The organism is Capnocytophaga canis, assembly GCF_000827555.1.
GTDB lineage: Bacteria > Bacteroidota > Bacteroidia > Flavobacteriales > Flavobacteriaceae > Capnocytophaga > Capnocytophaga canis.
The window spans coordinates 1-43463 of record NZ_CDOI01000141.1; the positions used below are offsets into that span (position 1 = coordinate 1).

Here is a 43463-nt window from a genome sequence, read left to right on the forward strand (position 1 = left end):
ATTTATGTCGGCCGTACTATCCAATAACATGAATGATATCAAGCAAGTTACTTTCTTTTTAGAAGAATGCAAACGAATGGGAATCAAAGTTTTAAGCCCTGATGTAAACGAATCTTTCTATAAATTTACGGTAAACAAAAACGGAGATATTCGCTTTGGGTTAGGAGCTATTAAAGGAGTAGGAAGAAATGCCGTAGACACCATAGTGGAACATCGTAAAGAAGGAATGTACACATCTATTTTTGATGTAGCAAAACGCGTTGATTATAAAAATATCAATAAAAAAGCCTTTGAGAATATTGCACTTGCAGGAGGTTTTGATTCATTTACGAAAGTACATCGAGCTCAATACTTTCACGCCGAAGCTGATGGAATTCCTTTTTTGGAAAAAGCAATCCGTTTTGGAAGTAAGTACCAAGAAAGTAAGAATTCTGCTCAGATGAGTCTATTCGGAGGCAGTAGCGAAGTAGATGTCCCTGAACCCATAGTTCCCAACTGCGAAACATGGGGTAATTTGGAGCAACTACGCCGTGAAAAGGAAGTTATCGGGATTTATATTTCGGGGCACCCTTTGGATGAATTTAAACACGTTATTCGGCAATATTGCAACTTATCACTAAATCAACTATCTGATTTAAAACCTTTTGTAAACAGAGAAGTAAATGTTGCTGGAATGATTACGGACGTGAAACACAACACTGCTAAAAACGGAAAAGGTTGGGCTTCATTCATCATGGAAGACTATGATGGTGCGTATGAATTTCGTTTATTCAACGAAGATTATTTAAAATTCCGTAACTATTTGATCCCGTCGACATTTCTGTTTTGCAAATTCAAAGTAGAAGAAGGCTGGGTTAAAAAAGATACCAACGAACGGGGTGAACCACGCATAAAATTCATGGAAATGGTTATGATGCAAGATGTTCTACAAAAGATGACAAAAAAAGTAGCTTTCGAATTTGGCGTAAATGATATTTCGGAACATACAGTTCATTTTTTTAAAGAGAATATAGCAAAATTTTCAGGAAACTGCCCTGTCATCTACAGGATAAAATCTGCCGAAGAAAAAATATCTATTAGCATGGACAATCCAAATCAAGGTGTACGTATTTCGAACGAATTTTTAGATGCCTTAGACAAGGAAAAAATACGCTATCTACTAAACGAACGAGAACCTAAAAAACTCATCGACACCAAAGAAGATTCTAAAACGGTAGAAACTGAAGAGGAGGAAGAGATTCATGAATCATTAGTTGATGATAATGATTAAAGCGATAAAAAACATAACGAAACTTGTAAGAAAACAACCCTCAGTAGAATACCAGAAAGTAAAATGATTGTACTTATTAAGTATTATATAATTCTAATATGGGGAAAAAAAATAACACACTAAATCCGTAAAAACAAAGTAAAAAAGCTGGTATGGTGTCTCGTCCTGAAAAAAATGATACAGGATTGAACAAATAAAAGGTTGTATCGTAATCCTTTAACTCACTCTGGTTTTACACACCCTTGCTATAATGCAGATACAGACATCAAAAAACTTACTTGGGCGCCTAAGGCAGATGAACGCGAACGTATTGATTTGATTTATTACAAAGGAAAAGGTATTAAGGTATTAGAAGCCAAACTTTTCGGAACGGATAGTTCTGTTTGTCGGTCAAAGCCTATTAAAGATGATTTTCAGGATACAATTATAAAACCTTTGGGGATATATCCCAGCGACCATAAAGGAGTTTGGATGAAGTTCAAAATTACCCCTTCAAAAAAATCAAGAAGATAAAAAAGTCATTATACTGTTTAGTAACAAAGCATTAAATCTTTAAAAGTTGAGGCAAACACACAAAATTTAAAATAATTTTCTGTGCTCAGCATATCTACAAAGACTAATAGTAGTTTGTCATAAATTCAATACCTCAATTAGCATATTTATTTCAGCTAATTGAGGTACCTACTAACTATGAAAACTAAACCTATCTTCTTAACTATATTTTATCAAACCCTGTGTATTTTCTTAACACTTCTGGGATAACTATACCATCTTCAGTTTGGTAATTTTCTAAAATTCCAGCCAATACTCGTGGCAAGGCCAAAGAACTTCCATTGAGGGTATGAGCCAATTTATTTTTGCCATCAGTATCTTTATACCGCAATTTTAATCGGTTGGATTGGAACGTTTCAAAATTAGATACAGAACTGATTTCCAACCATTTTTGTTGTGCTGTGGAATACACCTCAAAATCATACGTCAATGCTGATGTGAAGCCCAAATCACCACCACAAAGACGTAAAATACGATATGGCAACTTCAATTCATTTAAAATTGATTTAACGTGTTCCACCATCATATCCAAGGCTTTATAGGAATTATCAGGGTGTTCTACACGCACAATTTCCACTTTATCGAACTGATGTAAGCGATTCAATCCACGAACATGAGCTCCATAACTTCCTGCCTCGCGGCGGAAACAAGGTGTATAAGCTGTACAACATATAGGCAACTCATTTTCAGATACTAACACATCTCTAAAAAAATTTGTGACAGGCACTTCTGCCGTAGGGATAAGATACAAATCATCTAAACCAACGTGATACATCTGTCCTTCTTTATCAGGCAACTGCCCTGTACCGTATCCCGACGCTTCGTTCACCACATGGGGTACTTGAAACTCTTGGTAACCTGCTTCAGTATTCTTATCTAAGAAATAGGTAATCAACGCACGTTGCAGTTTTGCTCCCTTACCCTTATAGACTGGAAAACCAGCTCCAGTAATTTTCACACCCAATTCAAAGTCTATAATATCGTACTTTTTTGCTAATTCCCAATGTGGCAAAGCTTTATCTCCTAAGTTAGGTACTTCTCCCGCTTGAAAAACTACTTCATTATCAGTATCTGACACTCCAAAGGGCACCAGCTCATTTGGTATATTCGGAATGCGGTACAACAATACATTAAGATTTTCAGAAATTTCATTCAAAGCGTCCGATAAAGTTTTAGATTTATCTTTAAGTTCACCTGTTTTGGCTTTTAGTTCATTCGCTTTTTGGGTGTCTCCTGATTTGAATAAAATTCCGATTTCTTTTGAAATATTATTTGATTCTGCTAATACCTTATCTAATTCGGCTTGGGTTGCACGTCTTTTCTCATCTAAATTGATGATGTCATCAACTAAATGTAAGTCTTTGAAATTTCGCTTTTTAAGTCCGTTTAAAACAACGTCTTTGTTCTCCCTAACAAACGTAAGTTGTAACATATTTCGTATACTTTATATTTTAGATTATTGAACTCACAAAAGTACAATAATATTTCACAAAGACAAAGAATAACCTCATTTTTCTAAAAAAATTAAGTCTTATGATTTATTAATCGAAAATCATTTCTAAATTTGCGTATTAAAATATTTGAAATGGAAAACAAAGAATTACAATTCAAAACAAATCTTAATTGCGGAGGATGTGTATCAAAAGTACAGAATGAGTTAGATAACGCTTTAGGGAAAGACCAATGGAGCGTTGATACTGATAATCCTGATAAAATTCTACGTGTGAACAGCGATGTTTCTACTGAAAAGATTATTGAAATCGTAAAAAGTAAAGGATTTAACATTGAATTTTTGGAGTCATAATCCAAAAAAACATTGTTTTTTCACTGACAGACTTTTTTAGAGCGTTGATGTTTCCTGTTTCGGAAAACATCCAACGCTCTTTCATTAGTCTCCTAAGCATAAATATATCACAGGAGTAATATCATCCTCGTAACCTTCAATTTCAAAACCTTCAAAGAAGATATTGTCACCAAGTTCTTTGTTTTGCAAACAGTTGTGGATATTCCAAAGCAGTTCCAATGCACCAAAAGAATTATTATCTCCTGATTGAAGTTCTGCAATGATTTCCGCTTGATAAAAACCGTTTTGCTCGTTGTACTCATTAAAAATATTGTCAATCGGCTCAACGAATTCCTCAAATGGTAATAAATCTTTCTCGCTTCTAACCCATGCCTCGTAAATAACTTTCACTTTAGATGTTTTGAACAGGGTTGTAAAGGGGTTAAAATAATCTAAATCTTGTTCGATGTACTCGTTATAAGCCCGAACATCATCCCAAAATTGCATCAGCCCCACGTAATTGATTTTATTGAATGCCCATGCTACGCCATCCAAGGCAGCATGATTTTCAGATGGGACAAAATTTTCGCATACGTTCAATCGATTTACATCTACCACTGGAGGATAAGGAATTGCTTTCGCTTCGAATCGTTCAATGAGAGCTTCTGCCATATTTTGCAATTTATAAAGCATCTCTTCCTCATAGAGCGGTACTAAAGTGAAGAATTGAACTTGGCGTCCAGTAGGAAGTGTTACTAAGGCATTACTACGGTCTTTAGTTTCGCTTCCTATGAGCATCAAACAAGTGAACGGAGTATCAGGCAAAGGTTCTCCTGTTGGAATAGTATGCCCCCAATCTAAAAAAGTTTGTTGTTCAATAGGTAGCTGTGCTAAGGTTTTGAGCCATCTGATCGGCCAAAAATCTTTTTCATCATTTCCGTAAACATTCCAATCGGGAGGAAGGTTAATCATTAATTCGGCATTAGTACTCCCTTCATGATCTTGGGGAACGAGCATATCAAAGGCTCCCATTCCTCCTGTTATTAGGGTGTAGTAATTCCGTTCAGGCGTAGGCTTGATGATGTAAATATCACAGCGAATGTCAGATGAAATAAGTCCAGGCAATACATCATCAATTTGACCTATGTTTTCAGAAATATAATTCTTTAAAGTATCTAACTCATCTTCAGTGTAATAAACAGCAGAAAAGTCATCTGTGGTAGTAAACATTAGGGAATTGAGTTTCTCATCATAGACAACAAATCCTTCTTCAATATTTTTAGTAGTGGTATAGAGCCACGACCAAATGTTGGGACTAACATAATCTACGTAATAACTTTGGAGCTTATCCGAAAGGGAAACACTGATCAGCTGCCCAAAGTCTTCTTCATTGATGCTATCAAAATCAAAACACAAATATTCTTCGTTTCCTTGCTCATTATGTTGCATCAAAAACGGAATCCAACGTTGGCTAAACAATTGATTTTTGATAATGTCGTCATCAAAAAAATCATCGGACGAAAATGTTAAATCTTGCCAATTTTTCCCATAGTTGTTTACAACAAATGAGAGCCATCGCTTTTGTAGTTCTTCTACTTCTTGAATGGAAATAAAACGTTGTGCATTATTAAGGAAAAAAACATTGTTATCCGTTTGTCCATCAAAAGTTTTATAAAAATAACGTACGTCCTCAGGCAAATTAATGCCCTTTCTTTGCTCAAAAGCATCCAATGTTATATCTGAAGCTCCTTTGCCAAGTACAGAAACTAAAGCAGGTGCTTTTTCTTGAATAAGTGCTATGAACTTTTCGAACAGAAATTCAAATTTCAAAGCTCCTTGTGGAGCAACTTCAGTGGGTTTCAATCCTTTTTGTTCAGCAATTTTGAGAAATTCCAATAAATCTTTTCCATTACCTTCAGAGGCATGTGAAAGATGTTCTTTCGCTTTCTCTATATTATCTAAAAAGAAATAGGCATAGCCAATGCGATAGTGCCATATTTGGGAAGGTATATCATCTTTGACGTAGTTAAAGACACTCACAGCCTTTTGCAAGTAAGCACGATTCTCTTCAGAGGGCATCAGCCAATAAAAATTATTGTACGCACGGCCTAATTCACTTAAAACTTGCGATGTTTTTTGTTGTACAGGAAGGTTTTCAATAAATTCAATAATGGCGGATACTTTGTTGTCTTTATCCCACTTTTCTATCTTTGCTAAGATTTGTTTTTCAGTCATAAAAGTTATTTTACCAGAAAAATATATTCTAAGCGACAAAAGTAAATCAAAAAGATAGAACCCGAAAATATTTCAAATAAAACTATTGTGGTATTTTATAAAAGTAGTATCTTTGGCTCTTATAATATGATTTGATATAACCATGGAATATAATTTTGACGAAATCAACGACCGCAGTAAGAGCGATGCTCTCAAATTAGAAGCACTTCAACCACGTTGGGGAAGAACGGATTTATTAGCAATGTGGATTGCTGATATGGATTTTAAAACACCTCCTTTTATAGTGAACGCTTTGAAAAAACGGATGGAATGCGAAATTTTTGGATATACGGCTAAACCACAACAATGGTATGACGCTATTATCAATTGGCAACAAAAACGTTTTGGTTGGAATATCAGTCAAGAGATGATTTCTTTCACCCCGGGGGTTGTACCTGCCCTAGCGATGGTCGTACAGGCTTTTACGGAAAAAGGTGACAAAGTCTTGATTCAACAGCCTGTGTACTATCCATTTTCATTGGTAGTGGAGAACAACAACAGAATTTTGGTAAACAGTCCTTTGGAACTGATTGACGGTCAATACCAGATCAATTTTGATAGATTGGAAAAAGATATCAAAGGATGTAAGGTATTTCTATTCTGTCATCCTCACAATCCAGGAGGTCGAGTTTGGCGACGTGATGAGCTGGAACGTGTAGCAGACATTTGCCATAGAAACAATGTGGTACTGGTATCCGATGAAATTCATGCTGATTTAACTTTACCTCCGCATAAACATATCCCATTAGGTAGCGTAAGTGATCAAGCTCGTCAAATGAGTATTACGTTCGCATCACCCAGCAAGGCTTTCAATATGGCAGGATTTACAACCTCCTATGCCGTAATTCAAAATCCTGAATTGCGAGAGAAATTCCAAAGCTATGTAGAAGGAAACATGCTCGGCGACGGAAACGTATTTGCTTATCAAACGGTAATCGCTGCTTACACAGAAGGAGAGGAATGGTTAAACAAGCTATTGAAATATATTCAGAAAAACATTGACTTTGTAGTGGACTATGTGGAAAAGAACATTCCAAAAGTGAAATGTATCGTTCCAGAGGCTTCCTACCTGGTGTTTTTAGACTTCCGAGGGTTGGAAATCTGTCAAGAGAGTTTAGTTCATCTGTGTGTTGATGGAGCTAAATTGGCATTAAACGACGGAGCTATGTACGGCAAAGAAGGTGAAGGATTCATGCGTATTAATTTAGCTTGTCCTCAAAGCATTATTGCTCAAGCACTTCATCAGTTGAAAGATGCTATTGAAAAACAAGAAGAATGTGTTTAAAAAGTAGATACACAATAATGTTCCACCTGATGTAAATTCCCTTGAGGGTGGAACGCTTTTTCTTGCTATCGTATGAAAATTTTGCACAATTTCCCTATTAGGAATAAGGTTAAGTTAATGGTAATTAAATTAATCCTTAGCTTAATTTTTACCCAGACTCCTTTTTTGAGAAAAGAAAAAATTTGTGTGAAGCCTAATGATTAATGTTTATAGAATGATAAAAAGTAAGATTTACACCTTTGTTCTGTTTTGTTTGTTGCCCTTGTGTAGTTACGCACAGGAAGATGAGGATGACGGAATGATTCAAAGTCCTTCCAAAGTGGATAAAAAAAATAGAGACTATGGAGTGAAATATTTGGAAGACCAATTTTATTTGGGACTAACATACAATATTCTAAGCTCAAAAGCATCAAGAGTAGTCCAACACGGTCTTTCCCATGGCATTCATACGGGTATCATGCGTGACATTCCGCTAAACGAACGTCGCAACGTAGGAATCGCCGTAGGGATGGGGTATGCCTATGATCTGGTATATAGTAACATTGTCGTTTTCAGCGAAAATGGTGTGCGAACCTATCAAATTCCCGACGGGATCAAGTCCTTGAATTTGAACAAAAATAACTTTTCATTACACACATTAGAGATTCCTCTGGAGTTCCGATGGCGAACCTCAACAGCGGAAGATCATAAGTTCTGGCGAATTTACACAGGAATGAAATTTGGTTATGTCCTAAAATCCAAAAGTTTTTACGAGCATAACGAGTTGAGTACTTCCTTCTCTAATCTCGAATTAAAAGGAAAATTTCACACAAAACTCTACGTTGCATTAGGCTACAACGCCGTAAACTTTTACGTGCAATACAGCTTGACTCCCCTGTTCAAAAATGTCAACACCATTGAAGGGACTTCCTTGAAAGCTAATATCCTTCAATTAGGAGTGATGTTCTATATTTTGTAAAAAGGTAAATTTAGAAAAGAATTTCACCTTCTAAAATTCAGTAAGAAAGTCTTAAATTAAGAAAATATACCTAATATGAAAATAATAGCCATGATACCAGCTCGTTACGGAGCAACACGTTTTCCAGGTAAACTCATGAAAGACTTGGGAGGAAAACCTGTAATTGTTCAAACTTTTGAAGCTGTACGTGCCACACAACTCTTTGAAGATGTGTACGTGGTAACCGACGATGACCGCATTGAACAGGCTATTATTGAAGTTGGCGGCAAAGTCATTCGTAGTAAAAGAGAATATCAGAGCGGAAGTGACCGATTAGCTGAGGCTTGTGAGTCTATGAATGTAGATGTAGTGGTAAACATTCAAGGAGACGAACCATTTACAGCTAAAAAAAACTTAGAGATGCTCATTGAGATTTTTAAAAAAGACACTGACAATCAAGTTGATGTAGCTACTTTAATGGAAGAATTATATGATTTTGAAGATATAAAAAATCCGAACAACGTGAAGGTAGTTACAAACAACTCGGGAGATGCTCTCTATTTTTCGAGAGCTTGTATTCCTTTTCCTCGCGATGAAAAATCGTTAGGTAACTATTTTAAACATATTGGAATTTACGCATATCGCAAACCTGCATTGATACAATTTTCTCAATTGGAAGAGTCAATGTTAGAAACTACAGAAAAATTAGAACAGCTCCGTTATTTAGAAAATGGATTTAAAATTCGTGTAGCCAAAACAGATATCCCTACCATTGGCATCGATACAGAAAGCGACTTGGAAAAAGCTCGAAAAATTTGGAATAGTTTATAAAAACAGAGAAGAAATATTAAATGAAGAAAGGTTACTTAACAGAATGTCAAGTAACCTTTTTTCAAGAAATTAACTATGGAATTTAATTCGGCATCATTCGTACGTAACGGATGTATCCCTTGCCTTCAACCTTGCTTTTCAAACTCTGCGAAGTAAGTTCAAACTCTACATCAGTAGCGTAATATTTTTGGTCTTCCACCGCAGTTTCAAAACGGATTTTGTAGCCTTTATCAATTTTATCATCCTCTATTTCAATCACTTTCACAGCTCGTTGTCCTCCACTAATAGTTTCTCCCGTGATGGCATCGATGGTCTCTCGTTTTCCGTAGAACTTCCACCACTCCGGTAAATCACTATACCACTCTGGATCATCACCCAACACCTGCAAAGTCTTTTCATATTTACCCTCGGGATTCAACAAAGAAACCACAATATAAGCCCCTTCTCCATCGTAATTCGTAAGTTGAATCATACATTTATATTTAGAACTTGGTTGCTGTTTTGTGAATGAAAAAGTCACTAATACAAGTGCTAAAATCCCAATTAATTGTTTGATTTTCATAGTAAATTATTTTAAAAAATTAATATTCAATCCATTTAAGGCCTCATTTTCTTGTGCCAAATCATAAGCCGATTCACCAAAATCTGTGGTTACGGTTTTATCAGCCCCTTTTTCAAGTAAAAAGTTAATTATGTCCAAATTTTTAGCCGTCATAATAGCTTGATGCAATGGAGTAAGCCCTTCTTCATTTTTAGTATCAACGCTCACACTTGCTGAACTCGCCTTTTGTAACAAATCTAAATTCCCTTTCTGAACAGCTAAATGATAGATCGTATTACCATTAGCCTGAAGTTGAGCCATATCCAATCCTTTTTCAAGCAAAATATCCCATTTTTTCTTAAAATCTTCTTGGTTACGTGGACTATAGCCATCCACCAAATAGTAAACTAACGAATTTCCTTTATCATCTTTCACATTCACATCAGCTCCCTTACCAATTAAAAAATCAACTACTTCAGCTGAATTTCGGTGAACAGCTAACGTCAAAGCTGACTGTTTATGATTGTTAACGGCATTGATATTTTGCGTTTTATCCGCCAAGAGGGTAACAATGGGGAGTACATTCGAAGAGGAAGCATTCATCAACGGACTTTGACCAGAAGCGTTTGTTTGATTCACATCATTTCCTTTTTCGATAAAATATGACAATACCCCTACATCTCTATGTCTGAACGAAAGTATGAATAGAGGTGTTAAACCTTCTTTATCTTTTTGATTTGGATTAATACCTAAACTTTCAACATACTTGAAAAAAGATATATCGTTTGATTTACCTCGTCCTCCTTCAGCAGCTGCAAAAGCTATGTTTTGTCCCTTTTTATTAACAGCCTTTACATCTATTTTTTTCTTAATCAGCTGATTGATAATATCTTGATTACCATAACGAGCCGCATAAAAAATAGAATTATCACCTTTATTATCAACATCTTTCAATGACAAACCTTTTTTGATAAAATAATCAACCTCTTTCAAATCTTTAAGGTGTGGAATCAACAAGAGCAAAGCTGTGGCCCCATTTTCGTTTCTATCCTTAACATTGGCTCCATATTTTATAAGCATCTCGTAAAATTCAATGGATTTGTTTCCTCTGACAGCTGAAAACAAAAGTGGTGAATACAGATGAGAATCACGAACATCCGTTTTAGCTCCTTTGTCAAGCAAATATTTAGCTACATCCAAACGATTTTGGAATGCTGCCCAAAAAATGTAAGTACGCTTGTCATGAGTTAGTTTATCAACTTCATTGCCTTTGAGCGAAAGTAAATAAACGATAGTCTCAAATGAGGCTCCGTTATTTATAGCCAATGAAGTCGCATCATAAGCTCTTTCATTTAGAGCTACAGGGTCATTACCTTCAGCAATTTTTTGCTTTACCTGTTCCACTGAGGGCTTTGATTTCCAAAAATCCGCACTAAAAAAAACATTATTCTGTGCTGATATACAAGTTGTTATAAACACAAATAAAGATACAAGTTTTTTCTTCATATTAATTCTAATTAAAAACAATTGTGCAAATATAGCTATTTAGATTTAATTTAGATAACATAAAGTCACTTTTTTTTAAATATTTTCTGAATATCCAAATTGTTGGTATTTGCAAATTACCAACACAATTCATATCTTTGGCAAAACTTTTAAAATCTATGATAGCAGAAGCATCTTTAATGGGTTTTTTGAGAACCCTTCTGATTGTTTTACTTGTAATTTTAGGACTTCGGATTCTTATTAGGATTCTAATGCCTTTTGTGTTGCGTTATTTTTTTAAGAAAGTAGAAAAAAAGATATATAACCAATTTCAACAAACTCAAAATCAATATCAAAGGCAAACCGACAGTCGTCAAACCATTATGAATGACGATGCTCGGTCAAAAGAATCAACTTCGAGAAAGAAAAAAGTAGGAGAATATATTGATTTTGAAGAAATTAAATAATTTAGTTTCGAATCAGAAACATTGCGTCAACACAAAATTTTTGCGTATCAATTCTTCATCCATTCCTTTGTAGTATTCCTTTCGATTAAAATCCATTAAATAAATATATTTTATGTAACGACTCAATTGACGATAAACCAATGATTTATGGTTAAAATCTCCGATTACATACAACGGAATACGCTCGGAATCAATTCCTAATTGTTCGATACAGTAAAGCGTGTAAAATAAAAAATCTTCTGTGGTTTCGTAATAAAATCGATTGAAGTGATAAAGTTTTTTATCTTTAAATACTACAAAATAAAAGGAACTTTGTTCCGTATAGGCATACATAATTTGATAGGAATGCGAAGCATAATGCTTAAGCAACATACGCAAAAGAGAAGATGAAAAGTGGTTGTAGTCCACCATTCCATAGTGTTCAATTAAGATATTATTAATCAGAACATCAGGAACATAGACATTTACGATATCAATAGGAATAATTTTATCAACTTCGATAAATTTTTCTTTTAGCCCAGAGGTGTCAATGCTATATTTCAAATAATTAACAGCTTCTTTTTCGTCAGAAAAAAGAGCTTGTGGAATAAGGGTATAAGCTGGTGTGTTATGTAACACCTTGATATTGTTAAAATCCTGCCTTAAATCTTCTTCGGATTGTAAAATAGTATAGACTTGTTTTTCTATTTCCTGATTACTTTTATTGAAATTTACAGAAAAATTGTAAATTGACTCAACGTAGTTCAACACAGGATTGAAAACACAAAAAGAAAGTCCATCCAAGTTAATTTGAATGGACAATTCTTTAAAATAAGGTTCTAATATATTATTTTCTTGCAGTTTTTGCATCGTATGAAGTTGGCCAGTTACCATTAATTGTGATATCGTCTAACGAACCTACTTTAATTAAATCACCCTTAACTTCTTCTACTGAATTTCTTGCTATTTCAACTTGAACATCATTATCATCTTGATCCCATAGAACTACTTTCTTAGGCACATACGCCTCAAAAACAGAGGCTTGAACCCCATTTCTATCCAACATAGCTGTATTCATTACGAATTGTTCTTCTTTGCTTTTAGCGTGTGGTACATAACGTAAATTCTTATAGCGATCAGAATTTTTGAACAAGGAATCTTTCACAGCTACATAACCTAAGGTATCAACAACAACACCTTGTTTCAACATGTCAATTTTATAGACTTTGTCGTATTCAACCCAACTTGTGTCACGCTGTGAAGTGATGGTGAATTTAGCTGTTTCGATAAATGAAGTCAATTCATCAAAATTAGCTGCATACTTTCCTTTAACAACTCGGTGAGCTTCCTGTGCATCACGAATGTCTTTGAGTTTGCGGATTACTTCTGTGTAACGCTCCGTTTTAATTTTTTTAAACTGAATAGGACCTGTAACTGATTTGTAAATCATGAAGCAGAAAAATAGACCTACTGCCCAAAGTGCGATTTGTAAAACTTTTTTCATTTTTTAAAATATTATTTTATTCAAATTTCTTGACTGGTTAATGCAAAGCTACAATTTTTTTTTGTTATAAAAAGTTTTTTCGCAAAAAAAATTATATTTTTGAGGTCTATTTTTGACATGTATGGATAAAACAACTTTTTACAACGCCCTTTTAGAGGCTTTTAACCACTCCCCTACCCCTCTACAAAATATTGCTTTACAACAACTTAGTATTTTTTTACTTGACACAAAAACAAACAATAAACTTTTTTTACTAAAAGGTTTTGCGGGTACGGGAAAAACATCCATCACCAATAGTCTGATTCAAAATCTTCCAAAAATTAAACACAGAGCTGTGCTGTTAGCTCCCACAGGACGAGCAGCTAAAGTCATGTCTCATTTCGCAAAACAACAAGCATATACAATTCACAAACATATTTATTACCCCAAAAATCAAAACGGTAGTTTTTCTTATAATTTAAAACCTAATAAGTTCAAAAACACTTTATTCATTGTAGATGAGGCTTCAATGATTGCTGATAATGATGGGCAGTTTTTTGAGCGAAACTCTTTATTAGATGATCTGATGCTATACGTTTATTCGGGGGAAGGTTGTCGATTATTACTGATGGGAGATACAGCTCAGTTGCCTCCCGTAAATTCTCTGTATAGCCCTGCTTTAGATATCCGAAATTTAGAGTCTCGCTACCAAAAGGATGTCTCGCATATTGAACTTACAGAAGTAGTCCGACAAGAAAAAAAGTCAGGAATTTTATACAACGCTACTAAGCTAAGAGAGTCGCTAAATCAAACTTTTTATAGCAATTTTGAGTTTCAAACCAAAGGTTTTAAGGACATCATCCGATTAAGAGAAAGTTCTGAAATTCAAGAAGCTATAGAAGACGCTTATAATAACTACGGAACAGAACATACCTCCATCATCGTGCGATCAAATAAACGTGCGGTACTGTACAATAAACAAATTCGAAAGGTAATTTTAGACAACGAGGATGAACTTACGGCAGGTGATTTACTGATGGTTGTCAAAAACAACTACTTTTGGTTAAAAGATTCATCGGAAGTCAGTTTTATTGCCAATGGTGACACTTTGGAAATACTTCGGATTTATGCCTTCCGTGAATATTACGGTTTTCGATTTGCTGAAGTCTCTGTACAACTGATTGATTATCCGAACCAACCTCCATTTGATACTGTCTTACTCTTAAACACTTTGGAATCGGAACAAGCCTCCCTTTCGCACCAAGATAGCCAACGCCTTTACGAGGAAGTACTATTAGACTATGAAGAGGAAACTTCTTCCTACAAAAAGTATCAAAAAGTGAAAGAAAACCCATATTTTAACGCCTTACAGGTAAAATTCTCATATGCAATTACCTGCCACAAAAGCCAAGGTGGACAGTGGGATATCATTTTTATCGAAAAACCATATCTACCTAATGGTGCCGATGAGGAATACTATCGTTGGTTGTACACAGCATTGACACGTTCGACTAAAAAAGTATATTTACTGAATTTTAAAGATGAGGATTTCAAATCATAACTAATTAACCGCATTTTGAATTATTTAAAGTCAAAAAAAAAACGATTTTTTTGTCCTTAAAAATTCTCTATTTAAAAAAAAATATCGTTCTTTGCCTTAAATTACGCTGAAAGCGATAAAATTACATAGACTTATGAAAAAAATTACAAGTATTATTAAATTTTTAGTAGTCCCTATGATTATGTTCATTGGGTGCGACAAACCTGAAACTCCGCAACAAGCAGAGGAAATTGACGAAAACGGAATCGTTTTATCTAACGATTTCTACATCAAAGCTAAAGTTGATGGAGAGTGGGTGGTTGTTAAAGGTGACCGATGCACCTACACAATTAACAAGGATGGTAGTATACAAATCGAATCCTATCGTTCGGGAAATGATGCTACTGATAAAACGTTCTCTTTTTCGATAAGTTCAACTACTTTGGGAAATCATAAATTTGGTGATGAAAAAAATGGAGGAACTGGTCTTTACATCGTAAACAAACAACAGTATCTTACCATAGATGACGGAAATGTTGAAATTACAAAATTAGACTCTTCCAAAAACATCATTGAAGGACGCTTTCAGATGAATGTGAAAAAAAATGGAATCGGAGATATGAAAAAAATCACGGAAGGCGTTTTTCGCTGTAAACAAAAATAATCTATACATAATTTTAGTATTATTTTTAAACTTATTTAATATCATAATTTTATTTTAAAATACATATACTTGTACTTATGGTAAAAAAAATATTTTTAACTTTATGTTTGTTAGCAACTATAAACATCCACGCACAAATTAACAAACAGAAAGACAATCGATTAGAATGGTTTGAAAAAGCCAAATTAGGAATATTCATTCATTGGGGATACTACGGAGTGAATGGAATTACGGAGTCGTGGTCTATGTATCACAAACGGATTTCACACGCTGATTATTTAGCTCAAGGAAAGGAATTTACTGCTTCAAATTATAATCCTGATGCATGGTTAGACCTTTTTGAAAAAGTAGGTGCTAAATATGTAGTATTAACAACGAAACATCATGATGGTGTAGCTTTATGGGATACGAAATACAGCACATTGAGTACCGTAAAACACGCTGCTGCCAAAAAGGATTTGCTTACACCTTTCGTGAAAGCCGTTCGTAAAAAGAACATGAAATTAGGACTTTACTATTCGTTATGCGATTGGTCACATCCTGATTATAAACCTGTTACTTTTGAGCGTATCAAAACTACAAATAAATTTTATCCACAAAAGGGACAACAAAAATTATCCCCATGGGAACGTTTTGTCAAATTCAACTTCGATCAATTAGAGGAACTAAACGCATACAAACCTGACCTTTATTGGTTTGATGGCGATTGGGAACATAAAGCTGAAGAATGGAAATCAGCTGAAATCAAACAAAGTTTATTGAAATCAAATCCACAAGTAATTGTCAATTCACGACTCAATGAATATGGAGACTACAAAACTCCTGAACAAGGAGTCCCTATCGTTCGTCCTGAAGGAGCGTGGGAATTTTGCATGACAATGAACGACAATTGGGGTTATTTCCCATCGGATACAAACTACAAACCGATTTCACAAATCGTACGTACATTTGTTGAAGTAATTTCCACAGGAGGAAATCTTCTATTGAATATCGGACCAAAACCAGATGGAAGCATCGCTCCCGAACAAGTTGAACGTTTGGAAGCTCTTGGCAAATGGATTCAAAAGCACAAAACTGCAGTATACGACTCCGAAGCAGGACTACCCTACGGGCATTTCTTTGGACCTACCATGCTTAGTCATGACCATAAAAAAATATACTTATGCTTGTTCGACGCACCTAAAAACTACATTCAGTTAAAAGGAATTCAAGCTAAAATAAAATCTATTAAGGTTTTAGGAAGTGGAGAAAATCTTTCTTTTGAACGCAACGGAGGGGCTGCCTGGAACAATATCCCAGGAATATTACGAATTTCCGTACCTTCCGAAAATTCTCTTGATCCTTACGTGACTGTTTTAGAAGTAGAATTAGAGGATAAACTCGTTCTCTATCGGGGACATGGAAACGCAGTAGAACTGAATATGTAATAAAATATTCACAAACAATTTAACTTATTTTAAAAGTAAAAGAGGCTATTCCCAATATGTGGAATGGCCTTCTTGGTATCTATTTGATTTTTCAGCACATACATTTTCTTCTCTGCTTAACTAAATTTACGGAATCCATAGCAACTGACAAGTTTTTTTGTATATTTGCCCTTCACATATAAATGAATATTTACACTGATGAAAAACATACGCAATTTTTGTATTATCGCACACATCGACCACGGAAAAAGTACCCTTGCTGACCGACTTTTGGACTTTACCAAAACCGTTACCGAACGCGAAAAACAAGACCAACTCCTTGATAATATGGACTTAGAGCGTGAACGAGGCATTACCATCAAATCTCACGCTATCCAAATGGAGTACGAGTACAAGGGCGAAACTTACATTCTGAATCTTATCGACACCCCTGGTCACGTGGATTTCTCGTATGAAGTGTCGCGTTCCATTGCTGCGTGTGAGGGAGCTTTGCTGATTGTTGATGCTGCACAAAGTATTCAGGCACAGACTATTTCTAATCTTTATTTGGCTCTGGAAAATGATTTAGAAATTATTCCTATCTTAAATAAAATAGACCTTCCTTCGGCAAATCCGGAAGAAGTAAAAGACGATATTGTTGATTTACTCGGCTGTGACCCTGATGATATTATCCCCGCTTCTGGAAAAACAGGTTTGGGCGTGGAGCAAATCCTCGAAGCTATCATCGAACGCATTCCTGCCCCAAAAGGCGACCCCGATGCACCGCTTCAAGCACTGATTTTCGATTCGGTGTACAATCCGTTTCGTGGTGTGGAAACGTATTTCCGTGTGATGAATGGAGAAATTCGTAAAGGTCAGAAAATCAAATTTATGTCTACCGGAAAAACCTACGATGCCGATGAGGTAGGTACGCTCAAACTCAATCAAGTAGCCAAGCAATCTGTAAAAACGGGCGATGTGGGTTACCTCATCACTGGAATAAAAGATGCCCGTGAGGTGAAGGTGGGTGATACGATTACTTCGGCAGTAAATGGATGTTCTGAAATCATTGACGGATTTGAAGATGTAAAACCGATGGTATTTGCCGGAATTTATCCCGTTGATACTGAGGATTATGAGGAGCTTCGAGCTTCTATGGAAAAACTGCAACTCAATGATGCATCGCTGGTTTTCACTCCTGAAAGTTCGGCGGCATTGGGCTTTGGCTTCCGTTGTGGTTTCCTCGGAATGTTGCACTTGGAAATCATTCAAGAGCGATTGGAACGAGAGTTCGATATGACCGTAATTACTACTGTTCCGAACGTTAGTTATCTGGCGTACACGAAGAAAGACCCCGAAACGCCTATCGTGGTAAATAATCCGTCTGACCTTCCCGACCCATCGAAATTGGACCGAGTGGAAGAGCCATACATCAAAGCATCGGTGATTACCAAAGCGGATTTTGTGGGGCAAGTGATGTCGCTTTGTATCGAAAAACGTGGGCAAATTACTAATCAAACATATTTAACTCCCGAACGTGTAGAACTAAATTTTGATATGCCACTGGCGGAAATCGTGTTTGATTTTTACGACCGATTAAAAACAGTATCAAAAGGTTATGCTTCGTTTGATTATTCGCCTATCGGAATGAGAGCTTCTAATTTGGTGAAAGTCGATGTGCTAATTAACGCCAATTCGGTAGATGCTTTGTCTGCCCTTATTCACGCCGATAATGCGTACAATATCGGAAAGAAAATGTGCGAAAAACTCCGCGAACTGATTCCACGTCAACAGTTTGATATTCCAATTCAGGCAGCAATTGGGGCAAAAATCATCGCTCGTGAAACTATCAAAGCCCTCCGTAAAGACGTTACCGCCAAGTGTTATGGTGGGGACATCTCGCGTAAGCGTAAACTCCTTGAAAAACAGAAGAAAGGTAAAAAACGTATGCGACAAATCGGAAATGTAGAAGTACCACAAAGTGCATTTATGGCGGTGTTGAAGCTGAATGATTAGCGGTGAGCCACCGCAGGCGGGGATTTTATAAATCAATAAAAAAATGAAAATATGTCAGCGAATGTAAGAGTTAATATAGAAAATTTTCGTGCTATTCATAAAGCAGAAATAAAAATTGATGGGATAACTCTGGTTGCAGGAGAAAACGGATGCGGTAAGAGTACGCTATCCAAATTGTTGTATTTTTTATATAAAACGGTTTCTAACTATGAGAATATAGTCAAAGAGCAATTAGTTGCCAATCTCGACCCTATATTTTATTATCTTCAAAATTTGGTACTGGGAAGTAAATTACCTCAAAAAGATAAAAAGGAACTAAGAGAGGATTTTAGAAAAATAAATATTGTAGAACAAGGTTTCTATCAAGGCTTAATTGATAAAATAAAATATTTGTTTAAGGAACATAAAATTTTAGAAGAATCAGACCCAAGGCTAAATAGATTTATTATGATAATTGAAGATATTTTAGAGGAAAAAATATCCAAAGATTATCTTTTCGATAAAATACAAGAGATTATTACGAATCAATTTAAGGGGGCGGAAGGTAGAATCAAATCAAGACCTATCCACTTGTTCACTAATGAACTCACAAAAGAGTTTTCGGACAGTAAATTTCCAACTACTTTTGATGTGTTTGAGCACGATGTTGATATAGTTTCTTTTAAAAATAATAATCTGTCCATTCCATACACCATACAAAATACAATCTATATAGATACTCCAATGGTATTTTCTATGGACGAAAGTAAAAATACGCATTGGCAGGACTTAAACGAACTATTAAGAAATAAAAGAAAAACGGACTCTAACAGCGTTATTAGTGATATTCAAAAAGTTATTCAAGGAGATACTTACTTAGACGATGATTTATTTGGAGATGATTTCAAGTACAAAAGGTTAGATGGAAAAACTTTTGACTTATCCTATGTAGCAACAGGAATTAAAGCGTTTTCTATTTTACAGCTATTGCTAAAAGGAGGACATCTAAATGATAAAACACTGCTGATTATAGACGAACCTGAGTCTAATCTTCATCCACAATGGATTGTAGAATACGCAAGAATTATTGTCAATCTAAACAAACATTTGGGTGTAAAATTCTTTTTGGCAAGTCATAATCCTGATATGGTAAGTGCTATCCGTTATATTTCCGAAAAGGAAGGCGTTTTAGAAGATGTGAATTTCTATCTTGCTGAAAAAGAAAAAGAGACATTTACCTATAATTACAAGCATTTAGAGAAAGAGATAGACCCTATTTTTGAATCGTTCAATATCGCTATTGACAGAATCAACAAATACAGTGTTTAAATGAAGTACGATAAAACCAAAACAATAAACCACACTCTTTCCGTTAAACATCCTTATTGCTTAAAAGATTTTAACCAAGCAATATTTAATGAGGATAAATCTCTTAGGATTGTACCTCATCTTGTAAATGATGTAGAGGTCTTGAATTTGGATTGTGCAAAAGATAAAGAATACTTTGGAGAAAATACAGAAAAACCAAAATCTATGGACATTGCCTTTGCTGTATCGAACACTGATACCACAGAGATGGTTTTGGTAGATTTTAAACTTAATGTAACGAATCCTAATAATTTAACAACAGAGGAATTGGTCGGAAAAGTTGATGATTCTATCGAATTATTAGGAAGTTCTTTACCGATACATAGTCAGTATATTTTCATATTTCAGCCTAACAAAAAACAACAAGCCGAAAATAAATTGTACCGAAGAATGAAAGGTAGAATACCCAACAATTACAAAGCAATGGACTTGCAAGATTTAATAAAAAAGTATTTTTAAAGTTTCGTAAATATTTTTATATATAAAGATTTTTTTTAATCATAATTCTATTTCGCTGAATTACAATATAATATAAAAATCAACAAAAACATAATAACTCCAATAACGGATTATTAAATAACCCCACTAAATTTTATAAAATGAGAAAAATAACCTTATTATTTGTTGCGTTACAATGTAGTAGTTTTGTTTTTGCACAAAGCAAAGCCGAACGATTAGACAGTCTTTTTACTTCGTTGCATAGTAAAAATGCTTTTCACGGAAATGTTTTAATCGCTGAAAATGGTAAGACTATTTTTGAAAAAAGCTATGGTGTAGGAAACATTGAAGAAAATATAAAATTGTCCCAAAAGTCGATATTTAATTTAGCTTCGATAAGCAAACAATTTACGGCTTCGGCAATTCTGTTGCTCGAAAAGTCCAAAAAATTGCGTCTGTCGGATGATATAACCAATTACATTCCTGAGTTGTCTTTTTATAAAGGAATAACCATAGAGCATTTGGTTCATCACACCTCAGGACTGCCTGACTATATGGAGTTATTCAGAGAAAAAATGAATAAAAACGGAACAATTACCAATGATGACGTCATCGAATTGTTTGCAAAGGAGCAACCTAAAATACTTTTCGAACCCAACGAAAAATTTAAGTATAGCAATACAGGCTATTTGTTTTTAGCAACCATCATTGAGCGAGTTTCCAAAACAAGCTATGCCAATTATCTGAAAAAACATATTTTCAAACCTTTGAAAATGAACAACACCGCAGTTTTATTCTTATATAAAGATAAATTGAAAGTACCGAATTTGGCGGTGGGGTATATGCCAAATGATGAAGGCAATTTGGAAAGAGATGTGGAATATGCTCAGTATTTTGACGGCGTTTATGGGCAAGGAAGGGTATATTCAACTACCGAAGATTTGCTCAAATGGACAAAAGCCCTCCAAAACAATACACTCTTCACCAAGCAACAAAGCGATAAACTTTTTGCCGATTACACGCTTAATAATAACCAAAACACCGAATACGGATTTGGTCTATTCTTGGAAGAGAGCGAAAAATATGGCAAAATTATCAATCATTCAGGAAGTTGGGGAGGTTACATTACCTATTTGGAACAACAACTTACCAATGATAAAACCATCGTCCTTTTGCAAAATCAAACCTTAATCACTACGAAAATACCTGTTAAAGCGGTTAGAAGTATTTTGTATAATGAGCCTTTGAAGTCCGAAAAGCCTATCTCTCTGCAATCCGAAGATTTAGACAAATATTTAGGTACATATTTTAACGATAAAATAAATTTGGAAATTACCATTACCAAAAAAGGAAATGTATTGTACTCACAAGCTACGAAGCAACCTGAAATTCCGTTAGAAGCGTATGAAAATCATACATTTAAGTTTGAACCAGCCGATATTAAACTTATTTTTAATCCTGATGAAAACGTTTTTGAGTTTCGTCAGGGGACAATGGGATTTATTTTTAAAAAAGTAGAAGAATAGAAACAAAAAAATTAAATCAGTAACCCATTAATACCATATATTATGCCAGTAAAGTACAATGTCGTGGGACGCAAGAACCCACAAAAGCCCGAAGAGGCTCCGAAGTTTTATGCCAGTGCTAAAGCCGATGGCGAAATCACCCTAAAGGCAATCGCTAAAGAAATAGCAACGGGGTCGACTACCGTTTCGGATACCGACGTATTGGCAACGCTTAACGAACTTACGAAAGTGCTTATAAAACACCTCTCTAATGGAGAAATCGTGAAATTTGGTGATTTTGGAAGTTTCCAAATAACCATCACCAGCGAGGGTGTGGACGACGAAAAGAAATTTACCGCAGCCAACATCAAAGGAAACAAAATTCAGTTCCGCCCAGGTACTGACCTTAAAGAAATGCTTGCTACCGTAAAATACGAAAAGTACAAAAAATAAATCGCAATCCGTGAGAAACTTAAACAGGTACGCTTCCGCTGAAAAACAGGAGCGTACCTGTTGTTTGATAGGTACGTACCCATTGAACGACGGGTTCGTATGTGTTAAGTAACAAATGCGCATACACTAAGCTGAACGCATTAATCTCACGAACCTATAATATAGTTTTATTAATCTGTAGACTTTAAAACCTCTGCAATATTTGGCGGAAAATAACGGGAACTTTTCATCACTTTGCCATCTTCTCGGTAGATAGGTTTTCCGTCAGCGTCAAGTTTACTCATATTACTTCGGTGGATTTCACTAAAAATCTCGTCTATTTTGTATTGCATTCCGTGTTCGATGATGGTTCCACAAAGAATATAGAGCATATCCCCTAAAGCATCAGCTACTTCGACCATATCATTATTTCTGGCAGCTTCCAAATACTCTTGGTTTTCCTCTGCCATTAATTTAAATCGCAAGTTGATAGTTTCAGGGGTTAGCTCAGTGGTGGGTTGTTGTTTTACTCCCAATCCGAAGGCCGTATGAAACTCGGTTACAGCTTTTAATTTACTTTTCATATCCTTTTTTAGGCAACAAAAGTACATTTATTTTACTATTTTGAGCTACTTCATACCGAAAATATAAACACTTACTCCCTAAATTTTAATGGCGAGACATGGTACTTCCTTTTGAAAGCTGTGGAAAAATGTGACACATAATCATAGCCACAGGCTTCTGCAATCTCTGAAATACTCTTGTTCGTTTCCAAAAGAAGTTGCTTAGCTAACTGCATCTTATGATCGAAAAGATATCCGAAAACGGTAGTACCAAATATCTCTTTAAATCCATATTTCAATTTATTTTCATTCAGACCTACACGACGAGAAAGCTCTGATAGGCTCAATGGAGCATGGAAATTATGCATTAAAAGATGACGCACTTCGTGTATTTTATCAATATCGGATTGGGTCTTGCAATGTTTTTTGGTTTTTATGTGCTGTCCCAAAAGTTGTTGCTGCAGAATGAAAAGCTCCAATATTTTGATTTCAGCATAAGTTTCACAAACATTTCCCATCAAATGACTTTGTTCTAACTGCTGAAGTATTGTATTCATCTGAGAAGTAAGCGGAAGTCCGTTTCTATCTGAAAGAATAAAATTTTTATCTCGTTGATACTGATTTAGAAAGCTTTGAAATACTTCGGGATAAGTATTGGCAAGATGCAAAAAACGATCGTTTGAGATAAAAAAACTAGAGAAAACCGTATGGTCATTTTCTCTGAAAAGATCACAACCTTCTTCTTCCGTATCGACAAACAAAACATTGAACATACCTTGCTGTATCGTCAAATCCAGATTTTTCATCTTCACTTTCACACCGTTTTTAGATTGATTTAGTGCAAAAAAACGAACTGAAGGAGTTGTATTCTCACGAATTTGTGTAGCTTCTGAAAAAAGGGATTGCCATTTATAGATTGATATTTCCTTCATATTTTTCACCTGAAGCTGTATATTTCCTACCTCATTTTTCAATGAAAGATTAAAATTTCCCTCATCTCTTCTTGATAAAACAATCTCTTCTTTAGCGATTTTATCAAAATCCATTATTTTCATGATAATTTTCTCCGTTAGATTAAAAAAAATATCCGTTAGATTAAACTCATTAGCAAAAATACAAACTAATTTTGCATACACAAATTTATTTAGAACAAAATTAAATAATCATATGTCAAAGCAATTTTTATCTGTTTTCATTTTTTTTGTTTTCATTTTCATTACCTACTCACAAACTCAATTGGGCAATTTATCAGGTTTTGTATTTGATGAATCCACCAAAAAACCGCTTCCTGCTACTGAGGTTTACTTCAGAGAATTTCAAAAAGGAGTGATTTCGGATAGTAAAGGATTTTTCCGGATAGAAAAGATTCCGCATGGAACGCATACCCTTATCGTGTCTTACCTTGGTTATGAAACTCAAACAATAAAAATTTCCATTGAAGGAGATAAAACCATAAACGTAAGCCTAAAACCAGAGGTAGAATCTCTCAGTGAAGTGGTAGTAAAGGCTCAGAAAAATGAAGAACGTATCTTACGAAACAGTGCCATGACCGTTTCGGTGATTAATTCAAAACAATTTGAAGGTACAACAAGTTCTCTCAATGATGTATTAAACAAAACTGTAGGAGTTACCATTCGCAACACAGGTGGCGTAGGAAGTGCTTCTCGCATTTCAGTTCGAGGATTGGAGGGCAAACGTATCGGTGTTTTCTTGGACGATTCGCCCATAGGGTTATTCTCCGATTATGTATCGCTTCATGATATACCTATTGACCTCATCGAACGTGTAGAAATTTACAAAGGCATTGTTCCCGCTCGACTCGGAGGCTCCGCAATGGGAGGTGCTGTAAATATGATTACAAAGGAATATCCACCTTTATACTATGATGTAAGCTACGAAATAGCGTCATTTAATACACACAAAATTCAAATGATGGGTAAGAGTAATCTTAAAGATGCCGGAATAGAGTTCGGAGCATCAGCAAATTACACATATTCGGACAATGATTATGAAATGGATTTGCCCCATCACCGTGGACTTCGCGTTAAACGTGACCATGACCGACATCGCAAAATGCTTATTGGAACAGGTTTTAAAGCCACCAAATGGTGGTTCGACGAAATATCAATAGAAGCGGTTACCATCCAAACTGACCAACAAATACAGGGTATTGAAACTAACATCAAACACGCTTTCAGCAAAACTAACGTGTTCGCCTTTATCAATGAACTTGAAAAAGATAACTTTCTCATCACAGGATTGGATTTTGATATGAATACAACCATCAGTAGTGCAGAATTCAATTTGAATGACACCTCCATGATGAGGTACAACTGGGATGGAATGTCCTATCCTTCCAGCGGAGAAATAGGATTGTATGCTTCGGACTCTTATCGGAAAAACCTTGCATTAAACAATCGATTAAATCTCAATTACATAATCAGTGAAAATCAAAATATAAACTTCAATTCACAATTAAATCACATCAAAAATTCACCTTTTGACCCTGTAAAAGAACAAATTATAGGCTATCGAACCGATTTTGATAATAAAATGATTAGCTGGGTTGCAGGAATTTCTTATGATTTAAGTAGTCGTAACAAAAAGTGGCTTAATTCTTTAACAGGAAAATACTACCATTATAAGAGCGATGCCAAACAAGCAGGTCTGTTAGGGCTTGGAGGTGTGAAAGACATTAATATTTCCGAAGGAAATTGGGGAATAAATAATGCCATACGATACAATTTTACAGATAATTTGATGATTAAAAGTTCCGTAGCCTATGACGTCCGCTTACCTTCGGACAATGAACTTTTGGGCGATGGATTTTTAACAGCTCCTGCCAGTAACCTATTGCCTGAACGTGGAACAAATGCTAATATAGGATTACTATTTCACAAAAACACCTTAACAGACAAACGATTGGAAATAGAACTAACAGGTTTTTATTCTTATTTAACCAATATGATTCGATATACAGGAGGTCTGCTACAGTCTTTTTATGAGAATTTTGGTGAGATGCGTTCTTTTGGAGTAGAGTTTGATGCCAAAGCGGATATTTTTCCTTCTCTGTACGGATATGTGAATCTTACGTATCAAGATCTTCGAGACATGCGCGATTATGAACCCAATACCTCTATCCCCAACGTGACCAAAGGCAAACGGATGCCCAACATTCCCTATTTTTTGAGCAATATGGGCTTGGAATATCACAAAAAAAATATTTTGGGTGGACAAAATCAAAACACGAGATTGATGTTGGACACTTCTTTCATAGAAGGATATTGGTATGATTTTGAGGTAAGTAAGCATCAAGAACGTCGCATACCTCGTAGTTTAACATTCAATTTTGGTATTGAACACGGATTCAGAAACGGAAAAATATTGCTTTCATTCCGAATGAATAATTTAACAAACGAAAAAGTAATTTCAGAGTTTAATCGTCCGCTTCCAGGACGTAATTTTGGTCTTAAGTTGCGATATCGAATGTAAAAAGTGAAGAACAAAAGCAACGAAGTACACTTAGAACCGTACTAACTGAAAATACATTAATTAACTTATAAAAATGAAATACAATGAAAAAAAATGCAATGTTAGTTGCTTGTTTAGCAACATTTTTCGCAGTAAGTTGCGATAAAGAGAATGAAACTCCTGATGCTATGTCAGGTAAAGGAGAAATTTTAATAGAAGCTACGGTAGTAAATAATGACCTCTCAGGAAGTGGTTACATCCAATTGTTGGACGATATTTCTCCGAAAACGGTAAGTAATCAGAATGCCTTTCCAATTAGCCCCATCACTCCTCCCTCTGTGCATAAAAACTGGATATTTACTTTCCCAAGTTTTTTTGGAACGGACGCTTCTGAATTAACCAAATTCGTCCGTGAAGATGGGGTATTGAAAAAATCGGCTACCATGTCTTTACCTGGGAACTCACAAGCAACACACCTAACTGTCGTAAATGATACCAAGGCTTATTTAGGACTTACAGGCTTAGGTAAAATATTTATTTTCAACCCTACAACGATGGTAAAAACAGGTGAAATAGACCTAAACACCTATGGTGACCCCAATCCTGAGCCTTCGGGTATGATTATTCGCGACAATTTACTATTCGTAACCTTAGGACAATGGAAAGCAGGAACTTGGCTTCCACAAGAAAAAGCGGTTGAAGTACTGATAATCAACACCCAAACAGATGCCATAGAAAAACATATCAAGGAAACAGCCTCAGGATTATCTTTTCCTACCCATCCAGGTGACAGAATCTTGATGGACGAACATAAAAATATTTACCTCGTTTGTATTGGAGCTTTTGGTCAAGTAGATGGATTTGGAGGAGGATTTTTAAGAATCAAAGCCGGAGAAACTGATATTGACCCTACTTTCTCAATGAAATTTGATGACATTACAGTTGCTGATGCTCCTGGGAAAATTTCCTATTTCCTTCCCGCTCGATATATTAAAAACAACATAACCTACGGATATGTGGCTATTAAAGAATATACCCCAGACCAACAAATGAGTCCTTTAGCAGTTATGTATGCTCCTGTAAAAGTAGATTTAAGTAGCAAACAAGTAACTCTCATCAAAGGAATACCTGTTGCCAATGGTTATTCTACAGGAATGGGAATTTATAAAAACAATACATTTTTATTCGGTTCTATTAACCAAACCTCTAAGGGGTTTTACACTTACGACCTCTCTACGGGTAAAGTAAGTACTGAACCTATCATCAAAGTAGAAGGATTCCCTAAGTTTTTCTATTGGTTTGGAGAATAAATATCTTGCCCATGTACAGATAAAGTCTGTAAGGCTTAAGAATTTATACGTTTAGAATCATCGACAATTTCATAAATTTTTCACAGACATGAATATTTTCTATAAAACTGTGGGAATTACAACATCGAAAAGCAATATTCTGACACCTTAAATATCCTTTTTCAGAAATGCAAACCGTTTCCGACTGTTTAAATAATTGAGATTGTCTTGATTATGGTAAGCTTCTCGCTCAAAAATGATGTTGTGGTATGCCTTTTGCCAATTTCGGTATTTGATATATTTAAAAAGAAAATCAAGTACGTACCACAGATAAAAGAAGACTACCAATAGTTCTTTTTGTTGTTGGAGGTGTATTTTTTCGTGATTCAAAAACTGTGGATCGTTTAAACACTCCTTTCTGGATACGAATACAAAAGGAAACAGAGTTATCCCTGAGTATCCTTTGGGAACAAGAAGACGATTAACAATGAATTTCATAGGCTTTAATAAAGAAGGCTATCGCAAAATCGATAGCCTTTTTGTATTTTTTACTCATTGTGTAAAAATTTCTTTTTTGCAGTGAGTTCCTCTTGAGTTTCCTTATTATCTTCATCTGGAACACAACAATCCACGGGACAAACTGCCGCACACTGTGGTTCTTCGTGAAAACCAATACATTCGGTACATTTATCCACTACGATAAAATAGAAATCATCGCTCACGGGTTGTTGTACTTCATCCGCATCGACCTGCTTTCCGTTTGGCAAAACCACCCCTCCACTGAGTGCAGTTCCGTCACTGTAACGCCAATCATCAGCTCCTTCATAAATGGCATTATTGGGACATTCAGGCTCACAAGCTCCACAATTTATGCAATCCTCTGTAATCTTAATGGCCATAGATTTACCTATTAAATTCAAAAACTAGGGGCAAAGATACATATTTTCTATATCTCTCACGCTCATTTTTTGAAATTTAGAATGGTTTCAAATTGATTAAATGTCTCGATTCATATCCCAATTTTCGAGATATTCGCCTACACGTTGCACAAACATACCTCCCAAAGCTCCATTGACAACCCGATGGTCATAGCTATGCGAAAGCATCATTTTATAACGAATACCTATCACATCTCCCTCGGGCGTTTCAATAACTGCAGGTGTTTTCCGAATAGCTCCAATTGCCAAAATTCCGACTTGAGGTTGGTTGATAATCGGTGTTCCGAAAACATTACCAAACGACCCGATATTGGTCACGGTATAGGTTCCGTCTTTGATTTCATCTGGCTTTAACTGATTGGCTCTTGCACGTTTTGCTAAATCATTGACTACTTTAGTCATTCCTCGTAAATTCAACTGATCAGCGTTTTTGATTACTGGAACAATGAGGTTTCCATCAGGCAATGCAGTAGCCATACCAATATTAATATTTTTTTTCTTAATAATGGTCGTCCCTTCTAATGAAATATTCATCATCGGATAGTCTTTCAAAGCTTTAGCAACAGCTTCCATAAAGATAGGGGTAAACGTAAATTTCTCTCCTTCTTGGGCTTCAAATGCTTTTTTGACTTTATTACGCCAATTCCAGATACGGGTAACATCCACCTCTGTAAAACTCTGAACATGAGGTGAAGTGTGTTTACTATGTACCATATGCTCGGCGATGAGTTTGCCCATACGCGACATCTCAATGCGTTCGTCTCCTTTTTGGAAAGATGTCGCCTTTACCTCTGCCACCTTGTTTTGAGGCAACTCAGCAGACCTATTTACTGTTTGTTTCTCCCGATTTTCTAAGTAGGATAGCATATCGTTTTTAGTTACCCGATTATCTGCTCCTGTGCCTTTGATTTGATCAAGCTCTTGCAGTGAAATTCCTTCCTTTTGAGCGATACTTTTCACCAAAGGAGAATAAAATCTATCTGATTTTAAACCACTTACAACAACATCTGTTTTAGTCACATTCTGCTGTAATTGTTCAATTTCTTTTTCTATAACTTTAGCAGTGGTCTCAACCGTAGGTGTAGCAACAGCTTCTGCTGAAGCCTCCGTTTCGATGATTGCCATAACCTCACCAATTTTCACGACTTGGTCAACTTCAAAACGCAATTCAACGACTACTCCCGACACTTCCGAAGGCACTTCAGAATCGACTTTATCTGTAGCAACTTCCACAATTCCTTCATCGACCTCGACTGTATCTCCTACTTTTTTTAACCAATTCGTTACAATCGCCTCTGCAACACTCTCCCCCATTTGAGGTAGTTTTAATTCGTATTTAGCCATTTCTTGTTCTTTATTTAAAATTTAAAGATTCTTTTTTTATTTGTCGTTCAAAATATTTTTCACAAGTACCTCGACTTTCGAAAAAAAACAATCATAAAACCAAGGAGTTTAAAGAAGTAGCAAAGCCCAAATCCTATCTATTTACCTTCAAGAAATATCCTTTTCAAAAATAAACCGACTGACTCTCTACAATCCTTAATTTTTACCCTTTCAGAGCTAATTCGAACGGAATTCGTTGAGTTATACTCCGTCCCAAAGTAACCTCATCGGCATACTCCAACTCTCCCCCAACGGAAATTCCACGAGCTATAGTGGATATCACCACATCGTACTGTTCAATTTGTTTATAAATATAAAAATTTGTGGTATCACCTTCCATAGTGTTACTCAGTGCAAAAATAAGTTCTTTAATCTTACCCGATGCTACCTTTTCGACTAATGACTGAATGTGTAAACTTGACGGAGCTACGCCATCAATAGGAGAAATTTTCCCTCCCAAAACATGATATTGCCCAAAAAATTGCCCCGTATTTTCAATCGCAATCACATCTCTAAAATCTTCTACTACACATACAATACCGTTTTCCCTGCTCGAATTGTTACATATGTCACAGATTTCTACATCAGAAATATTATGGCATTTTTTACAGTACTGAATCTGTGTTCGCAAATTAATCAAAGCTGATGCCAACCTAGCAGATTGCTCCTCAGGTTGTTTTAACAGATGTAAAGCTAACCGCAAAGCAGTTCGCTTTCCTATTGTAGGAAGTTGCGATATCTCATACACCGCATTTTCTAAAATTTTTGACGAAAATTCCATACCGCAAAGATATGAAAAAAGTTTTGAGCTTTGCCTTTTTAAAAATATTTCTTACAAAAAAACATGCTATGTCATTTCTATGTAGTATCTTTGCACATTCAAAAGTTTTATAGTGATATAAAGCCTTTGTAATACATTACGGTTTCGAACGCTTTCTGGTTCTAAAACATAAAATACATCATTAAATAAATAGAGAATTTATGGAAAAAAAATATTCCAGTAACAACACTAACTCACAACGTAGCAATAATTCTTACAAAAAGAGAGAATATTCAAACAACTCATTCCAAAAGAAAGAATATGGAAACTCGGAACGCTCTTCTGACAAACCTTACTACACTAAAAAAGAGTATGGATCATCGGAGCGTACTTACAACAAAAAAGAATACAATTCAGACCGAACTAAAACAAACAGCGGTTTCAAAAAATCGTACAATCCAAACTTCAAAGACACCTCCAACGAAGGGGGATACAGAAAACCGTACAATCCAAATTTCAAAGATGCTTCCAACGAAGGGGGGTACAAAAAATCCTACAATCCGAATTTCAAAAGAAACAACAGTTATAAGAAACCGTTTATCAAAAAAAATTACAACACCGAGATTGAACAACAGGACAACACTCCAGAAACTGGGGAGATACGCCTGAATAAATATATCGCCAATGCAGGAATCTGTTCTCGTCGAAATGCTGATATCTACATTGCTGCGGGAAACGTGGAGGTAAACGGACAGGTAATGACTACATTAGGATATCGTGTACAACCTACCGATGTAGTAAAATTCGACGGAAAAGTGATTTCTTCGGAAAAGAAAGAATACATTTTATTAAACAAACCAAAAGGATTTATCACCACTACAAGTGACGAAAAAGGTCGTAAAACTGTGATGGATTTAGTTGCCAATGCTACTACGGCTCGTATTCTGCCTGTTGGACGTTTGGACAGACCTACCACAGGACTTTTATTACTAACTAATGACGGTGATTTAGCAAAAAAATTAACACATCCAACACATGGTGTACGAAAAATATATCACGTGGTTCTTGACCGTAAGTTAGACTACAAAGATTTTATAAAAATTGAAGAGGGAATTGAACTTGAGGATGGGTTTATTCAAGTAGATGAAATCAGCTATGTGAACGACAAACCTAAAAATGAAATAGGTGTTAAAATTCACAGCGGAAGAAACCGTATTGTCCGTCGTATTTTCGAACATCTGGGGTATGAAATTGAAAAATTAGACCGCGTTGTGTTCGCTGGACTTACTAAAAAAGACCTTCCTCGGGGACATTGGCGAAAATTGACTCAACAGGAAATTATTAATTTAAGAAATATAAAGTAAACATACTTATTAAAAAAATAAAACCCTCAAATTTTTATCATACCATTTTTGAAGTAATCATCAGATACTTAAACTTAAAAGACATTCAATTTACAGTTTTGAGATATCTGGCATCCATGAAAATTTGAGGGTTCTCTCTATCTACAAAATCCACTGATTCTCGCCAAAGTCAGGTTTGCGTTTTTGTAAAAAGGCGTTGCGTCCTTCTTTGGCTTCGTCGGTCATATAGGCAAGGCGAGTGGCTTCTACTGCGAAAACTTGTTGCCCTACCATTCTGTCGTCGGTGAGGTTTATCGAAAATTTCAGCATACGGATAGAAGTTAGAGATTTAGCAAGGATTTCCCAAGCCACATTTTAAGCATACAAATCTTCCACTTTGGCGATTTTGCATTTGTCCAAAAACTCACTGAACGAATTGGCAACTTTTACAAAAACAGCCTTTTTCAGTTCGTTGATAATAGTTGTATCTTGCGGATTATCTTCGTCAAGATTGTACAAATCTTCATCGGATAACCCATACTTTTCCACTACTTTATCACTTGCTTTTTGATAAAAATCACCGTGAAAAAGTGCAGGGTGGTCGCACATTCCATAGTAATAATACACTGCACCATAGTCTTGTTTGTCAAGTGATAAACATAACATATCAGCAGCATCAGGATGCTCACATTTACCGATAGACATCATCTTATCTGGTAAAACATCAAAATCGTATTTTGAATGTACGTTTGATAAAATGAGTTCTGGCAAATTCCAATCCTCCACTCCATTTCCGTTCATATCTTCTTCCAACCAAACAGCAAAAAACGATACCAAAGTGGGCGTTACAGGTCTATTATTATCTTTGCTCCATTTTAAAGGTGTATTAAAAACGATTTCGTGTGTATGCTTAAAAGTATCGCTATCATCAACAAAGCCAGGCGAAACATAACCACCATTGTTTTTAAGTAAAAAGTTTTTGTAATCACTTGGAATATTTTTATAATCAAATTTCTCGGCTAAAATTCGTTCTACTTTTTTTAGCAATTCATCGTTTAATTTTGGAAAAGATTTTTTTAGTTCCATATAAATTCACTTTATATTTTTTTAAATGGTGGTTGTAAGGACAGGTAATTATTAACCATTGCCCCCTACGAAATCCACTGATTCTCCCCGAAGTCAGGTTTTGGGTTTTACAAATCACCTATCTTTTCACTACAATACCCAATGCTTCCAGGATTTGGTCGTCTTGGAAGAGAACTTTGGCATACGCCACCAGCTCGGTATAGCTAGGGTAAAGTTTGTCCAACGCTTCATCGCGGATTTCAGTAGCTTTTTGGGCTTCGCCAGCCTCTTTTTTCTGATTTTCTTTTAAGGTAGATAGCTCCTGCAAAGCCGTTTTTTGAGTCTCCAAGTTGGTTTGTGTGATGTTGATAGTACCTACTTTTGCCAAGAAGTCCGAATTGCCCAACAGTTGTCCATAGAAATTGCTTACCTGCTGATGCCAAGAAGCATAGGCATATTTTCTTTCCCCTGCGAACTCTAATGTTTTGGCTGCTAAAGTATCTCCTTTAAATAAAATTTTACAGAACGATAAATGACGAATGTAAAGTTCATTGATTTGTTTTCTTTTGGCATCAAATTTTTCCGTTTCGGCATACTGCTCGGCGTATTCTTTCTTTTGGTTTTGAGCCAATTGTTCCAGTTCGGCTACCTTTTTTAGGTAGTCATTAAGCTTCTCTTCGGTATAACCCAAAGTTTGCAATTGTGGTAAGATTTCGGGGAGTTTGGCATTAGAAAACACCAGTTTCATTTGCTGAATCTTCGCATCGGCATTCATATACTGGCTCTTGGTGGCTTTTTTCGGCTGGTTTGCCGTAGCATTTCCCTCTGTGGTCTTTTTGTTTTCGTTTTCGTTCATAATAAAATGGATTTAGTTAATGATAAAATTATATTAAGTGGTTATTTTTTGAATATTGGTCTTACAAAAATAGGTTTTCGGCACTGAAAAATGAGTTTTGGTCATCAAAAAATGATATTCGGTCAGTCAAAAATGGATTTCGGTCAGCGAAAATTGATTTTTATAGATTATTTTTACTTTCTGATAACATCACACTTATTTAAGTATTACTTTTTCCTATCTCTATAATTTTTTTAGCAAGTTCTATAAGTTGTTCTAGTTGATTATTTTTCAAATTAAGAAGAGGTTTATCTTCTTTCCTACTTCGTAAAGGGTCTTTATGTATTTCTGTAAGTGCTTGTTTTATATAATTTACATATTCTGAGTTGTCTCCATCTTTACCATTTTTATTTAATTCTTCAGAAAATCCAACAATAGCTTTAGCAATCGTTTGTTTATAGGCATAATCTTCTATAATATTCTTTTGTTTCGTATACTGATTGGCACAAAATACAGCTCCAATAATAGGAATAGGCAATAACAATATTCTTCCCAAAATCATAAACCATTGGTCTTGAATATTGTACATAACCCACAGTCCTAAACCAAGAGTTCCACATAAACAAACTCCTGCCCCTACAATCCACCAAACCCAATAATACCATTTATTAGCTTGTTCGTGCTGGGTAGAAAATGCAGCACTTAATCCTTCTGCCGTTTTATAGTTTAATGCTTGTTTAGCTGTCTCTATTAGATTTTGAGCCTCTTTTAGTATGCTTTTTCTTTCTTCTTCGTATTTTTTTAATTTTTCTGAAATAGAATTGGTTTCTGCTTCAATTTGAGCGAGCCTTTTATCTCTACTATGAATATTTTCAGCAAATGTCTGTATCAATTTATTGTTTGAACTTGCCTCCTTTTCAAATTCTGAAATAGTGTCCAAACTAATTTCAGCATCTCTTTTTATTGAATCTAAATCCTCATTTAAAGTTTGTTGCTTATCTGTCTCATTAGACATCTCTTTTAGTTTTTGAGAAATTTCTTTGAAAGTTTCTATAGAGTTCTCTAACTTTTTATCTATATCTTCTTGTGTTTCTTTGATTAAATTAGAATTCTTATTTATCTCCATTTTAAACATTAAAGCGTCTCTCAGAACATCTTTCAACTCCATTTTTATTTTTCTGACATTCTCTATCTCTTTTTCAAATTCTATTTGATGCTCAGAAAAATTTCTAACATTGTAATTACGAAGGATTTTCTTTAAATTATTGACATAACTATATAAATTGCTCGGATTTTCAAGATAAGACAGAATGTTATTTAAAGTGGAAATAATATTTCTTCTCTCATCATAATCTGATAGTTTCAAAAACTTATTTTTATGCTGTGTAAGTGTTGATAAATCTGTCAGTAAAGATTCTATTCCTCCTATCAAACCTCGATAAGAATACTCATTTTCTTGTCCAAATGTTTGATTTTGGAATTGTTTTAAATTGAGAGTCTTTATTTTCTCCCTAATATCACCTCTTATCTTTCTAATATCATCTACTGTTTTAATATTCATAATAAAAAAGAAGAACCATATTATTAAAATATATTTAACTAATCCACTGATTCTCCCCAAAGTCAGGTTTTCGTTTTTCGAGGAAAGCGTTTCGTCCTTCCTTGGCTTCGTCGGTCATATAGGCAAGGCGAGTGGCTTCTCCTGCAAAGACTTGTTGCCCTACCATTCCGTCGTCGGTGAGGTTCATTGCGAATTTCAGCATACGGATAGAAGTTGGCGACTTAGCAAGGATTTCTTGAGCCCATTCATACGCTTCCTCTTCCAAACGAGCGTGAGGTACTACTTTATTCACCATCCCCATTTCAAAAGCCTCTTGTGCGGAGTAATTTCTCCCTAAAAAGAAAATCTCACGAGCTTTTTTCTGTCCTACCATTTTTGCCAAATATGCCGAGCCATAGCCTCCATCAAAGCTGGTAACATCGGCATCGGTTTGTTTGAAAATTGCGTGTTCTTTACTGGCTAAGGTGAGGTCGCACACCACGTGAAGCGAGTGTCCGCCACCTACTGCCCATCCGTTTACCGCCGCGATGACCACTTTGGGCATAAATCGGATAAGTCGCTGTACTTCTAATATGTTGAGTCGGTGTCTGCCGTCTTCGCCTACATAACCTTGATGACCACGAGCCTTTTGGTCGCCACCGCTACAAAATGCGTGTCCGCCATCTTTGGGGCTGGGACCTTCCCCCGTGAGGATCACCACGCCTACACTCGCATCTTCGTACACGTGATAGAAAGCGTCGTAAAGCTCAGAGGTGGTTTTTGGGCGGAATGCGTTACGTACTTCTGGTCGGTTAAAGGCGATTCTCGCTACGCCGTTACATTTTTTGTAGGTAATATCTTCGTATTCTTTTACAGTTTGCCAATTCATATGTTGTAATCAATAATAAACAATTTATTTAATGAACAATTTTGAGAGATTATACTTTATAAAATTGTTCATTATTAGTTAATTCCCTTTTTTATAATCTGCTAAAAATTGAGCTAAACCACTATCAGTTAATGGATGTTTTAGTAGTCCCACAATTGCGGATAGCGGAGCTGTAATCACATCCGCACCTATTTTGGCACATTGCATAATATGCATCGTATGACGAACAGAAGCAGCTAAAATTTCAGTCTCAAATCCGTAATTATCATATATAAGTCGGATATCTTCAATCAGAGTAAGTCCATCGCTGGAAATATCGTCTAACCGCCCGATAAAAGGAGATACATACGTAGCTCCTGCTTTGGCTGCCAACAAAGCTTGTCCTGCCGAGAATACTAGCGTACAATTAGTTTTAACTCCTCTGTCTGAAAAATATTTGATAGCTTTGATACCATCTTTAATCATTGGTATTTTCACCACTATTTGTGGATGCAACTCTGCCAAGGCCGTCCCCTCTTTGACAATCCCCTCATAATCAGTAGCAATTACCTCTGCAGAAACATCTCCATCGACAATGTCACAAATATTTATATAATGCTTTAAAATGTTGTTTGTGCCTGTGATACCTTCCTTTGCCATTAATGAAGGATTGGTCGTTACTCCATCTAAAACTCCTAAATCTTGAGCTTCACGGATTTGATCTAAATTTGCTGTGTCAATAAAAAATTTCATAATATTGCTTATTTGAGTTCAAAGTTTAAGGTTACCTATTCTCTACAATTCATAATGTTTCATCAACATTCGCTCGTAGGTTTTACTTGGTAAAACACGTTTAAGTACAATGGAAAACTTTTGTAAGAAGTTACCTTGTTTATAATGTACGTTAGGGTGCTTGGTTTTTATAATTTTATATATTTTTTCTGCCATTTCAATGGGATTTCCTCCCGAATCTACATGCTTATTCATCAAATCTAAAGATTTTTGATATTTTTCTCTATAAGCAGAACCTTCTTTCACAGGCGCATGATAACGTCGAGAAGCAATATCGGTAGCGTAGTCTCCTGGTGCGATAGTTGTCACTTGGATTCCAAAATTTTTTAATTCCATTCGTAAACTTTCTGACATCAGCATTAAAGCTCCTTTACTTGCTGAATAGGCTCCCCGAAAGGGCAATCCCATATACCCTGCTATGGAAGTAACGTTGATAATCAATCCACTTTTTCGATTTCGCATTGTAGGAAGTACTTTTTGAATCAAGTAAATGGCTCCAAAAAAATTCGTAGCGAACACATTTTCAAGCTCTTCGGAAGGTAATTCTTCCACGGCTCCTGAAATTCCTACACCTGCATTATTGATCAGTATATCAACTTTACCTACTTCAGAGAGAATGCTTTGGATTGCCTTATCGACACTTTCTTTACAGCGTACATCCATAGGCAAAAGCCGAAAAGGTAGAGATTTACCTTCTACATTCCGAGCTGTTCCATAAACAGTAAATCCTTTTTCTTTAAGGAGTAACGCCGTTTCTTTGCCTATTCCCGAAGTTGCTCCGGTGATTAAAACTATTTTTCCGTTTTTCATTACTATTGTCTAATAGCCCTTACCTCTACTCTTCGAGGAGTGCGATTCGTTTCACCCTTTTTAATATGGCTACTTTCGTTGGTTATATTCGATTTATCTCGTAGTATATCAAGAATATAATGATTTGAATATTCTCCTTTTTGAACATAATAATTTCCTTCAGCGTCTATCAGAACAAAACTCCCACAAGGATATTGTAACGGAAAGAATAAATCACGTAATGTTTTATTTTTATCCTCCAGCCAAGTGATTTTCTTCCCATAATCTTTGATTCCATCTCGTTCGTTATAAACAAAAAACTGACTTACATCTTTCTTCTTTTGTATTTTTTTCAAATAATCTTTAATCAAAGCATAGTAGCTCGAATCTTCAGGAGAATCATTACAAGGATCCTTCCCGTGATGATAATTTACTACAATAATGTTTTTCTCGGGAACGGATTGACCCGAAAATCCAGACAATTCGGTACGAATTACTGCTAACTGTTCAAGAGTTATTTTTCCTCTTTTAACTCGTTGAACCTGCACGTGCATTACTACTGAATCCAATTCATAAGTTAGGATATAGTGATTATTCGATTTTCTGTAGTCATTGAATTTCTTAGCTGAAATATATTCTAAATCATCGTTCAAATAAACATGCTTTTGCTGTGAAAATACAGGCAATGAAAACAAACACATTACGAAAATCAACCATTGTCTATTCATATCAACTTTTTTTATTATTCACTCCTGCAAATATAAAAATTAAATCCTTATTTTGTTTTTTTATTGCGGAAAAATCAGTTTCAACTGGACATACCTCGGCATATTTTTTTCTTTTTTTTCAGGTATGTTGTTTAAATTTGCCAACGATATTCCTAACAGACGAACTGAATCCTCTAAAGGTTGTTTATAGAGTAATTCTTTAGCATGATAAGATATATCCTCCTCTTTATCAACATAATGCAATAAGGTTTTACTACGGGTATTAATTGAAAAATTACCATACTTGATTTTTAGTGTTACGGTTTTCCCCGCTATCTTTTTACGTTGTAACCGCTGACTTAATTCTTTAGCGATCACTGTTAGTTTTTCTTCCATAAACACCTCACTGGTAATGTTTTTCTCAAAGGTATGTTCAACGCCTAATGACTTTGGCAATCGATATGATTTAACTTCACTCAGGTGGATACCTCGTGCTAATTCATAGAAGTAAGTTCCTCTATTACCAAAATGAAGTTCTAAGAACTCTAAAGATTTTTCTCTCAAATCTTTACCCGTGAAAATTCCATTCAGATACATTTTTTCAGCTGTAACCTTTCCTATACCATGAAATTTTTTAATGTCCAAAACATCTAAAAAACCTTGCACTTCTTCCAAAGGTACCGTTTTTTGTCCATTAGGCTTGTTAAAATCACTGGCTATTTTGGCTACAAATTTATTGACGGAGACACCTGCTGAAGCGGTAAGTCCCGTGGTTTCGAAAATACGCTGACGAATTTCTTGAGCCAAAAAAGTTGCTGAAGGATTATTCTTTTTATTGTGAGTTACATCTAAGTAAGCCTCATCCAAGGATAGGGGTTCTACCAAATCGGTATATTCATAAAAAATAGAGCGAATTTGCATTGAAATTTCACGATAGCGCTCAAAACGTGGTGGCACAAAAATGAGCTGTGGACATAGTTTCTTTGCCTGAACTCCACTGATAGCACTTCGCACCCCGTATCTTCGTGCTTCATAACTGGCAGCTGCTACAACTCCTCGTTCCTTTTCGCTACCTACGGCTATGGGTTTCCCTCGCAACTGTGGAAAATCGAGCTGTTCCACCGAAGCATAAAAAGCGTCCATATCCACATGGATGATTTTTCGCAAAGGTATGTCTGTCAGAGATTCCATTTTATTTACCAAGCATTTCAGTATGCAAAAATATAAGACTTACCAAGTTCAAGCTATTTTTTCATTCTTTCGATTGTCGAATACTTTTGTTTTTAGATAAGCCTTTATGCCCATTATAAAAATATTTGAGTTTATTAGTTATTTTGATATTCTACTTTTCCATTAGGTTTAAAAAGAACCTTGGATTTCAAAATAGTTACATCTTCCAAACTTCAAACGTAAAAACGATACTGATACTTGGTTAGTTACGGGTGTGATTGTAGTAATTCATGTATTTTTTGTATATTACCCAGATTATAGCACGAGCCTTGATTTTTTTTCCTGCATTTGTCCGTTAAATGTCGTATAGTCACTTTCAATCCGCTCTTCTTCTTCCCTTAACCACCGTAAAACGAAAATATTCTGTCTTTTTTTGATTTTTCCAGTACATTTCACAAGAAAGACCTACTAAATTATACAAAGAAATTTTACAAAATCAAAAAAGCACGAATAGATAAAACGGTTGAATAAACAACATCAAGAGTAAATTATTTTTCTGAAAAATTCTCTATGATTTTATCCACAATCACCTGTGCCAATTTTGTCTTACTTTCAGCAGTCCAACCTGCAATATGAGGTGTAAGTATTACATTGTCAGCTTCTAATAAATATCTAAACGAAGCAGGGAGTTCATCAGTAAAGAAATCCTCAAAGGACGTTTTCTCGTACTCTAATACGTCTAGCCCTGCTCCTTTGATTTTGCCTGACTTTAAGGCTTCAACCAAATCATCAGTTACAACGCTTTTCCCTCGTGCAGTGTTCAATAACCAGAATGGTTTTTTGAACCTGTGGATGAAATCAGTATTCATCATTTTTGTTGTTAATGGGGTTTGCGGTGTGTGTAAACTCACCACATCCGATTGTTCAAAAAACTCATCCAAGGACACTTGTCGTGCGTTTTCATCGCCTACATTGGGTTTTATGTCATAACAAATCACTTGACAATCAAACCCTTTCAATTTTCGAGCAAACGATTTTCCCATATTCCCGTAACCAATAATGCCTACGGTTTTATAATCTAATTCCGACCCTCGATTTTCTTCACGTAGCCACACACCTCGCTCAATTTCACGATTCGATTTTTTAAACTTATTTAACAGCGCTAATAACATTCCGAGAGTGTGTTCGCCTACCGCATTACGATTTCCTTCGGGAGAGGATATTATCATAACTCCCTTTTGCTCAGCGTATTCACAATCAATATTTTCAAGACCTGCTCCTACTCTGGCAATAAATTTTAAGCGAGTTGCCTTATCCAAAAACAACTTATCAATTGCGAACCGACTGCGAAGGATGACACCATCATATTGGTCGATTTTGCTTTCGATTTGGGATTTTGAACTTTTATAATCTTCGTGATTTTCAAATCCATGAGCAGTAAGTTGCTCTATTATTAACGGATGATTCGTGTCAATATGGAGTATTCTCATTCTTTTTCTGTAAATAATCGTATTTTTTCTTCTTCCTTTTGTCTCATTTGCTGACTTTCCGATTCGGATTTGTCCTTATAGCCACATAAATGCAATATGCCGTGAGCCATGACTCGTAATAGCTCTTCCTTAAAAGAAACCTCAAAATCATTAGCATTGTCACACACTCGTTCCACAGAGATATAAATATCTCCAGCAATTTGAAAATCTTCAGTATAGTCAAAAGTAATAATATCCGTTAAGGTATCGTGGTTAAGATATTGTACATTGATTTTATGTAACTGCTCATCGTTACAAAAAATGTAGTTTATATCGCCAATTTTATGATTTTCAGTATTACAAATCATCTTTACCCACGATTTTAGATCGTTTTTCTTGTACGGAAGCTTAAATTTTGTTTCGGAAAAAAAAGAAATCATATTTTTTTATTTAAATAAGCATTAGGCTACTATTTCCATAATTTCAGTAAACATTCGATATTTACCAGTAAAAAACAAAAAACAGCATAAATTGTTTTCTGACTTGGAAAATATTACTATTTCTACCTTATTACACATAAAAAGGAAGTATACTAAATATAAATAGAAGAATAATTTACCTTTTTTAAGTGTAAGTGATTAAAAAATTAATCAAAATATTTCACCTGACCATGGGAATTCATCACTTGCAGTCACTTTAAAGCATGTAGTCTCGATACCAAAATTACTCTAATGATTTTATTCCCCTACAAAGCCTGACAAAAAATGATTTTGACAATAGTTTTTTTTATATATAACAACATTTAGGAGGCAAAGATAGTGTTTATTTAGAATAAAATAAATACCTTTGGCGGAATTATTTTTTGTTATCTAATGCAATCATTTTTGAACTCAATCGCAAAAAACATACTATGAAATCAATTGAACAAATACGCAGTGATTTTCCTATCCTGAACCGACTTGTAAATAACAAACCCTTGATATATTTCGACAATGGAGCCACTTCGCAAACTCCTAATCAAGTAATTAATACCATTGTAAATTACTACACTCAACTTAACGCCAATATCCACCGCGGGGTGCATACTCTCAGTCAGGAATCTACCGATGCCTACGAACAAGCTCGTGAAAAGTTGCGAAAACATTTCAATGCCAAAAAATCATGTGAAATCATTTTTACTTCGGGAACAACAGAGTCCATTAACTTGGTTGCCAACGGATACACTTCTCTTTTGAAATCAGGAGATGAAATCATAGTATCGGCATCAGAACATCATAGCAATATCGTGCCATGGCAGTTTGTTTGCGAACGCACCGGTGCTACACTGAAAGTTATTCCGATGAACGAACAGGGGATTTGGAATATGGAATCCTTTGATAACTTATTAACTTTCAGTACAAAACTTGTGTGTGTGCAACATGTTTCGAATGCTTTGGGAAATATACATCCCATTGCTGAAATCATTGAAAAGGCTCATCAAAGAGGAGCTAAGGTTTTGGTTGATGGTGCTCAATCCGCGCCTCATATCCAGCCTGATGTTCAATCACTTGATGTTGATTTTTATGCTGTTTCTGCTCATAAAATGTACGGGCCAACAGGAGTGGGTATACTTTATGGAAAAGAAGAATTGTTAAATGCTATCCCTCCCTATCAAGGTGGAGGCGAAATGATAAAAGAAGTCCGTTTCGAAGGTTCAACATACGCTGATTTGCCTTATAAATTTGAAGCAGGAACGCCTAACATCTGTGGGGGTATTGCATTTGGAGCTGCAATTGATTACATACATGAATTAGGTATCGAAAATATAGCCAAACACGAACAAGCTTTGCTAAGATACGCTGTTGAAAAACTAAAAGAACTTGAAGATATTCAACTTTATGGAAATCCTGACTTGAGTAAACGAACTGCAGTTATATCGTTCAATTTCAGAGGAATACATCCGTATGATGTAGGAAGCATACTGGATAAATTGGGTATTGCCGTTCGCACAGGACACCATTGCACTCAGCCTATTATGGATTTCTTTTGCATTCCAGGAACAATTAGAGTCAGTTTTGCGGTTTACAATACCTTTGAAGAAATTGATACTTTTGTCGAGGCTTTAAAAAAAGCTCATATGATGCTAAGTTAAAGTATCAAATCTCTTCTGTTTCGGATATAATTGTGCAAAAGACCTAGTCGATTGAATTCTGATAATCAGATTTTTATAAAAACGCAAAAAAAAAAAAAAAAAAAAAAAAAAAAAA

41 protein-coding genes and 1 pseudogene are annotated in these 43463 nt (G+C 35.4%); 19 read left to right on the forward strand and 23 right to left on the reverse strand.

Features of this window, described 5'->3' with window-relative positions:
* A partial coding sequence (locus tag CCAND38_RS05035; RefSeq protein WP_500681095.1) for a helix-hairpin-helix domain-containing protein occupies nucleotides 1–1270 on the forward strand: 1270 nt, incomplete at its 5' end.
* 201 nt (nucleotides 1271–1471) lie between these two features.
* Entirely contained in the window at nucleotides 1472–1783 is a 312-nt protein-coding gene (locus tag CCAND38_RS05040; protein WP_042009949.1) for an exonuclease/endonuclease/phosphatase family protein, read from the forward strand.
* Between the two features lie 202 nt (nucleotides 1784–1985).
* Here the strand turns inward: CCAND38_RS05040 and serS are convergent, their stop codons facing one another.
* Nucleotides 1986–3254 carry a serine--tRNA ligase gene (serS, locus tag CCAND38_RS05045; protein ID WP_042009947.1) on the reverse strand — a complete coding sequence of 423 codons (1269 nt, stop codon included), beginning with the start codon at nucleotides 3252–3254 and terminating at the stop codon, nucleotides 1986–1988.
* A gap of 153 nt (nucleotides 3255–3407) precedes the next feature.
* On the opposite strand from serS, the gene CCAND38_RS05050 reads away from it, so the two are divergent.
* Nucleotides 3408–3626: a heavy-metal-associated domain-containing protein gene (locus CCAND38_RS05050; protein ID WP_042344153.1), complete on the forward strand. Its 219-nt coding sequence runs from the start codon at nucleotides 3408–3410 to the stop codon at nucleotides 3624–3626.
* Nucleotides 3627–3710: 84 nt separating this feature from the next.
* Here CCAND38_RS05050 and CCAND38_RS05055 read toward each other — a convergent pair whose 3' ends face one another.
* Complete coding sequence (locus CCAND38_RS05055) at nucleotides 3711–5840, reverse strand: suppressor of fused domain protein (RefSeq protein WP_042344155.1); 2130 nt, start codon at nucleotides 5838–5840, stop codon at nucleotides 3711–3713.
* Between the two features lie 142 nt (nucleotides 5841–5982).
* Between CCAND38_RS05055 and CCAND38_RS05060 the strand changes: the two genes are divergently transcribed.
* From CCAND38_RS05060 to kdsB, 3 genes are all read left to right on the forward strand, one after another.
* Nucleotides 5983–7164: a MalY/PatB family protein gene (locus CCAND38_RS05060; protein ID WP_042009939.1), complete on the forward strand. Its 1182-nt coding sequence runs from the start codon at nucleotides 5983–5985 to the stop codon at nucleotides 7162–7164.
* A 214-nt stretch (nucleotides 7165–7378) separates the two neighbouring features.
* Complete coding sequence (locus CCAND38_RS05065; RefSeq protein ID WP_042344156.1) at nucleotides 7379–8122, forward strand: porin family protein; 744 nt, start codon at nucleotides 7379–7381, stop codon at nucleotides 8120–8122.
* Between the two features lie 75 nt (nucleotides 8123–8197).
* On the forward strand, nucleotides 8198–8932 hold the full coding sequence (gene kdsB, locus CCAND38_RS05070; RefSeq protein WP_042344157.1) for a 3-deoxy-manno-octulosonate cytidylyltransferase: 735 nt from the start codon (nucleotides 8198–8200) through the stop codon (nucleotides 8930–8932).
* Nucleotides 8933–9014: 82 nt separating this feature from the next.
* Here the strand turns inward: kdsB and CCAND38_RS05075 are convergent, their stop codons facing one another.
* Both CCAND38_RS05075 and CCAND38_RS05080 read right to left on the reverse strand, forming a co-directional pair.
* Nucleotides 9015–9494: a DUF2271 domain-containing protein gene (locus tag CCAND38_RS05075; RefSeq protein WP_042009932.1), complete on the reverse strand. Its 480-nt coding sequence runs from the start codon at nucleotides 9492–9494 to the stop codon at nucleotides 9015–9017.
* A 6-nt stretch (nucleotides 9495–9500) separates the two neighbouring features.
* Entirely contained in the window at nucleotides 9501–10979 is a 1479-nt protein-coding gene (locus CCAND38_RS05080; protein ID WP_042344159.1) for an ankyrin repeat domain-containing protein, read from the reverse strand.
* Between the two features lie 158 nt (nucleotides 10980–11137).
* Here CCAND38_RS05080 and CCAND38_RS05085 point away from each other — a divergent pair, with 158 nt between their 5' ends.
* Nucleotides 11138–11425, forward strand: a complete 288-nt coding sequence (locus CCAND38_RS05085) for a DUF4834 family protein (protein WP_042009962.1) — start codon at nucleotides 11138–11140, stop codon at nucleotides 11423–11425.
* 12 nt (nucleotides 11426–11437) lie between these two features.
* On the opposite strand, the gene CCAND38_RS05090 is transcribed toward CCAND38_RS05085, so the two are convergent.
* Together CCAND38_RS05090 and CCAND38_RS05095 are read right to left on the reverse strand one after the other, a co-directional pair.
* The gene (locus CCAND38_RS05090; protein WP_082023482.1) at nucleotides 11438–12274 is read right to left on the reverse strand and encodes a DUF3822 family protein; all 837 of its coding nucleotides are present in this window, start codon (nucleotides 12272–12274) and stop codon (nucleotides 11438–11440) included.
* The gene (locus CCAND38_RS05095; protein ID WP_042344160.1) at nucleotides 12252–12908 is read right to left on the reverse strand and encodes a hypothetical protein; all 657 of its coding nucleotides are present in this window, start codon (nucleotides 12906–12908) and stop codon (nucleotides 12252–12254) included. The genes CCAND38_RS05090 and CCAND38_RS05095 overlap by 23 nt, the downstream gene beginning before the upstream one ends.
* 121 nt (nucleotides 12909–13029) lie before the next feature.
* Here CCAND38_RS05095 and CCAND38_RS05100 point away from each other — a divergent pair, with 121 nt between their 5' ends.
* The 8 genes from CCAND38_RS05100 (at nucleotide 13030) to CCAND38_RS05135 (ending at nucleotide 22256) form a co-directional block, all read left to right on the forward strand.
* Complete coding sequence (locus tag CCAND38_RS05100) at nucleotides 13030–14448, forward strand: ATP-dependent DNA helicase (RefSeq protein ID WP_042344161.1); 1419 nt, start codon at nucleotides 13030–13032, stop codon at nucleotides 14446–14448.
* A gap of 133 nt (nucleotides 14449–14581) precedes the next feature.
* Complete coding sequence (locus CCAND38_RS05105; RefSeq protein ID WP_042009923.1) at nucleotides 14582–15091, forward strand: DUF6252 domain-containing protein; 510 nt, start codon at nucleotides 14582–14584, stop codon at nucleotides 15089–15091.
* Nucleotides 15092–15168: 77 nt separating this feature from the next.
* Complete coding sequence (locus tag CCAND38_RS05110; RefSeq protein ID WP_042344162.1) at nucleotides 15169–16518, forward strand: alpha-L-fucosidase; 1350 nt, start codon at nucleotides 15169–15171, stop codon at nucleotides 16516–16518.
* Nucleotides 16519–16716: 198 nt separating this feature from the next.
* The gene (gene lepA / locus CCAND38_RS05115) at nucleotides 16717–18513 is read left to right on the forward strand and encodes a translation elongation factor 4 (RefSeq protein WP_041993989.1); all 1797 of its coding nucleotides are present in this window, start codon (nucleotides 16717–16719) and stop codon (nucleotides 18511–18513) included.
* Nucleotides 18514–18564: 51 nt separating this feature from the next.
* On the forward strand, nucleotides 18565–19821 hold the full coding sequence (locus CCAND38_RS05120) for an AAA family ATPase (protein WP_042009916.1): 1257 nt from the start codon (nucleotides 18565–18567) through the stop codon (nucleotides 19819–19821).
* The gene (locus CCAND38_RS05125) at nucleotides 19822–20319 is read left to right on the forward strand and encodes a hypothetical protein (RefSeq protein ID WP_042009914.1); all 498 of its coding nucleotides are present in this window, start codon (nucleotides 19822–19824) and stop codon (nucleotides 20317–20319) included.
* Between the two features lie 140 nt (nucleotides 20320–20459).
* Complete coding sequence (locus tag CCAND38_RS05130) at nucleotides 20460–21824, forward strand: serine hydrolase (protein ID WP_042344163.1); 1365 nt, start codon at nucleotides 20460–20462, stop codon at nucleotides 21822–21824.
* 42 nt (nucleotides 21825–21866) lie between these two features.
* The gene (locus tag CCAND38_RS05135; RefSeq protein ID WP_041986250.1) at nucleotides 21867–22256 is read left to right on the forward strand and encodes an HU family DNA-binding protein; all 390 of its coding nucleotides are present in this window, start codon (nucleotides 21867–21869) and stop codon (nucleotides 22254–22256) included.
* A 170-nt stretch (nucleotides 22257–22426) separates the two neighbouring features.
* Here the strand turns inward: CCAND38_RS05135 and CCAND38_RS05140 are convergent, their stop codons facing one another.
* Together CCAND38_RS05140 and CCAND38_RS05145 are read right to left on the reverse strand one after the other, a co-directional pair.
* Nucleotides 22427–22819, reverse strand: a complete 393-nt coding sequence (locus CCAND38_RS05140) for a pyrophosphohydrolase domain-containing protein (RefSeq protein WP_042344164.1) — start codon at nucleotides 22817–22819, stop codon at nucleotides 22427–22429.
* A gap of 71 nt (nucleotides 22820–22890) precedes the next feature.
* A complete protein-coding gene (locus tag CCAND38_RS05145; RefSeq protein WP_197066332.1) occupies nucleotides 22891–23844 on the reverse strand; it encodes a helix-turn-helix domain-containing protein in 954 nt (317 codons plus the stop codon).
* A 121-nt stretch (nucleotides 23845–23965) separates the two neighbouring features.
* On the opposite strand from CCAND38_RS05145, the gene CCAND38_RS05150 reads away from it, so the two are divergent.
* Together CCAND38_RS05150 and CCAND38_RS05155 are read left to right on the forward strand one after the other, a co-directional pair.
* Nucleotides 23966–26290, forward strand: coding sequence for a TonB-dependent receptor (locus CCAND38_RS05150; protein ID WP_042344189.1), 2325 nt, complete (start codon nucleotides 23966–23968; stop codon nucleotides 26288–26290).
* An 83-nt stretch (nucleotides 26291–26373) separates the two neighbouring features.
* Entirely contained in the window at nucleotides 26374–27579 is a 1206-nt protein-coding gene (locus CCAND38_RS05155) for a DUF4374 domain-containing protein (protein WP_052458135.1), read from the forward strand.
* Between the two features lie 147 nt (nucleotides 27580–27726).
* Here the strand turns inward: CCAND38_RS05155 and CCAND38_RS05160 are convergent, their stop codons facing one another.
* The 4 genes from CCAND38_RS05160 to recR form a co-directional block, all read right to left on the reverse strand.
* The gene (locus tag CCAND38_RS05160) at nucleotides 27727–28056 is read right to left on the reverse strand and encodes a hypothetical protein (RefSeq protein ID WP_042344165.1); all 330 of its coding nucleotides are present in this window, start codon (nucleotides 28054–28056) and stop codon (nucleotides 27727–27729) included.
* A 50-nt stretch (nucleotides 28057–28106) separates the two neighbouring features.
* Nucleotides 28107–28457 (reverse strand): 4Fe-4S binding protein, encoded by a 351-nt coding sequence (locus tag CCAND38_RS05165; protein ID WP_042009903.1) that lies wholly within the window; start codon nucleotides 28455–28457, stop codon nucleotides 28107–28109.
* Nucleotides 28458–28553: 96 nt separating this feature from the next.
* Nucleotides 28554–29840: a dihydrolipoamide acetyltransferase family protein gene (locus CCAND38_RS05170; RefSeq protein WP_042344166.1), complete on the reverse strand. Its 1287-nt coding sequence runs from the start codon at nucleotides 29838–29840 to the stop codon at nucleotides 28554–28556.
* Nucleotides 29841–30042: 202 nt separating this feature from the next.
* Nucleotides 30043–30660 (reverse strand): recombination mediator RecR, encoded by a 618-nt coding sequence (recR, locus tag CCAND38_RS05175; RefSeq protein ID WP_042009899.1) that lies wholly within the window; start codon nucleotides 30658–30660, stop codon nucleotides 30043–30045.
* 200 nt (nucleotides 30661–30860) lie between these two features.
* On the opposite strand from recR, the gene CCAND38_RS11500 reads away from it, so the two are divergent.
* Nucleotides 30861–32003, forward strand: a complete 1143-nt coding sequence (locus CCAND38_RS11500; protein ID WP_082023481.1) for a pseudouridine synthase — start codon at nucleotides 30861–30863, stop codon at nucleotides 32001–32003.
* 141 nt (nucleotides 32004–32144) lie between these two features.
* Here CCAND38_RS11500 and CCAND38_RS05185 read toward each other — a convergent pair.
* The 11 genes and pseudogenes from CCAND38_RS05185 to ybeY form a co-directional block, all read right to left on the reverse strand.
* Nucleotides 32145–32351, reverse strand: a pseudogene (locus CCAND38_RS05185) (1,4-dihydroxy-2-naphthoyl-CoA synthase); the annotation flags it as partial.
* Nucleotides 32352–32357: 6 nt separating this feature from the next.
* Nucleotides 32358–33068 carry an SMI1/KNR4 family protein gene (locus CCAND38_RS05190; RefSeq protein WP_042344169.1) on the reverse strand — a complete coding sequence of 237 codons (711 nt, stop codon included), beginning with the start codon at nucleotides 33066–33068 and terminating at the stop codon, nucleotides 32358–32360.
* A 118-nt stretch (nucleotides 33069–33186) separates the two neighbouring features.
* On the reverse strand, nucleotides 33187–33903 hold the full coding sequence (locus CCAND38_RS05195; protein WP_042344171.1) for a PQLLE family protein: 717 nt from the start codon (nucleotides 33901–33903) through the stop codon (nucleotides 33187–33189).
* 199 nt (nucleotides 33904–34102) lie between these two features.
* Nucleotides 34103–35443, reverse strand: a complete 1341-nt coding sequence (locus CCAND38_RS05200) for an AAA family ATPase (protein ID WP_042344172.1) — start codon at nucleotides 35441–35443, stop codon at nucleotides 34103–34105.
* Nucleotides 35444–35477: 34 nt separating this feature from the next.
* Complete coding sequence (locus tag CCAND38_RS05205; protein ID WP_042344173.1) at nucleotides 35478–36311, reverse strand: 1,4-dihydroxy-2-naphthoyl-CoA synthase; 834 nt, start codon at nucleotides 36309–36311, stop codon at nucleotides 35478–35480.
* 78 nt (nucleotides 36312–36389) lie between these two features.
* Nucleotides 36390–37043: a fructose-6-phosphate aldolase gene (gene fsa / locus CCAND38_RS05210; RefSeq protein ID WP_042344174.1), complete on the reverse strand. Its 654-nt coding sequence runs from the start codon at nucleotides 37041–37043 to the stop codon at nucleotides 36390–36392.
* Between the two features lie 42 nt (nucleotides 37044–37085).
* The gene (locus CCAND38_RS05215) at nucleotides 37086–37892 is read right to left on the reverse strand and encodes an SDR family oxidoreductase (RefSeq protein WP_042344176.1); all 807 of its coding nucleotides are present in this window, start codon (nucleotides 37890–37892) and stop codon (nucleotides 37086–37088) included.
* A 2-nt stretch (nucleotides 37893–37894) separates the two neighbouring features.
* Nucleotides 37895–38599, reverse strand: a complete 705-nt coding sequence (locus CCAND38_RS05220; RefSeq protein WP_042344179.1) for a hypothetical protein — start codon at nucleotides 38597–38599, stop codon at nucleotides 37895–37897.
* 60 nt (nucleotides 38600–38659) lie between these two features.
* Nucleotides 38660–39769, reverse strand: coding sequence for a DNA polymerase IV (gene dinB / locus CCAND38_RS05225; RefSeq protein WP_082024958.1), 1110 nt, complete (start codon nucleotides 39767–39769; stop codon nucleotides 38660–38662).
* Between the two features lie 527 nt (nucleotides 39770–40296).
* A complete protein-coding gene (locus tag CCAND38_RS05230) occupies nucleotides 40297–41238 on the reverse strand; it encodes a 2-hydroxyacid dehydrogenase (RefSeq protein ID WP_042344180.1) in 942 nt (313 codons plus the stop codon).
* Nucleotides 41235–41657, reverse strand: a complete 423-nt coding sequence (gene ybeY, locus CCAND38_RS05235) for an rRNA maturation RNase YbeY (RefSeq protein ID WP_042344181.1) — start codon at nucleotides 41655–41657, stop codon at nucleotides 41235–41237. Before ybeY ends, CCAND38_RS05230 begins: the two co-directional genes overlap by 4 nt.
* 470 nt (nucleotides 41658–42127) lie before the next feature.
* Here ybeY and CCAND38_RS05240 point away from each other — a divergent pair, with 470 nt between their 5' ends.
* Complete coding sequence (locus CCAND38_RS05240; RefSeq protein WP_042344183.1) at nucleotides 42128–43348, forward strand: aminotransferase class V-fold PLP-dependent enzyme; 1221 nt, start codon at nucleotides 42128–42130, stop codon at nucleotides 43346–43348.
* Nucleotides 43349–43463 lie beyond the last annotated feature (115 nt).

What these genes read in the sequence shown, in the direction of transcription:
- serS (WP_042009947.1), bottom strand. Translation starts at nt 3,254, where the DNA reads ATGTTACAACTTACGTTTGTTAGGGAGAACAAAGACGTTGTTTTAAAC.
- CCAND38_RS05050 (WP_042344153.1), top strand. Translation starts at nt 3,408, where the DNA reads ATGGAAAACAAAGAATTACAATTCAAAACAAATCTTAATTGCGGAGGA.
- CCAND38_RS05055 (WP_042344155.1), bottom strand. Translation starts at nt 5,840, where the DNA reads ATGACTGAAAAACAAATCTTAGCAAAGATAGAAAAGTGGGATAAAGAC.
- CCAND38_RS05060 (WP_042009939.1), top strand. Translation starts at nt 5,983, where the DNA reads ATGGAATATAATTTTGACGAAATCAACGACCGCAGTAAGAGCGATGCT.
- CCAND38_RS05065 (WP_042344156.1), top strand. Translation starts at nt 7,379, where the DNA reads ATGATAAAAAGTAAGATTTACACCTTTGTTCTGTTTTGTTTGTTGCCC.
- kdsB (WP_042344157.1), top strand. Translation starts at nt 8,198, where the DNA reads ATGAAAATAATAGCCATGATACCAGCTCGTTACGGAGCAACACGTTTT.
- CCAND38_RS05075 (WP_042009932.1), bottom strand. Translation starts at nt 9,494, where the DNA reads ATGAAAATCAAACAATTAATTGGGATTTTAGCACTTGTATTAGTGACT.
- CCAND38_RS05080 (WP_042344159.1), bottom strand. Translation starts at nt 10,979, where the DNA reads ATGAAGAAAAAACTTGTATCTTTATTTGTGTTTATAACAACTTGTATA.
- CCAND38_RS05085 (WP_042009962.1), top strand. Translation starts at nt 11,138, where the DNA reads ATGATAGCAGAAGCATCTTTAATGGGTTTTTTGAGAACCCTTCTGATT.
- CCAND38_RS05090 (WP_082023482.1), bottom strand. Translation starts at nt 12,274, where the DNA reads ATGCAAAAACTGCAAGAAAATAATATATTAGAACCTTATTTTAAAGAA.
- CCAND38_RS05095 (WP_042344160.1), bottom strand. Translation starts at nt 12,908, where the DNA reads ATGAAAAAAGTTTTACAAATCGCACTTTGGGCAGTAGGTCTATTTTTC.
- CCAND38_RS05100 (WP_042344161.1), top strand. Translation starts at nt 13,030, where the DNA reads ATGGATAAAACAACTTTTTACAACGCCCTTTTAGAGGCTTTTAACCAC.
- CCAND38_RS05105 (WP_042009923.1), top strand. Translation starts at nt 14,582, where the DNA reads ATGAAAAAAATTACAAGTATTATTAAATTTTTAGTAGTCCCTATGATT.
- CCAND38_RS05110 (WP_042344162.1), top strand. Translation starts at nt 15,169, where the DNA reads ATGGTAAAAAAAATATTTTTAACTTTATGTTTGTTAGCAACTATAAAC.
- lepA (WP_041993989.1), top strand. Translation starts at nt 16,717, where the DNA reads ATGAAAAACATACGCAATTTTTGTATTATCGCACACATCGACCACGGA.
- CCAND38_RS05120 (WP_042009916.1), top strand. Translation starts at nt 18,565, where the DNA reads ATGTCAGCGAATGTAAGAGTTAATATAGAAAATTTTCGTGCTATTCAT.
- CCAND38_RS05125 (WP_042009914.1), top strand. Translation starts at nt 19,822, where the DNA reads ATGAAGTACGATAAAACCAAAACAATAAACCACACTCTTTCCGTTAAA.
- CCAND38_RS05130 (WP_042344163.1), top strand. Translation starts at nt 20,460, where the DNA reads ATGAGAAAAATAACCTTATTATTTGTTGCGTTACAATGTAGTAGTTTT.
- CCAND38_RS05135 (WP_041986250.1), top strand. Translation starts at nt 21,867, where the DNA reads ATGCCAGTAAAGTACAATGTCGTGGGACGCAAGAACCCACAAAAGCCC.
- CCAND38_RS05140 (WP_042344164.1), bottom strand. Translation starts at nt 22,819, where the DNA reads ATGAAAAGTAAATTAAAAGCTGTAACCGAGTTTCATACGGCCTTCGGA.
- CCAND38_RS05145 (WP_197066332.1), bottom strand. Translation starts at nt 23,844, where the DNA reads ATGGATTTTGATAAAATCGCTAAAGAAGAGATTGTTTTATCAAGAAGA.
- CCAND38_RS05150 (WP_042344189.1), top strand. Translation starts at nt 23,966, where the DNA reads ATGTCAAAGCAATTTTTATCTGTTTTCATTTTTTTTGTTTTCATTTTC.
- CCAND38_RS05155 (WP_052458135.1), top strand. Translation starts at nt 26,374, where the DNA reads ATGAAAAAAAATGCAATGTTAGTTGCTTGTTTAGCAACATTTTTCGCA.
- CCAND38_RS05160 (WP_042344165.1), bottom strand. Translation starts at nt 28,056, where the DNA reads ATGAAATTCATTGTTAATCGTCTTCTTGTTCCCAAAGGATACTCAGGG.
- CCAND38_RS05165 (WP_042009903.1), bottom strand. Translation starts at nt 28,457, where the DNA reads ATGGCCATTAAGATTACAGAGGATTGCATAAATTGTGGAGCTTGTGAG.
- CCAND38_RS05170 (WP_042344166.1), bottom strand. Translation starts at nt 29,840, where the DNA reads ATGGCTAAATACGAATTAAAACTACCTCAAATGGGGGAGAGTGTTGCA.
- recR (WP_042009899.1), bottom strand. Translation starts at nt 30,660, where the DNA reads ATGGAATTTTCGTCAAAAATTTTAGAAAATGCGGTGTATGAGATATCG.
- CCAND38_RS11500 (WP_082023481.1), top strand. Translation starts at nt 30,861, where the DNA reads ATGGAAAAAAAATATTCCAGTAACAACACTAACTCACAACGTAGCAAT.
- CCAND38_RS05190 (WP_042344169.1), bottom strand. Translation starts at nt 33,068, where the DNA reads ATGGAACTAAAAAAATCTTTTCCAAAATTAAACGATGAATTGCTAAAA.
- CCAND38_RS05195 (WP_042344171.1), bottom strand. Translation starts at nt 33,903, where the DNA reads ATGAACGAAAACGAAAACAAAAAGACCACAGAGGGAAATGCTACGGCA.
- CCAND38_RS05200 (WP_042344172.1), bottom strand. Translation starts at nt 35,443, where the DNA reads ATGAATATTAAAACAGTAGATGATATTAGAAAGATAAGAGGTGATATT.
- CCAND38_RS05205 (WP_042344173.1), bottom strand. Translation starts at nt 36,311, where the DNA reads ATGAATTGGCAAACTGTAAAAGAATACGAAGATATTACCTACAAAAAA.
- fsa (WP_042344174.1), bottom strand. Translation starts at nt 37,043, where the DNA reads ATGAAATTTTTTATTGACACAGCAAATTTAGATCAAATCCGTGAAGCT.
- CCAND38_RS05215 (WP_042344176.1), bottom strand. Translation starts at nt 37,892, where the DNA reads ATGAAAAACGGAAAAATAGTTTTAATCACCGGAGCAACTTCGGGAATA.
- CCAND38_RS05220 (WP_042344179.1), bottom strand. Translation starts at nt 38,599, where the DNA reads ATGAATAGACAATGGTTGATTTTCGTAATGTGTTTGTTTTCATTGCCT.
- dinB (WP_082024958.1), bottom strand. Translation starts at nt 39,769, where the DNA reads ATGGAATCTCTGACAGACATACCTTTGCGAAAAATCATCCATGTGGAT.
- CCAND38_RS05230 (WP_042344180.1), bottom strand. Translation starts at nt 41,238, where the DNA reads ATGAGAATACTCCATATTGACACGAATCATCCGTTAATAATAGAGCAA.
- ybeY (WP_042344181.1), bottom strand. Translation starts at nt 41,657, where the DNA reads ATGATTTCTTTTTTTTCCGAAACAAAATTTAAGCTTCCGTACAAGAAA.
- CCAND38_RS05240 (WP_042344183.1), top strand. Translation starts at nt 42,128, where the DNA reads ATGAAATCAATTGAACAAATACGCAGTGATTTTCCTATCCTGAACCGA.